Here is a 55,025-nt window from a genome sequence, read left to right as displayed (position 1 = left end):
ACGAGACCCGCCCCGAAGCCGATGACGAGCGCGGTGTCACCGCTCTTCGCCTGCCCGGTCGCCAACAGCCGCTCCATGGCGAGCGGAATGGAGGCTGCCGAGGTGTTGCCGGTCGTCTCCACGTCACGGGCGACCGTGACGTGCTCCGGCAGCTTGAGGGTTTTGATCATCGAGTCGATGATCCGCATGTTGGCCTGGTGCGGGATGAAGACGTCGAGGTCCTTCGCCTCCACCCCGGCCGCGTCCAGCGCCTGCTGGGCGACCTTCGCCATCTCGAACACCGCCCAGCGGAAGACCGCCTGGCCCTCCTGGGTGATGGCCGGGAAGCGCACGTCGGAGGCGGACTCCGCGTCGCGGTACACGTCCCAGGGCAGCGTCTGCATGATCGTGTCGGACTTGTCGCCCTCCGAGCCCCACACGGTCGGGCCGATGGCGGGCTCCTTGGCGGGGCCGACGACGACCGCGCCCGCACCGTCGCCGAACAGGAAGGCCGTGGCACGGTCCGTCAGGTCGGTCAGGTCCGACAGTCGCTCGACGCCGATGACCAGCACGTACTCGGCGCTGCCCTCGACCACCAGGCCCTTGGCGAGGGTGAGGCCGTAGCCGAACCCGGCGCAGCCCGCGGAGATGTCGAACGCGGCCGGCTTGCCCGCGCCGATCAGGTGCGCGATCTCGGTCGCGACGGCCGGGGTCTGCTTGAAGTGCGAGACGGTCGAGACGATGACGGCCCCGATCTGCTCCGGGGTGATCCCGGCGTCGGCGATCGCCTTGCCGCCCGCCTCGACGGACATCGAGGCGACGGTCTCGTCCGGACCGGCCCAGTGCCGGGTGGCGATTCCGGAGCGGGTGCGGATCCACTCGTCGGAGGAGTCGATGTGCTTGAGGATCTCGTCGTTCGGCACCACCCGGGTGGGGCGGTAGCCGCCGACACCCATGATGCGGGCGTACGGGGAACCCTTGCCGGGCTTGATCTTCGCGGTCATGCGCTTCGGGCTCCTATTCGGCCGGTGCGGCGTGCTCGGCGATCAGCTCGCGGGCCGCGTCGAGGTTGTCCGGAGTCTTGAGGGCGAGGGTCTTGACGCCGGGCAGGGCGCGCTTGGCCAGGCCGACCAGTGTGCCGCCCGGCGCCACCTCGATGATCGCGGTGACGCCCAGCTCCTTGAAGGTCTCCATGCACCGGTCCCAGCGGACCGGGTTGGCGACCTGGCCGACCAGGCGCTGGACGACGTCCTGCCCCGAGGAGACGACCCGGCCGTCCTTGTTGGAGACGTAAGCCGTGCGCGGGTCGGCCACGGCCAGCTCGGTGACCGCGGCCTCCAGGGCCGCGACGGCCGGGGCCATGTGCTGCGTGTGGAAGGCGCCGGCCACCTTGAGCGCGACGACCTTGCGGGTGCCCTCGGGCTTGTCCTCGGCGAGCGCGGCCAGCTGCTCGGCGGTACCGGCGGCCACGATCTGGCCCGCGCCGTTCACGTTCGCCGGGGTCAGGCCCAGCTTCTCCAGGTGCGGGAGGACGATCTCCTGCTCGCCGCCCAGCAGCGCGGACATGCCGGTCTCGGTGACGGCGGCGGCCTCGGCCATGGCCAGGCCCCGCTTGCGTACGAGCCCCATGGCGGCCTCTTCGGGCAGCACGCCGGTCAGCGCGGCGGCGGCCAGCTCACCGACGCTGTGGCCGGCGGCCGCGCCCACGAGGCGGGAGAAGTCCTCCGCCGTCGGGAACAGCTGCCGGGCGGAGACCAGCGACGCCGCGACCAGCAGGGGCTGGGCGACGGCGGTGTCGCGGATCGCGTCCTCATCGGCCTTCGTGCCGTAGTGGACCAGGTCCAGGTCGATGGCGGCCGACCACGCACGGAGCCGGTCTTCGACACCGGGGAGGTCGAGCCAGGGGGTCAGGAAGCCTGGCGTCTGGGCGCCTTGGCCGGGAGCGACGAGTACGAGCACTCTCACACTCTCTCTTGTGGGGGCTCTCGCCCGCCCGTGAGGACAGGGACGAAGAACCGATGAGGGAATTGTTGGTGTCCAACAAAACGGCTTAGCTCGGGGTCTCCCCATCCGCGAGACGGCCCAGGATGAGCGCGATGCGCAGGGTGAACGCCGACCGGACATCGGAGGGTGACCATCCGGTGACATCGGTCACACGTCGCAGCCGGTAGCGGACGGTGTTGGGGTGGACGAAGAGCATCCGGGCCGCGCCTTCCAGACTGCTCGCCTGCTCCAGATAGACGCTGAGCGTCTCCAGCAGCGCCGAGCCCGCCTCCTCCAGCGGTCTGTAGATCTCCTCTACCAACTGCTCGCGCGCGGCCGGGTCGCCGGCCATCGCGCGCTCCGGCAGCAGGTCGTCCGCCAGCACCGGGCGCGGCGCGTCCGGCCAGGCCGCGCACGCCTTGAGACCGGCGGCCGCGGCGCCCGCGGAGCGGGTGGCGGCGAGCAGGTCGGACACCACCGGACCGGCCACCACCGGGCCCGGCGCGAACGGGCCGATCAGCGCCTTCGCCGTGTGCAGCGGATTGTCCGAGCCGCCCGCGATCACCACGAGACGGTCCCCGAGTACCCCGGTGAGGACCTGGAGCTTGGCGTGCCGCGCGGCCCGCCGGATCGCCTCCACGGTCAGCTCGCTGTCCCCGTCCGGTGCCGTACCCAGCACCACGATCACATGCTCCGGCGAGTTCCAGCCCAGTGCGGCGGCCCGGGACAGCGCCCCCTCGTCCGCCTCGCCCGACAGCACCGCGTTGACCACCAGGGACTCCAGTCGGGCGTCCCAGGCGCCGCGCGCCTCGGCCGCCTGCGCGTACACCTGGGCGGTGGCGAACGCGATCTCCCGCGCGTACACCAGCAGCGCCTCGCGCAGCACCGACTCGTCCCCCGGAGCCGCCACGTCGTCGATCGCGGACTCCATGACCTCGATGGTCGTGCGGACCATCTCCACGGTCTGCCGCAGGGTGATCGCCCGGGTGAGCTCGCGCGGCGCCGTACCGAAGACGTCGGTGCTGATGGCCTGCGGCGCCTCCGGGTGCCGGAACCACTCCGTGAAGGCCGCGATGCCCGCCTGGGCGACCAGCCCGATCCAGGAGCGGTTCTCCGGGGGCATGGCGCGGTACCACGGCAGCTGCTCGTCCATACGGGCGATGGCGCTGGCGGCCAGCTTTCCGGAGGACTTCTCCAGGCGGCGCAAGGTCGCGGAATGCGGGTGATCGGGCTTCGCTGCGGGTTCAGGCACGAGGACAAGCCTGCCTTATCGGATGGGGTGCTTGTGGGGGTACCCCTGGCCGAGCCGGGTTACCGTGGGCGCGTGATCTGGGTTCAGCGGGCCGACGAGCGCTACCGGGGCGGTGACGAGGCGGGCACCGAGACCCGCCACGCCTTCTCCTTCTCGGGTTTCTACGATCCCGACAACGTGCGGTTCGGGATGCTGGCGGCGTGCAACGAGGAGCGGCTCGAAGCCGGCGCCGGGTTCGCCGAGCACCCGCACCGCGACATGGAGATCATCACCTGGGTCATCGAGGGCGAGCTCACCCATGAGGACTCCACCGGCCACCGGACGGTGGTGCGCCCCGGCGACGTCCAGCGGCTCAGCGCCGGCAGCGGGGTACGGCACGTGGAGCGGAACGCGGGCCCGGCGCCGCTGCGGTTCGTGCAGATGTGGCTGACGCCGGCGGAGTTCGGCGGGGAGCCGTCGTACGAGGTGGTGCGCGGCATCCCCGACGACACGCCGTACGCGGTGCCGCGCGCGGAGGCGGTGTTCCATGTGCGGCGCCTGCCGGAGGGCGCGCGCACGGCGCTGCCGCTCGCCCCGTGGGTGTACGCGCACGTGGTGCGCGGCACCGTGCGGATCGCCGGCGAGCGGCTCGGCCCGGGGGACGCCGCCCGGATCGACGACGCGGAGGGACTGGACGCGGTGGCGGTCGGCGACGCGGAGTTCCTGGTGTGGGAGATGCACACCGAGCCGGTCTACGGCTGACCGCCGGCGCGGGCTATCCCGCGCGCAGCTCGGCCAGGACCGCGTCCGTGAACGCGGGCCACGCTTCGACCGCCCACGGCCCGAAGGCCCGGTCGGTCAGCGCCACGCACGCCGCCCCCGCCTTCGGGTCCACCCACAGGAACGTCCCCGACTGCCCGAAATGTCCGTACGTCCGCGGCGAGGACGAACCACCCGTCCAGTGCGGCGTCTTCGCGTCGCGGATCTCGAAGCCCAGCCCCCAGTCGTTCGGCCTCTGGTGGCCGTAGCCGGGCAGGATGCCGGTCAGCCCGGGGTGGACCACCGAGGTCGCCTCGGCGACGGTCTCCGGCGCCAGCAGCCGCGGGGCCTGGAGCTCCGCCGCGAAGCGGACCAGGTCGTCGACGGTCGACACGCCGTCCTTGGCGGGGGAGCCCGGCAGCGCGGTCGCGGCCATGCCGAGCGGCTCCAGGACCGCCTCGCGCAGATACTCGGCGAACGGGATGCCCGTCGCCTTGGCGATGTGGTCGCCGAGCACCTCGAAGCCCGCGTTCGAGTACATCCGGCGGGTGCCCGGCGCGGCCATCACCCGGTGCTCGTCGAAGGCGAGGCCCGAGGTGTGGGCGAGCAGGTGCCGCACCGTGGCGCCGTCGGGACCGGCCGGCTCGTCCAACTCCACCGCGCCCTCCTCGACGGCCACCAGCGCGGCGTACGCGGCGAGCGGCTTGGTGACCGAGGCGAGCGGGAACCGGTGTCCGGTGGGGCCGTACGATCCGGCCACGGCGCCGTCCGCCGTCACCACGGCGGCCGCCGCCGTGGGCACGGGCCAGTTCTCGATCAGTCGCAGGCTCTCCATGCGCACGAGCCTAGCTCGTACAAGAGTCCGTCAAATCTCCGCTTGCTTGGAGTGCGCTCCAAGTCTCTAGCGTTGAACGGGTCGTGAGGGATCAGGACCCGACAACGCGAAGAGGTGAAAGCGGTATGACCGTGGTCGAGACCGCGCCGGTGCCGTTGAGTCTGTGTCTGACGCCGACGCCGCACCCGCGGCCGGCCGGGCAGGACCGCTACACGATCAGTGAGGTCGCCGAGCACACCGGACTGTCGGCACACACCCTGCGCTGGTACGAGCGCATCGGGCTCATGCCGCACGTGGACCGCAACCACACCGGGCAGCGCCGCTTCACCAACCGCGATCTGGACTGGCTGGCCCTTGTCGGCAAGCTCCGGCTGACCGGGATGCCGGTCGCGGACATGGTCCGCTACGCCGAGCTGGTGCGGGAGGGGAGGCACACCTACTCCGCCCGCGAGGAACTGCTGACCGCGCACCGCGACGCGGTGCGGCAGCGGATCGCCGAGCTGCAGAGCACGCTCGACGTCCTCGACTACAAGATCGACATCTATGCTGACGCCCGCCGGGCGTCGGAGAGGGCCTGACCGCAGATGAGCAACGAGACGATAGCCACCGCCCGCCTCGGCACCGACGGCCCGGAGGTCGGCGTGCAGGGCCTGGGCTGCATGGGCATGTCCCACGCGTACGGGCCGACGGACGAGGCGGAGGCGCGGGCGACGCTGGAGCGGGCCCTGGAACTGGGCGTCACGCTCTTCGACACCGCGGACATGTACGGCTTCGGGCGGAACGAGGAGTTCCTCTCCCCGTTCGTGCGGGCCCGCCGGGACGAGGTGGTCCTGGCCACCAAGTTCGCCATCGTCCGGCGCGAGGACGACCCGTCGTACCAGGAGATCCGCAACGACCGGGCGTACATCCGCCAGTCGATCGAGGGCAGCCTGCGGCGGCTCGGCGTCGACCACGTCGACCTGTACTACATGCACCGGCGCGATCTCGAGGTGCCGATCGAGGAGACCGTCGGCGCGATGGCCGAGCTGGTCGCCGAGGGCAAGGTGAAGCACCTCGGGCTGAGCGAGGTCTCCGGCGGCGAGCTGCGCGCGGCGCACGCGGTGCACCCGATCGCGGCCGTGCAGTCGGAGTGGTCGCTGTTCAGCAGGGACGTGGAGGAGAACGTCGTGGCGGCGGCCGCGGAGCTGGGCGTGGCCTTCGTGCCGTACTCCCCACTCGGCCGCGGCTTCCTGACCGGCGCGTTCACGGACGCGGGCAAGGAACTGGGCGCGGCCGACTTCCGCAGCACGCAGCCGCGCTTCACGGGCGACAACGCCGCCGCCAACGCCGCGCTGCTGGCGCCGGTGCGGCAGGTTGCCGAGGCGCACGGCGTCTCGCTCGCGCAGGTCGCGCTGGCCTGGGTGCAGCAGCGGGCCGAGGCGCACGGGCTGGCCGTGGTGCCGATCCCGGGCACCCGCAAGCGGACCAGGCTGGCGGAGAACACCGCGGCGACGCGGCTGCGGCTGACCGAGGAGGAGCTGGGCCTCCTGGAGCCGATCGCGGGCAAGGTCGCGGGCGGCCGCTACGCCGACATGGGCTTCACATCGGCGGGCCGCGAGTAGCACCGCCTTGAGCGCCCGGGGCCGGAGCCCCGAGAGGGTCAGAGCTGTGCCAGCAGCTCGGCCTTCTTCGTGCTGAACTCGTCATCCGTCAGCAGCCCCGCCGAGTGCAGCTCCCCCAGGTGCCGGATGCGGTCGGCGATGTCGGCCGGGTCGCGCCGGGACGGGGCGGTGACCAGCGCGGTGGGCTGGTCACCGGGCAGCGGGGCGCCGCCCGGGCCCGCGGCGCGGACCGCTTCCAGGACGGCCGCGGCGAACGGCAGCGACTCGTGCACCAGGCCGTACCCCATGCCGAAGACGACGGCGGCCGGGTCCTGGTCCGCCGCCGTCGGCTGCTCGCCGAACGCGCGGCCGAGCAGCCGCAGATGCCCGTTGCCGTCGTCCTTGGCGGAGCCGGAGCCGGAGGAACCGTTTCCGGCCTTGGCGGAACCGTTTCCGGTCTTGGCGGAGCCGCCCCCGGACCCCCGGCCCTCCGGGGAGCGCCACTCGACCCCGGCCAGCTCGTCGATGGTGAAGCGCTGGTCTCCGGCCTTCCACTTCGCGGACGAGGCGCCGGTCCAGAACCAGCGGAAGGACACCGCCTTGCCGTCGTACGACGCCTTGCCGTCGTACGCCTTGAAGGCCATCGGGGGCGCGGGGGCGGCCACCAGGTGGTCCTCGGCGGGGGTCGCGGCGGCGGGGCCGAGGGCGGTGCGTATCTCCTCCGCGTAGTACTCGGCGAGGGCCTCGCGCGCGCCGGGCAGGACCAGCCGGTAGGGGTCGTAGGCATCCTTGAGCTGGCCGTCCGCGGCCTCCATCAGCGGATCGGCGCCGGGCCGCGGCACAGCCCGCAGCACCACCGTCCCCCGCTTGCCGGGAGCGAGCTCCACGGCGGCCAGCGCCTCGTAGGGGATCCGGCGCTCACCGAGAGCCTGGAGCAGTTTCGGTGTACGAATCCCCCGTTCGAAGCGGATGAGCACGGAGTCGGTGTCGAACTCCCAGACGGTGTGAAAACCGGCCAGCACATCACCCATGCGGCTCATCGTATGCGGCGGTCGCCCGCCCGTCCCCCTTTGCTGCGCTTCGCGCGTCAAACGTCTGGTTGTCCGATCAGGTCGGCCCGGAGCGGCAATCGTCGCCGTTCGCGCAGGTCACCGTGTGGATGTCGCCCACGCCGAGTCTGGCGAAGTTGGCAAGGCTCTCGGTGCCGGGCACGAAGTAGCCGGAGTGCCCGTGGGCTCCGTCGGCGGAGAGTACCCGCGCCCCGAAGGCCGGGGAGACCGGGTCCGCCCCGTGCCCCAGGCCCCCGACCTCCAGGTTCGGTACGTCCTCGATCCAGTCCCCGGCATCCCGCATCGCCCACACCCGCGCCGTCGTGCCCAGGTCCGAGGCGTGCTCGGCGCGCATCCCCGGGCTGCCCGCCACCGCGATGTCGGTGACCTTCCGGGACAGGTCGCGGGCGGCCACGCCGCACACCACGGAGCCGTAGCTGTGGCACAGCAGCGCGACCCGGGAGCGCTCCGGCAGGCCGTTGACCAGGGCGCGCAGCCGCAGGGCTCCCTCGGAGGCCCGCTTGCCGGTGGCCGACTCGAGGTTGGTGCCGTCCGGCGAGGTGTAGTCCGCCCACGCGATGACCGCGTGGGCGCCGCCCGGCCGCAGGGACCGCTCGGCGCGGTGGACGGCGCGGGCCATCCCGAGCACGGAGGTCTCGGGCCGCGCGGTCTTCTGGAAGGTGAGGATGTCGGTGTCCACTCCGGGCACCACGACGGCGACCCGCCGCGCGTGGGCGAGGTCGCCGAAGACCTCGGCGGCCCGGCCGGACCCGGCCGGGTCGAAGGCGAGGATCTGCCGGCCGGGGCTCAGCATCGACTCGTACCGGTGCATCCGGCGCCGCGCGTCGGACCGGCCGTACGGGGTCAGCGCGCTGTCGTGGGTGCGCTGCTGCTCCACGTTCCGCGCCTGGATGAGGGCGCGCCGGTTGGCCTGGTAACGCAGGCTCACGGGAGCGCCGTTGAGGTTGCCCACGACCAGCGGATAGCGGAGCACCAGCCGGGTCTGCTGGGCCGGGGTGAGCGACTCGAAGAACCGGGACAGCTGCCGGGGTTCGGTGTTCGGGTCGGGCAGGGGCCGTCCGCTGACGGAGCCCTGTCGCCAGGCGGAGAGCTCCTGGGCGCGCGGGTCCATGGTCCCGTTGTGGTGCCGGATCGCCGTCCAGCCGGTGATCGCGAGCAGCACGAACACCACAGCCAGCGCGAGCAGCGTGCGCCAGGCCGTGGTGGAAGGAGAGGAGGAACCGAGCCCCGGGAAGGAAGTCACCGCGGGACACCCTAGGAGACGGGTGATGCCGCCCGCCAAATGCGTGATCTATCTCACGTTATGAAACGCTGAATTTGATGCTGTCTGCTCTTGTCTGTCGGCTTTTGCCAGGTTTCCACCAGTGCGGGGCCGATGTGGTCGAGGTAGGCGGTGGTGAGCTCGCGAAGGGACTGCAGGGTGTGCGCCGAGCCCTCGTTCCAGAGCCGGCCGGCCATCCGGACCGCTCCGCCGAAGGCCGCCACGATCAACCGGGGCCGGGGGTCGGTGTCCACGTCGAGGCCCTCGCGGCGGGCGATCTCGCGCGCCATCCGCTCCTCCAACTCGGCGGTGCGGCGCAGGTGGACGGCGAGCAGGGCCGGAGTCGACTCGATCGTCCGGTACATCCGCAGATGGAGCTCGATCGGCACGATCTCCGCGATGGCCGGCTCCATGGCCCGCCAGGTGGCCGCGGCGGCGCCGCGCAGCACGGCGATGGGTGTCTCGTGGGCGGGCCGCTCGCACACCGCCGCGTAGACCTGCGTGTCCACCACCGACTGGACGGCGAAGGCGGCCTCCTCCTTGTTGGCGAAGTAGCGGAAGAAGGTGCGCTGGGAGACGTCGACGGCGGCGGTGATCTCGTCGACGGTGGTCCGCTCGTATCCCTGGGCGGTGAACCGTTCGAGTGCCGCCCGGACCAGGGCGTCGCGGGTCCGCCGCTTCCTGCGCTCGCGCAGCCCGGCGGGCGGCGCTCCGTGCTCTGGGTGCACCTGGTGGCTCACTTCCTGGCGCGGTCGGGCGGATCACGATACCGGCGGCGGATACGGCTGACGGCGGCCTTGCCGCCGCGCGCCCCCTATCAGGGTGGACCTTGATCGACTCCCTTGAGCGGCACCGGAGCCGCCACCAGGCTGGCCCCCGTTCGCATCGGCGAATCAACTCGCATCGGCGAATCAACGAGACGCCCGACACGGGGGAGTGATCCATATGCGCGAGACCATCACCGCCGCGGCAGCCTGCACCGTCCTGGCGGCCGCCACCGCCCTGCTGACCCCGGCCCCGGCTCAGGCCACGGCCGTCACCGCCGCCACCGCCGCGCCATCGGCGGCCCGGTCCGGCGCCTGCGCCACCGGCCAGCTGTGCCTGTGGCGGGGCGCGGGCTTCAGCGGCGCCCGTACGACCCACGAGCTGTCCGACACCGACATCGAGAGCTGTGTCCCGCTGCCCGGCGGTGCCACCGCCGCCAGCCTGGCCAACCGCACGGGGCGGCCCGTCACCACGTACCAGAGCGCCGAATGCGGCGAGACGGGTGAGTTCGACACGTACCCGTCGGGCTCCTGGGCGCCGGAGTCGCCGTACCAGGTACGCGCCTTCAAGATCTGGGAGAGCTGACCGGCGGTTCGCCGGTCCGGGCCTGCGGCGCCATGGCGGGCCCGGACGGGTGGGAATGCGCCTGCGGCGGCGCGGCCGGCTGTTCCTGCCCCGTACGCGGATGTCCGTGGTCCGTACGCGGATGTCCCTGCGGCGGCCGGCCCGCGCGCGGCGTGCCCGACAGTTCGGCGAGCTCGGCGCGGAGCGCCCGCACCTCGGCCGTCAGCACCTCGATCGCCGCCGTCTGGCGGCGCTCCTCGGCGTCGTCGCGCTCGAACCGGGAGATGAACCACGCGGCGATGTTCGCGGTCACCACACCGAGCAGGGCGATCCCGGAGAGCATCAGACCCACTGCGAGCAGCCGCCCCAGTCCGGTGGTGGGGGCGTGGTCGCCGTAGCCCACGGTGGTCATCGTGGTGAACGCCCACCACACGGCGTCGTCGAGGGAGCGGATGTTCGACCCGGGGGAGTCCCGCTCGACCTCCAGGACGGCCAGCGAACCGAACATGAGCAGCCCCAGGACCGCGCCCGCGACGTAGGTCGTGAGCCGCACCTGTGCCGCGATCCGGGCGCGCTGCCCGGCGAGCAGCAGCGTCGCGACCACCCGCAGCAGCCGCAGCGGCTGCACCAGCGGCAGCACCACCGCCAGCAGGGCCAACGGCTGCCCGCGCACGAAACTCCTGCGGTCCGGCGCCCAGTACAGCCGCAGGGCGTAGTCGAGGGCGAAGGCGCCCCACACCACCCACTCCACGACCGTGCACGTCCCGCGCAGCAGCGGTCCGGCGTTCGGCTCGATGATCGGGACGGCGTACGCGACGGCGAACGCGAGGGCGAGCACCAACAGCGGTGTCTCGGTACGCCGCTCCCACCACGCCTGCGTCGGATGCTCGGTCATGCCCGGCATTCTCCCAACCTCCGACCGGGCGCGAATCGAGCCACCGGCTCCTTCGGAGCGGAGACCGGGGTTCCGCACCCGAAACCCCGGCGGACCCCGCGGCGGGCAGACCGCGGGCGCGGACACAGCTGGGCTCGAGCCGCACTGCGGCGCAGCCCCGGCCATGCGCCCGCCGCGCGGCCGGGCCCGCGCCCACGCGCCGACGTAGTCGGGCCCCGAACCGCGACGCGGTTCGGGGCCCGACTACGTGATCCCGCTGTGGCTCAGCGCCGCGACTAGGCGTCGCCGCCCGCCGCGCCCGGGTCCGCCGCCGCGACGTCCAGCAGCTGGTAGCGGTCGATCGCCTGCTTCAGCGCCGAGCGGTCCACCTTGCCCTCCTTGGCGAGCTCGGTGAGCACCGCCAGGACCACCGACTGCGCGTCGATGTGGAAGAAGCGGCGCGCCGCGCCACGCGTGTCGGCGAAGCCGAAGCCGTCGGCGCCCAGCGACTGGTACGTGCCCGGCACCCAGCGCGCGATCTGGTCCGGAACCGCCCGCATCCAGTCGGACACGGCCACCTTCGGACCCTCGGCGCCCGTGAGCTTCTGCGTCACGTACGGCACGCGCTGCTCCTCCTCCGGGTGGAGGAGGTTGTGCTGCTCCGCCTCGACGGCGTCGCGGCGCAGCTCGTTCCAGGAGGTCGCCGACCAGACGTCGGCCTTGACGTTCCACTCCTCGGCGAGGATCCGCTGCGCCTCGACGGCCCACGGCACCGCGACACCGGAGGCGAGGATCTGCGCGGGGATCGCGCCCTTCTCGCCTTCCTTGAAGCGGTACAGGCCCTTGAGGATGCCCTCGCGGTCCACGTTCTCCGGCTCGGCCGGGTGCTGGATCGGCTCGTTGTAGACGGTGAGGTAGTAGAAGACGTCCTCGCTGTTCTCGCCGTACATACGGCGCAGACCGTCCTGCACGATGTGCGCGATCTCGTAGCCGAACGCCGGGTCGTACGCGACGACGGCCGGGTTGGTCGAGGCGAGCAGCTGCGAGTGGCCGTCCGCGTGCTGCAGGCCCTCGCCGGTCAGGGTCGTGCGGCCGGCGGTCGCGCCCAGGACGAAACCGCGCGCGAGCTGGTCGGCCATCTGCCAGAACTGGTCACCGGTGCGCTGGAACCCGAACATCGAGTAGAAGACGTAGACCGGGATCAGCGGCTCGCCGTGCGTGGCGTGCGCGGAGCCCGCCGCGATCAGCGAGGCGGTGCAGCCCGCCTCGGAGATGCCGTCGTGCAGCATCTGGCCGGTCGGCGACTCCTTGTAGGCGAGCAGCAGGTCGCGGTCGACCGCCTCGTAGGTCTGGCCCAGCGGGTTGTAGATCTTCGCGGACGGGAAGAGCGAGTCCATACCGAAGGTGCGGTACTCGTCGGGCGCGATCGGCACGAAGCGCTTGCCGATCTCCTTGTCCCGCATCAGGTCCTTCAGCAGCCGGACGAACGCCATCGTGGTGGCGATCGACTGCTGGCCGGAGCCCTTCTTGACCGCCGCGTACACCTTGTCGTCCGGCAGGTTCAGGGGCTTGGCCCGCACGACACGGGTGGGCACATAGCCGCCCAGCGACTTGCGCCGGTCGTGCATGTACTGGATCTCTTCGCTGTTGGGGCCCGGGTGGTAGTACGGCGGCAGGCCGGACTCCAGGTCCTTGTCCGCGATCGGCAGGTGCAGCCGGTCCCGGAAGCGCTTGAGGTCGTCGACCGTCAGCTTCTTCATCTGGTGGGTCGCGTTGCGGCCCTCGAAGTTCGGGCCGAGGGTCCAGCCCTTGACGGTCTGCGCCAGGATCACGGTCGGCTGGCCCTTGTGCGCCTTGGCCGCCGCGTACGCCGCGTAGATCTTCTTGTGGTCGTGGCCGCCGCGCCCCAGGTGCTGGATCTGCTGGTCGGTCATGTTCTCGACCATCTTGCGCAGCCGCTGGTCGTCACCGAAGAAGTGCTCGCGGATGTACGCGCCGGTCTCGGTGGCGTACGTCTGGAACTGGCCGTCCGGCGTGGTGTTCAGCTTGTTGACCAGGATGCCGTCGCGGTCCTGCGCGAGCAGCGGGTCCCAGGTGCGGTCCCACACCAGCTTGATCACGTTCCAGCCGGCGCCGCGGAACTGCGACTCCAGCTCCTGCATGATCTTGCCGTTGCCGCGCACCGGGCCGTCGAGGCGCTGGAGGTTGCAGTTCACCACGAAGGTGAGGTTGTCCAGGCCCTCGCGCGCCGCCAGCGACAGCTGGCCGAGCGACTCCGGCTCGTCCATCTCGCCGTCGCCCAGGAACGCCCAGACGTGGCTGCGGGAGGTGTCGGCGATGCCGCGCGCCTCCATGTAGCGGTTCATCCGCGCCTGGTAGATCGCGCCGAGCGGGCCCAGGCCCATGGAGACGGTCGGGAACTCCCAGAAGTCCGGCATCGACCGCGGGTGCGGGTAGCTGGACAGGCCGTAGGGAGCCTTCGACTTCTCCTGGCGGAACGCGTCGAGCTGCTGCTCGGAGAGCCGGTCCAGCAGGAAGGCGCGGGCGTAGACGCCGGGGGAGGCGTGGCCCTGGAAGAAGATCTGGTCGCCGCCGTCGCCCTGGTCCTTGCCGCGGAAGAAGTGGTTGAAGCCCACGTCGTAGAGGGAGGCGGAGGAGGCGAAGGTGGCGATGTGGCCGCCGACACCGATCCCCGGGCGCTGGGCGCGGGAGACCATCACCGCGGCGTTCCAGCGGGTCGCGTTCAGGATCCTGCGCTCGATCTCCTCGTTGCCGGGGAAGAACGGCTCGTCCTTGGTGGCGATGGTGTTGACGTAGTCCGTGCTGCGCATCTCGGGCACGGCGACCCGCTTCTCGCGGGCGCGCTCGATCAGGCGCAGCATCAGGTAGCGGGCACGTTCCCGGCCTCGCTCATCGACGGCTGCGTCGAGCGAGTCGAGCCATTCCTGGGTCTCTTCGGGATCGAAGTCCGGGACCTGGCTGGGAAGGCCGCCAATGATGATCGGGTTGCGATCGGATGCGGAAGCCACGCTGTTCCTTCGCTGTTTCGTCGTGTTGTGCGCCGTACGCGATCGTGCCGTGCACACAAACGGTTGGTGCTCTGCTGATGTCTGATGTCGCGCCGCATCCATCGTGTACCTCGCGTATGGGGTACGTCATCTCTACTGAGTGGTAACCACCACTTTGTGAGCTGCGGCGCCGCGTGGCCGCCCGGCTGTCGACGGCCAAACCGCAACCTTACGCCCACGGCGGAGGTCCCCCGCGTACGGCCGTTCGGCCCTGAACGTCGTAATCTGGCGACACAAGTCCACAAAAGCCCTGAATCGCTGTGGCGTGAATCACGGCGGGCTCTGGCAGTGGGATGCGAGTTGCGGTGACACCGCCCCATCCGTCACCGTTTCGGCGGTCTCGGAGGCTGGGTACTTGCGCGATCCGCCCGGCCCGTGTGGACTACGCCCAATGCTCTCGCGTGCGCGCGAGGTGGCAGAAGCATTCATGAACGTGACAGGAGGACATCCGTGAGCGCGACCGCGGACCACGCGGAGGAGCGGACCAACCCGGCGGCAAAGCTGGGGTTCGAGCCCGGACAGGTGGTCCAGGAGATCGGCAACGACGACGACGTTGATCAGGAGCTCCGCAAAGGTATCGAGGCCCTGATCGGCCAGGAGCTCGTCGACGAGGACTACGACGACGTGGCCGACGCCGTCCTGCTGTGGTTCCGTGATGACGACGGCGACCTTACGGACGCGCTGGTGGACGCCATCGGCCTGATCGACGATGGCGGCCAGATCTGGCTGATGACCCCCAAGACCGGGCGTGACGGCTACATCGAGCCGAGCGACATCAACGAGGCCGCACAGACCGCCGGCCTCTCCCAGACCCGCAGCATCAACGCCGCCAAGGACTGGACGGGCAGCCGTATGGTCACGCCGAAGGGCCCCAAGCGCTGAGGCGACCGGGCAGACACCGCATGAGAGCCCCCCTCCGGGTCGAACCGGAGGGGGGCTCTGCGCGTAGGGTGGTCGCGACCTGTCGAGCTGATGCGAAGGGATGTCTCCTATGGCGATAGAGGTCGGTACGAAGGCCCCGGAGTTCGAGCTCAGGAACCAGCACGGCGAGACGGTCCGGCTGGCCGACTTCCGCGGCGAGAAGAACGTCGTGCTGCTCTTCTACCCGTTCGCCTTCACCGGCGTGTGCACCGGTGAGCTGTGCGCCCTCCGCGACGAGCTGCCGAAGTTCGTCAACGACGACGTCCAGCTGCTGGCCGTCTCCAACGACGCGCCGTTCTCCCTGCGCGTCTTCGCCGAGAAGGAGGGCCTGGAGTACCCGCTGCTGTCGGACTTCTGGCCGCACGGCGAGGTCAGCCGCGCCTACGGCGTCTTCGACGAGGAGAAGGGCTGCGCGGTGCGCGGCACCTTCGTCATCGACAAGGAGGGCGTGGTGCGCTGGACGGTCGTCAACGGACTCCCGGACGCCCGCGACATCAGCGACTACGTGAAGGCGCTGGAAAGCCTGTAACCAAGGCGCCGGAAACCCTGTACCCAGGGGAACCGCTCACTAGGATCAGATCGTTGATCCGATGGCAACCGCAACACAACAGGGGGCACACCGTGCTCCTGACGAACCTTTTTGGGAGGACTCGTGGGAGTCAGCCTCAGCAAGGGCGGCAACGTCTCGCTGACCAAGGAAGCCCCGAACCTGACCGCTGTCATCGTCGGTCTGGGCTGGGACGCCCGTACCACCACTGGCACTGACTTCGACCTCGACGCCAGTGCCATCCTGACGAACACCGAGGGCAAGGTCGCCAACGACCAGAACTTCGTGTTCTTCAACAACCTCAAGAGCCCCGACGGCTCCGTGGAGCACACCGGCGACAACATCACCGGTGAGGGCGAGGGCGACGACGAGCAGATCAAGGTGAACCTGGCCGGCGTTCCGGCCGACGTCGCCAAGATCGTGTTCCCGGTGTCGATCTACGACGCCGAGACCCGCCAGCAGAGCTTCGGCCAGGTGCGCAACGCGTTCATCCGCGTGGTCAACCAGGCCGACAACGTCGAGCTGGCGCGCTACGACCTGAGCGAGGACGCCTCGACCGAGACCGCCATGGTCTTCGGCGAGCTGTACCGCAACGGGGCGGAGTGGAAGTTCCGGGCCATCGGCCAGGGGTACGCCTCGGGTCTGCGCGGCATCGCGCAGGACTTCGGCGTCAACGTCTGACCCGCCAGTTCGTCCGTACCTCGGTACGCAAAGATCCGGCGCCGCACACCTGACAGGAGTGCGGCGCCGGTCGTGCTTGCGGACGGCGCGGCACGCGGGACCTCGCGCACACGGCGGGACGCACAGCCCTCCGGGCGGCGCGGGACGCAGAACACAGCAGAGCATCGCAGGACGCAGAACACAGCAGAGCATCGCAGGACACACGACATCGGGGAGGAAAACGCATCATGGGTGTCACGCTCGCCAAGGGAGGCAACGTCTCCCTCTCCAAGGCCGCGCCGAACCTCACGCAGATCCTGGTCGGTCTGGGCTGGGACGCGCGCTCCACCACGGGGGCGCCGTTCGACCTCGACGCCAGCGCGCTGATGTGCCGCTCGGGCCGGGTACTGGGCGACGAGTACTTCGTCTTCTACAACAACCTCACGAGCCCGGAGGGCTCCGTGGAGCACACGGGTGACAACCTCACCGGCGAGGGGGACGGGGACGACGAGTCCCTCCTGGTGGACCTGTCCAAGGTCCCGGCACAGGTCGACAAGATCGTTTTTCCTGTGTCGATCCATGACGCGGATGCCCGCGGTCAGACGTTCGGCCAGGTCAGCAATGCCTTCATCCGCGTGGTGAATCAGGCCGACGGCAATGAGCTGGCGCGGTACGACCTGTCGGAGGACGCCTCCGGCGAAACCGCGATGATCTTCGGGGAGGTGTACCGCTACAACGAGGAGTGGAAGTTCCGGGCCGTTGGGCAGGGGTACGCGTCGGGGCTGCGAGGCATCGCTCTAGACTTCGGGGTCAACGTTTCGTAAAGCCGCGTACAGGCGCGGGGGAGACCCCTCACGAAGAAGGATTGGGTAGCACGTGCTGCTGAAAACCTTTGGTTGGTCGTTCGCCGCCACGGCGGCCGGCCTGGCCTTGGCCGGAATTTTGTGGTCGTGGGAGGGGCTAGCGATCGTCGGGATCCTGTCGATCCTGGAGATCTCGCTCTCGTTCGACAATGCCGTGATCAACGCCGGCATCCTCCGGAAGATGAATGCCTTCTGGCAGCGGATCTTCCTGACCATCGGCATTCTGATCGCCGTCTTCGGCATGCGACTGGTCTTCCCGGTCGTCATTGTCGCCATCACGGCGAAGATCGGGCCGATGGAGGCGATCGATCTGGCGATCAACGACAAGGACCAGTACGAGCACCTGGTCACCGCCGCCCACCCGGCGATCGCCGCCTTCGGTGGAATGTTCCTGCTGATGATCTTCCTCGACTTCCTCTTCGAGGAGCGGGAGATCAAGTGGCTGGCGTGGCTGGAGAAGCCGCTGGCCAAGCTCGGCAAGCTGGACACGCTCTCCATCGTCATCGCCCTGGCCACTCTGCTGGTCACGTCCGAGATCCTCGCGGGGGACGTGGCGCACGGCGGCGGCGACAAGACCGCCACGGTGCTCCTCTCCGGTGTCGCCGGTCTGGTGACGTATCTGATCGTCGGCGGTGTCTCCGGCTACTTCGAGGAGAAGCTGGAGGAGGCCGAGGAAGAGGACGGCGAGGAGTCGGAGGGATCCGCGATGGGCGCCGAGGCCGACAAGAACGGCGGCCCGTCGGTCGTCGGTCTCGCCGGCAAGGCCGCGTTCGCCATGTTCCTCTACCTGGAGGTCATCGACGCGTCGTTCTCCTTCGACGGCGTCATCAGCGCCTTCGCCATCACCAACGACATCTTCATGATGGCGCTGGGCCTGGGCATCGGCGCCATGTACATCCGGTCGCTGACGGTCTTCCTCGTCCGCAAGGGCACCCTCGACGAGTACGTCTACCTGGAGCATGGCGCGCACTACGCCATCGGCGCGCTCGGCCTCATCCTGCTGGTCACGATCAAGTACGAGATCAGCGAGGTCATCACCGGCCTCATCGGTGTGGTCCTGATCGCCGCCGCGTACTGGTCCTCGGTGGTCCGCAACCGGCGCGAGGCGGCGGACGGCGGCGGCTCGGAGAGGCCGGAAGTCTCCTCCGGAGTGTGACCCGGGGGCGATTGAGGAACGCTGAAAAGCGGGGCGGCCGGAGGAGGACTCTCCCTCCCGGCCGCCCCGCGGCAGTGTCGGGCGAATGACGACCCGGCCGGAAGCGGCCGGCGGGGTGGGGGTGGTTCACGGTGGGCTTCTGGAGCAACTGGGGCCGGGGCGCACAGCAGTTCGACAGCGGCGACGCCGCCGGCGTGGTGGAACTGACCAGGCGGCGCCCCACGATCTCGCTGACCAAGCAGGGCGCCGCCGGCGGGAACCTGCGCGTCAACCTGTCCTGGCGGATGCGGACCTCGGATTTCGGCGGCAGGCGCGGCTGGGACCAGAGCCTGCTCCGGCACCCCCTGCGGATGTTCAAGCCCGAGATGGTCCAGGCACAGGGCCCGGCGATGGTCAACGTCGACCTCGACCTGGCCTGCATGTACGAGCTCCAGGATGGCTCCAAGGGCGTCGTGCAGCCGCTGGGCGACTTCTACGGCAGCCTCAACGCCGCGCCGTACGTCCAGCTGAGCGGCGACGACCGGTTCGGCTCGGGCTCCGGCGAGACGGTCTTCATCAACCTGGACCACAAGGACGACATCAAGCGGCTGCTGGTCTTCGTCTACATCTACGACGGCACGCCCGCGTTCGACCGTACGCACGCCCTGGTGACGCTGTATCCGAGCAACGGGCCGCGGGTCGAGATCTCCCTCGACGAACGGGCGCCGGAGGCCCGCTCCTGTGCCGTGGTGATGATCGAGAACGTCAAGGGCGAGATGGTCGTGCGCCGCGAGGTGAAGTACGTGTACGGCTTCCAGGCGGAGCTGGACCGGCTGTACGGGTGGGGCCTGCAGTGGGGGCGCGGCTACAAGAAGACCAAGGTCTGACGGACCGGCCCGGGGTCGGCACCGGCACCGTCTGGCGGACCTGCCCGGCGACAGCCCGGGGGTCGTGTGGCGGATCTGTCCGGGGCTGGCCGAAGCCGTCTGGGGGACCTGCCCGGGGCCGACTGAGGCCGCCTGGCGGATCCACGGGGCTGGCCGAGGCCGTCTGGCGGATCCGCCCGGTCGGCTAGCGCCGCTGGAACTGCGGGCCCTGCGGCGGCAGGGTGAAGGCCGGGTCCGGTATCGGCGGCGGGGCGGTCGGCGGCTGCGCCTGCTGCGGATAGCCGTAGGCCGGGGCCTGCGGGTAGCCGTATGCGGGCTGCGGCGCGGGCGGTGCCGGGTGCTGCGGATAGCCGTAGCCGGGCTGCGCCTGCGGCGGGGCCGACGGCGGGGGCGGCATCTGCGGATAGCCGTACCCGGCCGCGGCGGGCTGCGGCGCCGATCCCCAGGAGTCCTCGTCGAACGTCGGCACGGGCGGGCCGGGCGGCCCGGGCGGAGGGCCGGGGACCCCCTGCGGCTCCGTAGACGGCAGGGGAGCGGGGACGCTGGACGCCGGGGCGGGGGCGCCTGCTGCGGGTGCCGGCGCGGGTGCGGCAGGCGCCGTGGAACCGGACGGTTCGGGGGCCGCGGCGGCGGGCCGGGCCGACTCGGGAGCCGGCGGGGCGGAGCGAGCCGATTCGGGTGTCGGAGCGGCGGAGCGAGGGGCTCGGGGGCCGCCGCGGCGGAGCGCGAGGGGTCGGTGGTCGGCGCGGCGGACCGCGAGGGGCCGGTGGTCGGCGCGGCCGAGCTCTCCTGCTCCCCGTCATCGTCGACCGAGATGCCGAACTCGGTGGCCAGCCCGACCAGCCCGGACTCGTACCCCTGACCCAGCGCCCGGAACTTCCAGGCGTCGGCGCGCCGGTACAGCTCGCCGCAGATCATGGCGGTCTCCCGGCCGGTCTCGGCGGTGACCTCGAAGACCGCGATCGGCTCGGTGCCGGCCGGGGCCGCCGCGTCGTAGAGCAGCACGGTCAGGTCCCGGACGCGCCCGAAGGGGCCGCCGTCCGCCGAGGCGGCCAGGACGACACGGTCGACCCCCGCCTCCAGCGCCGCCAGATCGGCCTCGACGGTGTCCGTGAGACCTTCCGTCAGCCGCTTCTTGGGCAGGTGCCGGACCAGCCCCGAAGGATGCCGGGGCTGGTTGTAGAAGACGAAGTCCTCGTCCGAGCGCACGCGGCCGTCGGCTGCCAGCAGCAGCGCGGAGGCGTCCACGTCCGGTACGTCGGCGCCGGGGGCCCAGCGCAGCACGGCCCGTACGGCTGTGGCGTCCAGCGGGATGTTCGATCCCTTCAGCATCGCGTGCGTCATGTCCGCAATCCTGCCTTCCCAGAGGGGGCGGGGACAACGCAGGGTAGGGGCGGTGCGGAAAGCGGGACACGCGGACGATGCGGAGGAGTTACTTGATTTTCATGAGCTTGGGGAACTCTTGACCCAACTTCGGACGTACGATTATCGGCCATGCTCGCGGCCTGCGGGCCCAGGAGAAGCACCGGCGCAACGGGGAGATTTATGCAGCATTTCGGGCACCTGTCGGCTGTGGTGCGGAAGGAACTGTTCCACCGAGAGCCGGGCGAGTTCACTGCGGACTCGCCCGCGCGCACGTTGGCCATCGCCCTCGGTGCCACGCTCTACAGCCCCGCCACGAGGCCCCGACTCGCCGAGGACATCGTCAAACAGGCAGGTCGCGGCGTGGTGTCCATGGTGCTCTGCCTGGAGGACTCCATCGACGACGGCGAGGTCGCCGAGGCCGAGGAGAACCTCGTTCGGCAGTTCGCGGAGCTGGAGGCCCGGCACGCGGATGCCGCGCTGCCCCTGTTGTTCATCCGGGTGCGCACCCCCGAGCAGATCGCCGACCTCGTACGGCGCTTCGGAACCGCCGTCCGGCTGCTGTCCGGATTCGTACTGCCGAAGTTCACCGAAGAGCGGGGAGTTCCCTTCCTGGAAGCCCTGATATCGGCCGAAACGCGGCAGACCGCCGAGGTGCTCGGAGGACGGCGGCTGTATGCGATGCCCGTACTGGAATCGCCCGAGCTGCTCCATTTGGAGACCCGCACCGAGACGCTGGGCGGCATCGCCCGCACCATCGACAAGTACCGCGACCGGGTGCTGGCGCTGCGCCTGGGCGTGACCGACTTCTGCTCGGCGTACGGGCTGCGCCGCGCACCCGACATGACCGCCTACGACGTGCAGCTCGTGGCCGGGGTGATCGCCGACGTGGTCAACATGCTGGGCCGCGCGGACGGCACGGGCTTCACGGTCACCGGACCGGTGTGGGAGTACTTCAAACCCCACGAGCGGATGTTCAAGCCGCAGTTGCGGCGAAGCCCGTTCACCGGGCGCGCGGAGGCGCTGCGCACAGCGCTGATCGAACACGACATGGACGGCCTGCTGCGTGAGATCGAACTCGACCGCGCCAACGGACTCCAGGGCAAGACCTGCATCCACCCCACCCATGTGGCCCCGGTGCACGCGCTGTCGGTCGTCAGCCATGAGGAGTTCACCGACGCCACGGACATCCTCGGCCCGGAGCGCAGCGGCGGCGGCGTCCTCCGTTCGGCGTACACGAACAAGATGAACGAGGTGAAGCCGCACCGGGCCTGGGCCGAACGGGTCCTGCTGCGCGCCGAGGTGTTCGGCGTGGCACGCGAGGACATCAGCTTCGTGGAGCTGCTGGCCGCGGGGCTGCGAACCGTATGAGTCGCGGCGGGAACGGGACGGAAACGGGGACGAAGGTGACGGACGAGGGCACCGGCGGCGGCACGGACGAGGGTGCCTACGACGGCACGGACAAGGGCACCGGCGGCGACACGGACGAGGGTGCCTACGGCAGCACGGACAAGGGCACGGACACGGACATGGTGTGGTCGGGACAGTGGGTCGCGGACCGGCTGGGCGTCGGACTCAACGGTGCCTCGGGCGAGGCGTCCGGCGGTGCGAAGCTGCGGGACCTCCTGGGCCTCGCCCTCCGGCGCAACCCCAAGCGCGCTCATCTGCTCGTCTCCAACGTGCTGGGCAAGCACGTGCCGCAGCGCCCGTGGACCGTCTACGCGGCGGGGCTGGGGCTCGGCCGCCGGGTACGCGAGCTCCTCGGCGACGACGCGGCGGCGCGCGCCGTCGTCCTCGGCTACGCCGAGACCGCGACCGGCCTGGGCCACAGCGTCGCGGACGGGCTGGCCCTCGCCCCCTACCTGCACTCCACACGGCGGCCCGTGCCGGGCGTCCGCGCGGTCGGCGGCTTCGAGGAGGAGCACAGCCACGCCACCTCGCATCTGCTGCTGCCGCAGGACCCGGAACTGCTGAGCGGGCGCGGGCCGCTGGTCCTCGTCGACGACGAGTTCTCCACCGGCAACACGGTCCTCAACACGATCGCCGCGCTGCACGCGCGCTACCCCCGCGACCGGTACGTGGTCGTCGCCCTGGTCGACATGCGGTCGGCAGCGGACCGGGCCCGGCTGGAACGCTTCGCGGCCGACCTCGGCGCCCGCGTGGACCTGATCTCCCTGGCAGCGGGCACGGTGACCCTGCCGGACGGCGTACTGGAGCGGGGCCGACGGCTCGTCACCGAACACGAGACGGCGACGCACGAGGCGGTGGCGCCCGATGCGACGACGCACGAGGCCGCGGCGAATGAGTCTGCGACGGACGATGCGGCGGCGCACGAGGATGCGGCGCACGAGGTAGCCACGGCGGCTGCCGCGGTTCCCGGCCACGGGGTCGGGCAGGCCGTGTGTCGCGTCGACCTCGGCTGGCCCGAGGGCCTGCCCGACGGCGGACGGCACGGCTTCACACCCGCACACCGGGCACGACTGGAGGCCGCGCTGCCGGACATGGCGGCCCGTATCGCGGACGCGCTGGGCCGGGGTCTGGGCGCCGGGACGCCCGCGGCGGGCGGGTCCCCTGCCCCGCACCTTCCCACGGCACCGACGACAGGCGGCTCTGCCGCGCGGCAGGAGCCCGGGCGGCTGAACCCCCATCAGGACCGGGGCCTGGGGCAGAGCTCCGCACGTGGCGATAGCCGTACCTCAGACGCGGTCGGGCGGGGGCCGGGTGAGACAGAGCCCGCCGCAGGCGCGACGCTGTGTCCCGGCCGTCCGGCCACAGCAGACCCACACCCCGGCGCAGAGCCGGAGCCGTACCCCGCCCCGGAGCCGTATGCCGCTGCCCCGGAGACGTACGCCGGCCTGGAGACGGGCCTGCCCCCCGGCCTGGCGGCCGCCGTGTCGTGCCCCGGTCCGGAGCCGGAGCCGTGCGCTCACCCGGAGGCAGACGCCGACTCCCGCCCCGCGGGCGAGCTCCGCCGCGTGCTCGTCCTCGGTTTCGAGGAGCTGATGTACGCCCCTCTGCGGCTCGCCGAGGCCCTTCAGGACCGCCTCGACGGGGTCGACGTGCGCTACTCCACCACCACCCGCTCACCCGTCCTGGCCGTGGACGACCCCGGCTACGCCATCCGTACCCGGCTCGCCTTCCCCGCCCACGACGACCCCGCCGACGGCCCCGGCGAGCGCTATGCGTACAACGTCGCCCCCGGCAGCGACCCCGCCCGCCGCTTCGACGCGATCGTCGCCGTCGTCGACTCCGCCGCCGACACACCACACCTGCACGCCCCCGACGGGCTGACGGCCCGTCTGGCCGCGCACACCGGCCAGGTGCTGCTCGCCGTCGTGCCGTCCTACGTGCCCGCTCCCGCACCCGGGGCACCCGGCGACACCGACCCCGCCTCCCGCACCATCCCCACCTCCCACTCCATCCCCACCTCCCACATCACACCCGCCTCCCGCACCGAAACCGAACAGGCGCCGCCCATGCCAGAACCGCTCCGCGGACCCGACTTCTCCTCCTACGCCCCCGAAGAGGTCGGCTGGCTGCTCCAGGACTTCTCCGACGTCACCCTCGAAGCGCCCACCGAGGAACGGGAGGAGGCGATCCAGAGCGGCGGCGCCCACTACGCCGAGTCGCTGCCTGTCGAGTACCAGCCCAGCGAGGCGTACCAGGCACTGTTCCGGACCGCGCTCGACGCCTCCGCCACCCGCATCGCCCGCGCCGTCGGAACCGTCACGGACACCGTGCTCGCCGAGCGGTCCCCCCGCCCCGTCCTGGTCTCCCTCGCCCGCGCCGGCACCCCTGTGGGCGTCCTCATGCGCCGCTGGGCGCGCCACGCGCACGGCGTCGACCTGCCGCACTACGCCGTCTCCATCGTGCGCGGCCGGGGCATCGACACCGCGGCGCTGCGCTGGCTGGCGGCGCACCACGACCCGGCCGACATCGTGTTCGTGGACGGCTGGACCGGCAAGGGCGCGATCACCCGTGAGCTGGCCGCGGCGGTCGCCGAGCACCCGGGCTTCGACCCGCGGATCGCGGTCCTCGCCGACCCCGGCCGCTGCGTCGACACCTACGGCACCCGCGACGACTTCCTCATCCCCTCCGCCTGCCTCAACTCCACCGTCTCCGGCCTGGTCTCCCGCACCGTGCTGCGGGCCGACCTCGTCGGCCCCGGCGACTTCCACGGTGCGAAGTTCTACCGCGAGCTGGCCGGCGCCGACGTCTCCGGGCTCTTCCTGGACACCGTCGCCGCCCGGTTCGCAGACGTCGAGGCAGATGTCGCCGCGGACGTCAAGGAGCTGGCGGGCGCCGACCGCACCCCCACCTGGGAGGGCTGGGCCGCCGTCGAGCGGATCAGCGAGGAGTACGGCATCCACGACGTCAACCTCGTCAAACCGGGCGTCGGCGAGACGACCCGCGTGCTGCTGCGCCGCGTCCCCTGGAAGATCCTCGCCTCCCGCGGCGCGGGCGCGGACCTCGACCACGTACGGCTGCTCGCCGAGCAGCGCGGCGTACCGGTCGAAGAGGTCGACGAGTTGCCGTACACCTGCGTGGGGCTCATCCACCCGCGCTTCACACGAGGCGCGACCGGCGCCGACGGAAAGGCGGTTTCCAGATGAGCGTGCTGGTGGCGAGCGATCTCGACCGCACCCTGATCTATTCGGCGGCGGCACTGGGCCTCGACATGCCGGACGCCGAGGCGCCGCGCCTGCTCTGCGTCGAGGTGTACGAGGGCAAACCGCTGTCGTATATGACGGAGGAGGCGGCCGCGCTCCTCGCCGAGGTGGCCCGTACCTCCGTGTTCGTCCCGACCACGACCCGCACCCGCGAACAGTACGGCCGGATCCACCTCCCCGGCCCCGCCCCGCGCTTCGCGATCTGCGCCAACGGCGGCCACCTGCTGGTCGACGGTGAGTCCGACCCCGAGTGGCACGCGACGGTACGCGCCACCCTTGCCGCCGAGTGCGCGCCGCTGGACGAGATCCGTACGCATCTCCACCGCACCGCCGACCCGGCGTGGCTGCTCAAGGAGCGGGTGGCGGAGGACCTGTTCGCGTATCTCGTCGTGGAGCGGAGCCTGCTGCCCGACGGCTATGTCAAGGAACTCACCGAGTGGGCAGGACCGATCGGCTGGACCGTCTCGCTCCAGGGCCGCAAGATCTACGCCGTCCCCAAGCCACTCACGAAGAGCGCCGCCGTCGCCGAGATCGCCCGCCGCACGGGCACCGATGAGGTGCTGAGCGCCGGCGACTCGCTGCTCGACGCGGATCTGCTGCTCGCCGCCGACCGCGGCTGGCGGCCCGGCCACGGCGAACTCGCGGACGCGGGCTGGACGGCATCGCAGGTGACGGCGGTGCCCGAGCGGGGCGCTGCGGCGGGTGAGGCGATCGTCCGGGCCATCGCCGAGCACGCCTCCGTAACCCGCGCGAAGGCCCGCATCGAGGTCATCCGCGCCGTCTCCCGCGGCCGCGGCTGACAGCCCGTAAGGGCGCTCTCGGGGAGGCGCGGCTGTGTGACCGGTGGCCCGGTCGGTGCTCCGATCAGTCATGTGTGCCACGTTAGAAGGCGGGCGAGCCCGCGGCCATGACGGTGGCACCCCACTTGACCGGGTACTCGTGCCACCCCGCAACCTGCGGAAATCCTCAGTGCCAACGGCCCTCCGCCCGGCTAGCGTTGAGGATCATGCGTGGATGGATTCGGCACGGGCTTCGGTTGGCGGCCGGCCTGCTCGTCGGCACCTGTACCGCCGTCGTCGAGCTGCTGTACGTCGCCGTGGCGGGCCTGGCCCTGCTCAGTGTGACGGCCTGGCCCGGCACCCGGCAGCGGGTGCTGCGCCCGGTCACCGCCGGCGTGCGGTGGCTGTGCGAGGTGGAGCGGCGGCGGCTGGACCGGCTGCTGGGCCATCGGCTCTCGGCACGGTACGGGGGCCGCCGCGCCCTGCGGTATCTGGCCGTGCGCTGGGCACTGGGACTGCTCGGCGGACTGGTCCTGTTTTCCCTGGCCGTCGGCGCGCTCTATCTCAGCTTCCTGTTCTGGGGCTGGTTCATCATGTCCCGCGACACAGCCCTGATCGTGCTCTCCTCCGGCACCGGCGGCCTCCTGCTGACCTTCCTCGGCGTCCAGGGCGTCATCGGCGTCGCCGCTCTGGAAGGGCAGTTGGCCCGGCACTTCCTGGACCCCAGCCAGCAGGAGGAGTTGCGCCGCCGCATCGACGAGCTGGCCAGCAGCCGCGCCGGCGTCGTGGACGCCGTCCACGACGAACGCCGCCGCATCGAACGCGACCTGCACGACGGGGTGCAGCAGCGGCTCGTCGTACTCGGCATGCTGCTCGGCCGCGCCCGCCGCAGCCAGGACACCGAGAAGATCACCGCACTCGTCGCCCAGGCGCACGCCGAGAGTCGCCAGGCGCTCACAGACCTGCGCGAAGTGGCGTGGCGGGTGTACCCGACCGTGCTGGACGAGGCCGGGTTGCGGGCGGCGCTGGAGACGGTCGCGGAGCGGTCCCCGATCCCGGTCCGGTTGGACTACGCGTTTCCCGTCGAGCCTGCCGCAGCGGTGCGCACCATGGCGTACTTCGTGGTGTCCGAGGCCGTCACCAACGCCATCAAGCACTCGGCCGCCGACGGCATCGGCGTCGAGGTGGCCGGATACCACCCCGACGGCCTGCGGGTCCGGATCACCGACGACGGCACCGGCGGCGCCGACCCGGCGGGCAGCGGACTGCTCGGGCTGCGCCGCCGCGTCGCCGCGCTCGACGGCCATCTCCGGGTCGACAGCCCGCCCGGCGGACCCACCACCATCACCGCGGAGCTGCCATGCGCCTGATCCTGGCCGACGACTCGACCCTGCTGCGCGAGGGACTGATCCGGCTGCTCGCCGAGGAGGGCCACGAGGTGGTGGCCGCGGTCGGCGACGCCGAGGCCCTGCTGGCGGCGGTGGACCGGCACCCTGACGTCGACGCCGTCGTGGTGGACGTTCGCATGCCGCCCACGCACACCGACGAGGGGCTGCGCGCCGCGCTGAAGATCCGCGCCGCCCACCCCCGCGTGGGCGTCCTGGTGCTGTCTCAGTACGTCGAGAAGCGGTACGCGACCGAGTTGCTGACCGGCGCGGACGACGGCATCGGCTACGTACTCAAAGACCGGGTCGTCGAGGTCGACGAGTTCCTCGACGCACTGGACCGGGTCGCCACCGGACGCACCGCCTTCGACCCCGAGGTCGTCCGCCAGCTCCTGGTCCGCAGCAGCCACACCGACCCCCTCAGCCGCCTCACCCCGCGCGAGCGGGACGTCCTCGACGCCATGGCCCAGGGGCACGCCAACACCGCGATCGCCGAACGGCTGCACGTCTCGCGCAGCGCCGTCGAGAAGCACATCAACGCGATTTTCGAAAAGCTCAACCTGCCGAGTGGTGGGGGGTACAGTCGCCGAGTGCTGGCCGTTCTCCGCTACCTGGGAAGCTGAGGAGAGTTGTGACCGAGACCAAGAGCCCGCCGCTGACCCCCGAGTTGTACGACTACGTCCTGGCACACAACCCGCCCCTGGACCCGGTCCAGCGCGAACTGGTCGACGTCACGCACGAGCGGCTCGCCGGGGAAGCCGTGATGCAGTCCGCCGAGGAGCAGGGCCCGCTGCTGGCCTTCCTGGTCCGGCTCATCGGCGCCCGCCTTGTCGTCGAGGTCGGCACGTTCACCGGCTACTCCGCCCTCTCCATGGCCCAGGCGCTGCCCGCCGACGGACGGCTCATCACGTGCGACGTGTCGGAGGAGTGGACCGCGTACGGGCGTGAAGCCTGGGCCAAGGCCGGCGTCGCGGACCGCGTCGACCTGCGGATCGCCCCCGCCCTGGACACCCTGCGCGCATTGCCCGCTGACCCGCACATCGACCTGGCCTACGTCGACGCGGACAAGGACAACTATGTCGCGTACTGGGAGGAGCTGGTGCCCCGCATGCGCCCCGGCGGCCTGATCGTCGCGGACAACGTCCTCTTCGGCGGCGAGGTCGCCGATCCCGCGGCGACTGGCAAGGCCGCCGCGATCCGCCGCTTCAACGACCACGTGGCCGCCGACGCCCGCATGGAGGCGGTCATGCTGACCGTCGCCGACGGTCTGACGCTGGCGCGCCGCCGGGCGGAGTGAGCGGGGTGGCGTGGGGGCTGTAGACCTGCCGCGCCACCTCCTCCGGCGTCACCGCACCCTCATTGAGAGCCTTCCGCAGGGCAGCGGCACGGGCACGGGCGTTGATGCGGTCCTCGCGCGTGGCCTCATCGGGATGGCGGGCGCGCCAGTACGGATTGTCGTGCGCGAGGGTCATGCTCACCCGCCCGTACATCCCGAAGACCATGAGCATGATCCCGACGACGAAGCTGAACAGCACGTTCTGAATACGGAACGCCAGGAAGTTCAGGTCCGTACGCAGCAGCGCCAGATTGACGAATCCGCTGAGCAGAAAACCGATGGCCACCACGCAGTTGAGGGTCGAGGCGACGTTGCCGCCGATCACCATGCCCGCGAAGAGCAGCAGACCGACGGCGATGGAGAGCACGCTCAGCGCGCCGTTGGTGTTCAGAGCGGCGACGGTGTCACCGCGCGTGTCGAAGAAGCCGACCTTGTCGATCAGCCCGAAGATCCCGAAGGCGAGCAGCACCAGCCCCATGAGCCCGGCGCCGACGCGGTAGACCTGGCTCAGCCGGTGGTCGAGGGGCAGATGCTCGTCGAACCTGATCCGCCGCGGCTTGGCGGGGCGCGGCGTGGGGCCGCCGCGGAGACTGTGATCGCCGATGACCATGGACGGCCTCCCTCGTACGCAGACGTACGTAGCTCAAGGATCCGCCGCCCCGCCGCACGGCTCAACCGCAGCAGCCGCCTCCACAGCATCCGCCACCGCCACCACCGCCGGCGGGCCCGCCCGAACGCGGCGCGGAGGCGGTACCGCCGACGGCGACGGCGGAGAGCAGCTTGACCGTGTCGGCATGCCCGTCGGGGCAGCTGGCGGGGTCGGAGGAGCGGGCCATGGGCCGGTCGACCTCGAACGTCGTTCCGCAGGCGCGGCATCGGTACTCGTAGCGTGGCATGCGAGGCAGCATAACCAGCCGAGCCGCAGGTCAGGCAGGGGTGCGCGACGAAGGACAACGGACCCGCGCGCAGCCACGGGCAGACGGACAAGCTCGGGGTGACGGACAGACGGACGGACGCCCAGCCACGGGCAGACGGACAAGCTCGCGGTGATGGGCAGACGGGACGAGCACGTGGTGACGGACAGACGGGACGAGCACGCGGTGACGGACCCGGAGACGGGCGCGACGAGCGGCTCAGTGGGCGCCGCTGCCCCGCTCCTCGCGGATGGCCTGGACGACGGCGGCCACCGCCTGCCGGACGGACTCCATCTCGGTCAGGAAGTGCCACCAGTCGGGATGCCGCCCTTCCAGGGCGCTGACGGCGCGGTCGACCCGGTCGACCGCCGCGTCCAGCGGCTGGGCGTGCCGGGGATCGGGTGTGCTGCGCCCGGCCATCGCCAGCCGCTGCGCGTCGCGGATCGCGAAGCGGGTGCGTTCGATCTCCTGCTGGGGATCGAAGGACACCTGGTCGAGGCGGCGCAGCCGGTCGCCGGCGGCGGAGACGGCCTCGTCGGTGGTGTTGAGCAGCGCCCGGACCGTGCTGAGCAGGGCCGTGGCGTCCGGCCATCGCTGCTCGTCACGGGCGGCCTGCGCCTCCTTGAGCTTCTCGCGGGCGAGCGCCACATCGCGCGCGGCCTGCTCCGGCACGGGCTGCAGGTCCTGCCAGCAGGCCAGGCTGTACCGGCGGCGCAACTCGCTGAGCACCGGTTCGACGCCGGACGCACGGGTGGTGATCGCCTCGGCGCGGGTCCGCAGCGACACCAGCCGCCGGTCGGTCTCCGCCGCCCGCTCCGGCAGCCGCTCCGCCTCCAGCCGCAGTGCCTCCGCCCGCCGCAGCACGTCGTCGGCGCGGCGGATCGTGTCCTGTACACCGTGCTGGGCGGCGCCCTGGTTGAGCTTGGTCAGCTCGGGGGCGAGCGCGGCCAGCCGCGACGCCAGATCGTCGGCCTTGAGACCGGAGGCGCGCACGGCGTCCAGCGCGTTGCTCGCGGCGAGCAGAGCCTGCCGGGCCCGCTCCACGGCCGGCGCCAGCCGGGCCAGCTGCCCCTCGGCGCGCCGCAACAGCGGCCCGAGACCTTCCTCGAACCGCTGCAACTCGGCCTTGGTCCGCTCCAGCTCCGTACGAGCCCCTGCGAGCTCGGCGCGGGCGCGGGCGGCGGTCGCGGAGTCCAGGTCGTCGCGGTCCAGATCATGGGCATCCACGGCCGTGATGTACGCATGGCTGACCTCATCGATCCGCCGCCCCAGCGCGTCGAAGTCGGCCACGGCCTTCCGCCCGGCGGGGGAGTCGTCGACGGCGGTGATCGTCTCGATGGAGATCCGCAGGTCGCGCTGGGCCGTGTCGAGCTCGTAGAACGCGGCGGCGGCGGCATCCTTGGCGGCCTGCGCCTCGGCCCGCTGCCCTTCCCCTCGCCCGAACCACCGCCGCGTACCACCCCCGGGGAACCCCGTCACATCCCTCTCCCGACCTCTCCCGACAGACCGCCCCGGACCAGTCCCGGACCCGGATGTCATTCTCCCACCGTCAGGGACGAACACCGGGAGGAGATCAGTTGCGCAGCCCGCCTCACGGGTGCGCGGGGTGCCGTTCCGGCCTGGTCGGGGGTTTGCGAAGCCGGGGTGGAGGCCATGTAGTCTGTCAGCTCATGCCAGGGCGCATAGCTCAGCGGTAGAGCGCTGCTCTTACAAAGCAGATGTCGGCGGTTCAAATCCGTCTGTGCCCACCAGCGAAAAGGCCCCCAGCCGTTGTCGGTTGGGGGCCTTCAGCGTTCAGGCGGTGGTTTGTTCTGCAGAGGCTTGTGCCGGGCGGGTGCGGCTCTCTGTGAGCAGCAGCCCCGCCGTCAGCAGGACTACGGCGGCCGCTGAGACGTGCACGGTCAGGGCCGTGGCGACGGTGCCGCCGTGGGTGGTGACCGCGAGGGCGTCGCCCAGGGGGATGGTGGCGTCTATCAGTACCACCCATCCCAGAGCGCGGCGCTGGCCCAGCGCGAGCAGGAGGAAGACGGTGGAGCCGACGGCCAGGTCGCGGACGCCTTTCACGACGAAGTAGCCGTCGGCGTTGCCCTGCGGCCAGGGCTCGATACCGAAACCGGTGGGCGCGCCGTTCGGGTTCAGGAGGAAGTTGAGCCCGAAGAACATGACCGCGGCGCCGGTCAGGAGTGTCAGAACGGTGGTGACGCGCTGCTTGGACATGAGTCCCCCGTGGGAGTCGCCGGGCCGAAGGGCCGGGATGGAACTAGCGTTGCTAGGACTTCGAGCGATGCTAGAACTAGCGACGCTCCCATGTCTAGCGGTGCTAGAATTTGCCCATGGCAGTGCAGCAGCGGCGAGAGCGCGAACGTGCGGAGCGGCACCGGTTGATCGTCGAGGCGGCCCGTGAGCTCGCCGAGGCCGAGGGGTGGGGGGCGGTGACCACGCGACGTCTGTCCGAGCGCGTCGAGTACAGCCAGCCGGTGCTGTACAGCCACTTCGCATCGAAGGACGCGATCGTGGCGGCTGTCGCCCTCGAGGGGTTCGGCGAACTCGCCGCCGCCCTGCGGGGTGCCCGCGCGGCCCACGTCGACGCGCACGCGGCCTTGCGTGCGCTGGCCGACGCCTATCTGGACTTCGCCAGGGCCCGGCCCGCGGTCTACGCCGCCATGTTCGTCCGAGAGATCGATGTCCCGTTCGGCACCGAGGCCTCGCCGGCCCCGTTGAAGGCGGCCTTCGGTGAGTTCCTCGGTGCGCTGGAACCCCTGGCGGCCGCTCGCGGGGACGACCCGGAGACCCTCGCCGAAGTCGTCTGGAGCGCCCTGCACGGGCTGGCCACCCTCAGCGCGGGCCACCGCCTCCGGCCGGACCAGCATGACGCTCGTGTGGAGCTGTTGATCAGCCGGATCACCGCGTCGCCGGCCGACTAGCGGCGGCCGTCGGAGCGTGTGTACGACCTAAGTCGCTTTGCGTGGTGGACAGTTCATACCTCCGTCGCGGACGCGCAGACCATCGGCTGACGACCGGGAGTGCTGCCGCCGACCAGACTGGGAACCACGGCGCAGCACGATGAGGCCGCGACCGGTGGACGCACACACGGGGAGGCGCAGTGCGCACTGAGGGGATCAGCCGGGCTCGGTTCCTGGCCGGGGCGGGGGCCGTCGGGGCCGCCGTGTCGGCAGGGTCGCTCATGGCGGCGGGCCGGGCCCAGGCGGCCGGAGCGGCGGTGGGGGCCGCCGCCGGGGCGGGGGAAGGGCCTGGGCTGGCGTATCGGGGAGTGTGTTACGAGGTCGGGAAGGGGGAGACGCCGGGGACGGCGTGGAACGCGGCCAGGGTGCGCAAGGACATCCGCGTCATCAAGGAAGAACTGCATGCCGGCTCGGTCTCGGTTTTCGGGGACGGGGTCGAGCGGCTCACGGCAGCATCGTCGGAGGCGGCGGAGCGCGGGCTGCACGTCTGGCTCCAGCCGCGACTGAGGGACCGCCCGCAGCGGGAGATCCTCGACCACCTGGCGGAAACGGGCAGACACGCCGAGCGGCTGCGGCGCCAGGGCGCCCGGGTCCACCTCAGCGTGGGCTGCGAGTTCGTGCTGTTTGTGCCAGGCATCGTGCCAGGCGCCGACGTCATGGAGCGGATCGAGAACATGACCAAGGGGAACTTCGATCCGGTGCAGATGAAGCGTCGGCTGCGCAGTTTCGTCGCGCGGTCGGCATCGGTCGGCAGGTCCGTCTTCCATGGCCCGCTGACGTATGCCGCCGCGTTCGACGAAGCCGGTGAGACCGACTGGGGCCTGTTCGACATCGTCAGCGTCAACTATTACGCGTACCACCCCCGCCGGTCCGACTATGTCCGGGAGCTCACGCCCTACCTGCGCTGGGGCAAGCCGGTGGCGATCTCCGAGTTCGGCTCCTGCACCTTCGTAGGCGCTCCTGAGCAGGGCGGCATGGGGTGGAACGCCGTCGACTACAGCAAGGAACCCCCCGAGATCGTCGGCGACCTGGTCCGCAGCGAGCGGACTCAGGCCGCGTACCTCACCGACATGCTGGACGTCTTCGAGTCGATGGGCCTGTACGCGGCGCTGGTCTACAACTTCGTCAGCCCCGACTCCCCGCACCGGCCCGAGCCTCGCTACGACCTCGACATGGCCAGCTACAGCATCGTGAAGACGATCAAGGACAGGCCCGAGGACCCCGCATCCGCCTGGCACTGGGAGCCGAAGCAGGCGTTCCACGCCCTGGCCCGGCACTACGGCAGGGCGCGGTGCTGACCCGGAGGCGGAACCGGCCCCGCGAGCCTACGGTGGTGTGAGAGTGCACCGAGCGGATAAGCCGGTCAACCGGTCAGGAGGAGGCCGTGATGGAGGAGCACTTCGTCTGGATGACAACGCGCCGCATCAAGCCGGGCAAGCTGGACGACTTCGAGAGGGCGTGGCGGCCGACCCCCTACCCCGAAGGGCTTCGCCACGCCTACGCGTACTGGTCCGAGGACGGGCGGGAGATCATCGGCGTGTCGTTCTGGGACTCCAAGCAAACGTGCGACGCCTATCGGTCGTCCGACGCGGAGGCGCAGCGGCGCGCGGCCATGGCCGAATACGTCACCGACGAGCGGGAGGCGTTCTATCGCGGCCGTGAGCTCGCCATTCCTGTGCGGTAGGCGGTAGGCGGTAGGCGGTAGGCGGTAGGCGGTAGGCGGTAGGCGGTAGGCGGTCAGCGGGACGGCCGGTGGTCGCTGTCCTCCTGGCGGCGGGATCTGTCCCCCCTGCTGATTTGACATATGTCAACATAGAGATATGTCTCATTCCGAGGTGCTGCCGGTCCTGGAGTCGGGCGTCGTGCCGTGCTGCCCACCGCTGACCGAGCGCCCGCTGTCGGCCGAGGAGGCCGAGCGCACCGCCGCGATGTTCAAGGCGCTCGGCGATCCTGTCCGGCTGCGGCTGTTCTCCCTGGTGGCCTCGCACACGGGCGGGGAGGCCTGTGTCTGCGACATCTCCGATGTCGGGGTCTCCCAGCCGACCGTCTCCCATCACCTGAAGAAGCTCAAGGAGGCCGGACTGCTCACCTCCGAGCGGCGCGGCACCTGGGTCTACTACCGGGTGGCCCCTCCGGCCCTCGCGACCATGGGGCAGATGCTCGCCGCCTGGCGATGAGTTTTCCGCCGGGCCGAAGTCCACGTACATGAAGCCACTTGGAAGCACTTGGACCAGTACGGAACGGAGCATGTCATGGCGAAGCTGACGCTCACCGCCTTCCTCTCGCTGGACGGGGTCGTGCAGGGCCCGGGAGGGCCCGGCGAGGACACCAGCGGCGGTTTCGAGTACGGGGGCTGGGTGGTCCCGTACGCCGATGAGGACATGGGTCGGATCGTCGTCGAGTGGTTCGGCGGGGCGAGCGCCTTTCTGCTGGGCCGCCGTACGTACGAGATATTCGCCGGGTACTGGCCGCGGGTCACCGACGAACAGGACCCCATCGCCACGAGCCTCAACACCCTCCCGAAGTACGTCGCCTCCACCACCTTGGACACGCTGGACTGGCAGAACTCCACGCTGCTCGACACGGACGTGCCGCGGGCCGTGGCCAAGCTCAAGAGGGAACTGGACGGGGAGCTCCAGATCCACGGCAGTGGCAACCTGGCGCAGTCCCTGATGGCACACGATCTCATTGACGAGTTCCGGCTGATGGTGTACCCGGTCGTCCTGGGCACGGGGAAGCGGCTGTTCGCCGAGGGCGCCGTGCCGACCGCGCTGCGGCTGCTGGACAGCAGGACTACGGGTGCCGGGGTCGCGGCGCACACCTACCAGCTCGCCGGGCGCCCCACGTACGGCTCGTTCGACCTCGAGGACTGACCCCGCACGCCGGGGCCGGCGCCTCGCCGGGGAGGGGGAAACCTCGCCGGGGCGGGGCTATGCCGGGGCCTCGGCCGGGCGGCGTTTTGCTGGGGCCTTGGCCGAGGTGGCATCTCGCCGGGGCGGGGCTCTGCTGGGGCCTTGGCCTAGGGTGGCGCCTCGCCCGGGGCGGGGCTTTGCTGGTGCCTCAGCCGGGGGGCGCTGCGCCGGGACCGCGCCTCGCCGGGGGTCCCGGAGGTGTGACGTGCTGCCGTTCTTCGCTCCGCCACCGGGGCGACATCCAGCCACCCATCGAATGCCCGTACGCTGCTGCCGACTTGACCCCACGGAAATCAAGGCGGCACACGTATGCAGAAGTCCCGGCTCACGAGCGCGGCGGCGACCTTCGCGCTCCCCACGGCAGTCATAGCGGCCCTCGCCGCGCCCGTACCCGCTCACGCGGAGCCGGAACAGACCGCGGCCGCGTTCTCCGCGACCACCGGAGTCGGTGTCCACAACGCCTATGAGCAGGCGAAATACCCCTACCTCGCGGACGCGCTCGACTCCGGGGCCGGGCTCCTGGAGCTGGACGTATGGACCAACTTCACCAGCAGCCAGTGGCGGGTCTCGCACAGCAACCCGTTTGGCAACGCCAACAACTGCGAGAACGCGGGCTCTGCGGCCGAGCTGCGCACCAAGCCGCGCAACCAGAGCCTGAACGGCTGCCTCGCCGACATGCGGGCGTGGCACGACGCCCACCCCGGCCACCGTCCCATTCTGGTCAAGGTCGAGATGAAGGACGGCTTCAACGACCGAGGCGGCCGCGGCCCGGACGAGTTCGACGCGCTTGTCAACGCCAAGTTGGGCGACGCCGTCTACCGCCCGGCCGATCTGCTCGGCGGGCACGCGACGCTGGACGACGCGGTGCGGGCGGACGGCTGGCCGGGCCGGGACGCGCTCGCGGGCAAGTTCATCTTCGAGCTGCTCCCCGGCACGGTCGAGGAGAACAACCCCTTCGACTCGCTGTGGACGGACCGCGAGTACGCCACGCGGCTGCGGAACCTGGCCGCCGCCGGGCAACTGCGGCAGGCGACCGCCTTCCCCGCCGTCCACAAGGCGGAGTCCGGCGACCCGCGGCGCCGGTACGCCGACGCCTCCCTGCGCCCGTGGTTCGTCGTCTTCGACGGTGACGCGGCGGCGTACGTCCAGAACGGCATCGACACCGCCTGGTACGACCAGCGGCACTACCTGCTCATCATGACCGACGCGCACAAGGTGTCCCCGGCGATCGACGCGACCCGGCCCGCCGAGGCCGACGCCCGGGCCCGTGTGGAGCTGCTGGCGCGCAAGCACGCCAGCTTCGCCACGGCGGACTGGTACCCGCTGCCGTCCGTCCTGTCGATGGTGACCCCGCGCGGCTGACGCGGTCGGCGGCTGACCGTTGCCGTCGTTGGTCTGGACCGGCACCCTGTTGTCCGGCGGCACCTTCCGTACGGAGGCGGGCAGCAGGGTGAGAGGCGGGATGGGGATGGGTGGGCCGGGGGCAGGCGTACGGCCTGTGTATCTCGGCTCGTTCGGCGGTGGGATCACCGTCGCGACGTACGACGTCGCGAGCGGGGCGCTGACCGCCGCCGGGTTCTTCGACCGCGTCGCCGATCCGTCCTTCCTGGCCCTGGGCCCCTCCGGCCGGGTGCTGTACGCGGTGGACGAGCGGCCCGGCGGCACCGTGCGAGCCCTCGCGATCGGTGCGGACGGGGCGCTCACCGCGCTCGGCCCGGCCCGGTCCACCGGCGGTGACGGACCCACCCATCTGGCCGTGCACCCCGGCGGCCGCCACCTTCTGACGGCCAATTACGGGTCGGGAAGCGTCGCCGTGCACCCCATCCGCCCCGACGGCGCGCTGGGTGGGCGTACGGATCTCGTACGGCACACCGGTTCCGGACCGGATCCCGAGCGGCAGGAAGGCCCGCACGCACACCAGGTCCTGGCCGACCCCAAGGGCCGCTTCGTGCTCGCGGTCGACCTCGGCACCGACACGGTGTACACCTACCGGCTCGATGCGGCACGCGGGCGGCTGACCCCGGTTTCGGAAGCGAGGACGGCCCCGGGCGCCGGGCCCCGGCATCTGGCCTTCCACCCCGGGGCCCGGTTCGCGTATGTCGTCGGCGAGTTGGACGGCACGATCACGGTCGCGGCGTACGACGATTGCTCGGGCGAACTGAGCCCGCGCGACGCGTGGCCGACGCTGCCCGACCGCGCCGAGCCGGGCGGGCGCAACTACCCGGCGGGGGTCGTGGTCTCGGCCGACGGGCGGTTCGTCTACGTGTCCAACCGGGGCCACGACAGCGTCGCGCGGTTCGCGGTGACCGATGGCGGCGCCGGGCTCCGGCTGCTGGACGCGGTGCCGTGCGGTGGGGCGTACCCGCGGCACATCGGCCTGTCGCCGTCCGGCACGCTGCTCTTCGCCGGGAACCAGAACACGGGCACGGTCACGGTGTTCCGGGTGGACCGTCGAACAGGTCGGCTCACGCCGTCGGGGGCGCCGTTCACCGCGCCCGTGCCCGTGTGCGTACTGCCGCTGTAACGGCCGCCCTTGCTGTCTGCCCGCCCCGCCCGTTCTTCCGTCTCCGCCGTCTGCCCGCCCCCGCCCGTTCGCCTTCCCCTCCCGATTCCGCTGGGGCGCGAGGTGCGCACGATGTGGCCGGTATTACGTTCGCGAACGGCCTAGGCGGTCTTCCGCTGTCACACCCGGCCCGTAGCCTTGTCCCATGCCCCTGTTAGCTCCGACCTCCGATGCCGTGTGCCCTGCCGAGGACGACTCCGCCGAGGGTGGGTCCGTCGACTCCGATGACGCCAACGAGGCGATCCGCGCCTTCCTGCGGGCGCGTACGGCACGGCCGCTGCTGCCCGAGGAGCGGGTGGAGTACCGGCGGCTGCTCGGCGTCTACCTGGGCGCCATGCGGCGTGAGGTCGACACGGCGGCGTAGGAGTCCAGGGGACCGGAAGCCGGGGGACCGGGGTCGGGCACCGGGGGCCGGGGAAAAGAAACCGCCGTCTGGATGGCGCATATGCGCATCGGGCTTGCCGTACTCCCGAGTTGCGGCCACCGTTGTGCGCGCGGGCGTACCACGCGCGCCCGTATCCGACCGGACCGGAGGCGCTATGGGAACCGTCGTGCCACCCCGAATTACACCCTTCGTTCCACCCTGTGAACTGGTCGGCAACGGCCCGCATCGGGTCATCGCGGTCCACGGCTGGCTCTCCGATCGCGCCGCGTACGCCGCGGTCCTGCCGCACATCGACCGGCGGGCCTTCACGTACGCCCTGCCCGACCTGCGCGGCTATGGCGAGGCGCGCGACATCCCCGGGGACTACACCACCGCGGAGGCGGCCGGCGATCTGCTCGCGCTCGCCGACCACCTCGGCTGGGACCGCTTCTCCCTCGTCGGCCACTCCATGGGCGGGGCCGTGGCCCAGCGGGTCGTGGCCGCCGCGCCGCAGCGCGTACGCCGGATGGTGGGGCTCGCCCCCGTACCGGCGAGTGGTGTGCCCCTGCACGGGGCTCAGTGGGAGCTGTTCGCGGGCGCCGCCGAGCAACCGGAGAACCGGCGGCAGATCATCGACTTCACCACCGGCAGCAGGCATCCCGACGCCTGGCTGGACCTGATGGTGCGGCATTCGCGGGAGCACAGTGACGTCAAGGCGTTCCGGGCGTGGCTGGACTCCTGGGCCCTGGAGGACTTCCACGAGGAGATCGAGGGTGCCACCGTCCCGGTACGGGTGGTGGTCGGCGCGCACGACCCGGCGCTGACCGCCGAGGTGATGCGGCAGACGTGGCTGCGCTGGTACGTACGCGCCGAACTGGTGGAGCTGCCGTGCGCCGGGCACTATCCGGCCGACGAGACGCCGCTGGAGCTCGTCCGGGCCGTGGAGGACTTCCTCAACGAGGTTGAGGCCTGACCTCGTCAGCGGGCCGACGCGCCGGAGAACGGAGTACCCGAGAGTGGAGCACCCGAGGACGGAGCACCGGACGACGTAGCGCTGGAGGACGGCGCACCCGCGGGCGACGGGGCTCCGGAAGACGACGGCGCGTTGGAGGCGTGCTCCGCCTCGCTCTTCTCGTACTGCGGCAGCAGATCGTTCACGATCCGGTCCACATAGCCGCGCGTCTCGTCGATCGGGGGGATGCCCCGGGCCTTGAGGACCGCGCCCGGACCGGCGTTGTACGCGGCGAGGGCGAGCTGGGTGGGGTCACCGGGTACGTCCGCCACCACCTTGTACAGATGGCACATGTACCGGGCCTGGGACGGGATGGCGTCCTTGGGCTCCCAGACGTCCGCCCGGCCGTCGCCGTTCCCGTCCCGGCCCCATTCCGACCATGTGACCGGCGAGAACTGGGAGATGCCCTGGGCGTGCCCGGAGTCCGCGTCCGGCTGCCAGCGGCTCTCGGCGTGTATCTGCGCGGCCATCAGCGGCACGCTCAGCCGCGGACAGCTGCGGGCGGCCGATTCCACCGTGGGTCGGTACTTGTCCGGAATGGTGGGCAGGCCGGGGCCCGAGCCGATCAACTGCCGTACGACGACGACCGCCGCGACGGCGAGCAGCGCCGCGACGGTGACGGCCACTCCGACGAACCGCCCGCGACGGCTCACCACGCCGTGCCCCGGGCGGCGGTGGAGACACGCACGGTGCGGACACGCAGGGGGCGGACATGCACCGTGCGGACATGCACGGTGCGGGCACGCACGGCGGAGAAACGCACGGTGGGGACACGCGCGGTGGAGATACGCATGGGGGGACGGTAGCCGCAGTCGTGGGCCGGGCCGCAATCGGGGTACAGGGGCACGTGCGGGCGCATCCGATAAGCGGCTTGTTACGCGGCCTGCTCGCCACCCGCCGCCGGGGCGTCGGCCGCGGCTCCCGGCCGCTTCACCACGTACACCGCGCCCGCGCCCGCCGCGAACAGCGCCAGCACGGAGACGCCGGTGCTCAGCCAGGTCGCGCCGAGCCACTGGCCGCCGAAGTACCCCAGGCTCACGCTGTAGGCGGCCCAGGCCAGTCCGGCCGCCGCCGACCACGGCAGGAACTCGGTGACCCGGCGGTGCGCGGCGCCCGCGCTCAGGCTGACCACGGACCGTCCGGCGGGTGCGAACCGCGCGACGACGACGAGCGGGCCGCCGCCGTTGTCCAGCGCGGTGCCCAACTTCTCCTGCGCGGCAGTGAGTCGGCGGGAGCGGGCGATGGCCCGGTCGAGCCGGTCGCTGCCGCGCCAGGCCAGCCGGTAGGCGACCATGTCGCCGACCACGGAGGCGGTCGCCGCGCACAGCACCAGGCCGAGCATGTCGGGCAGCACGCTTTCGACTCGGGCGGCGCTCGCCGCGCCGACGACATCGGCCGTGGTGCCCGCTGCGGCGGTGGCCGCGGTGATGACCAGCACTCCGCTGGGCAGCACGGGCAAAAAGACATCGAGGAGCACTGACAACCCGATGAGGGCATAGATCCATGGGGTATTGGTCAGTGACCCCACATGTTCCAGCAACGCGTCTCCCGATCCCGTTCCCCCGCCGTGACATTGCCGGGAGCGGCAGTACGGCCTGTACAGCCGTACAGCGTACGCCTGCGGGTTCCGAGGATAGCGATCAGGGCGCGGCGATGTTGTTCGATTTACGTGATACGGGGCCTTGGGCCCCGTATCACGTGATCAACGCCTCATCCAGGCGGCATTCAGGCGCGGTTCACGCGCTGGTCGACCGGCGTCTCGCGCACCGGTGCGGACCGGTGTTTCAGACGCTGGTCGTCTGGCGTGGCGAGCCGGTCGTGCGGGCCGCGTCGCGCGAGCCGCCGAAGATGCGGTCCAGTGCCAGCGGGCCGGGGCCGGTGAAGACCAGGAGGAGGAACACCCAGCAGAACATCGCGGACGCCTCGCCGCCGTTCTCGATGGGCCACAGGTTCTTCGACTGGTGCTCGTGGAAGTACGCGTACGCCATCGAGCCGGAGGATATGAAGGCGGCGCTGCGGGTGCCGAGGCCGACCATGACGAGCCCGCCGCCGACGAGCTGGATCACCGCGGCGTACCAGCCCGGCCAGGTGCCGGCCTCGACGGTGTTGCCGGAGCCCATCAGGCCGCCGAACCAGCCGAGCAGCGAGGCGGCGCCGTGGCAGAAGAAGAGCAGACCGACGACGATCCGGAACAGGGACAGCACGTACGGGCGCGTCGCATCAAGGCGCTCGGTGAGAGCGGAAAAGGGGGACATGGGTGGGGGACCCTCGCTTCGGTTCCGGGGACGAGAAACAACGAGGGGGACAGGTTAGGGTCGCCTCTGCTTTTGTTGCAAGTTCAAGTTCATGCCATCTTTACATCGGAACAGGGGTTGCGGAGTCCGGCTCCCGGTGTATCCGGGCCGCGGGCACCCCCGCCCCACCGCCGCGCGCAGCGCCGCCCGCGCCACCGCGTCCGTGTCGCACAGGGTCACCGAGTTGACCCCCGGACGCGCGCCCGCCGCCGTCACCCAGTGCACGCCCTCGGTCGGCACGCCGACCGCGAAGCGCCGCGGGTGGGCCCGTCCCTGACCGTCGATCACCCGGTACGGGCTCGGCGTCACATCCAGCCCGCCCGTCTCGTAACCGTCCACGCGGTGCGGACGGGCGCCTCCCGTACGCAGCAGGTGCGCCAGCAGCTCGTCCGCGGTCCGCCGTACGTCCGGCTCCGGCAGCCGCGCCTCGATCAGCGTGGTGGCCACCACCGGGGGGCCGGGCACCCGTGCGGAGCGGGCGCGGAAGCCGGGGCCGCCGGTGGCCATGCCGTCACAGGACCCTTCGTCGCCGGGCTCCTTGATGCAGGACGCCTCGCCGCAGGTCACCTCCAGGCCGGGGCCCAGCACGTGGAGCACGCCCGCCTCGATCAGCGCGGCCATCTCCTCGATCCGGAGGCGCGGCGGACCGATCGACAGGAACGCGTTGAGCGGCGTGTACCAGCGGTCCAGATGCGCCCGGCGGGACGCGCCGCGCAGCCCCCGGTGGTCCACGATCTGCCGCAGCTCGTTCCGCAGGTCGCGCAGCACGTCCAGGGCTGCCTTGACCGGCCCCGCCACGTTCCCCAGCCGCGCGTGTGCCACGTCCTCCCGCAGATACCCCAGCAACCAGCGCCGGAACTCCGCCGCGTCGGCGAACTCGCGGTCGCGGTACGGGTGCGCGAGGTCCTCCCAGGACCAGCGGTCGGCCGCCGGGATGCCGAACGCGTCTAGGACGGCGGCCTCTTCGGCACTGCCGTGCTCCGTCGCCAGGAACCGCTCCCGGAACTGCGCCCCGGGCTGCTCCCCGCACTGTTCCCCGCCCTGCTCCCGGAACCGGCCGTCCTGGCCCGCGGTCATCCGCTCCGAACGCCTCAGCAGCGCCTCGTAATAGACCGTCTCCGTCTCCTTGGCGACCAGCGGCCAGACGTCCAGCAGGAAGTCCGGGGCGTCGCCGGCCTCTGCGCGCTTGCGGAACAGCGCGATCACCTCGGGCGTGAGCAGCAGCGGTTCGTGGCGGCCGCACGCGCCCTTCGCGTTGTCACCGCGCGCGTGGTACGGGATGCCGCGCCGCGACCCCGCGTACAGCCGCGGCTCGCGGCCCGAAGGGACGTATGTGAGCGTGCCGCGCGCGTCCCGGGTGAACGCCCCGCCCCGGCCGAGGGTCAGCAGCGCCATGTGGTCGAAGAAGTTCAGGCCCAGGCCGCGCAGCAGCACCGGCTCGCCGGGCGCGATGGGCGACAGGTCGAGGTCGGCGGGGTTGGCGGGCGGGTAATAGCGCAGTCCGTGCGCCGCCGCGTACCCGGCGAACCGTTCCTCCGCCTCGTCCGGGACCGCCGGGAGGTGGCCTTGCGCCAGGACGACCGCGGACAGCCCGGCCAGCCGCCCACCGTCGTCCAGGGTCAGCACCTGCTCGCCGCTCGCCTGCTCCTCCAGCCGTACCGCCCGCGCCGCGTGGGTGCGCACCGTCACGCCGTCCGGGGCGTCCCGTACCACTCGCGCGAAGACCCACTCCAGATAGCGGCCGTACAGCGCGCGGGTCGGGTAGTCGTCCGGGGCCAGCTCCAGACCGTGCCCGGCGGCCCACTCGTACAGGCTCGGACCGGGGCGCACCGGCCCGGCGCAGTCCACGCTCGCGTCCGTGAACAGGGTCACCTGCGAGGCGACGGTGTTCATCAGCAGCTCGCCCGACTGCGCGGTACGCCACACCTGACCGGAACCGGGCGGCGCCGGGTCGACCACGTGCACGGTCAGCCGGGCGCCGGACGCCAGCTCGGCGGCCGAGGCGCACAGCCGCTCCAGCACGCTGGTGCCTCTGGGCCCGGACCCGACGACGGCTATGGCGTGGTGCTCTCCGGCCAAGGTGGCGTCTCCCGGGGACGGACGGAGCCTGCGGCGGTGGCAGGACGGGGTGCTCGCTCCGGCCCCGAGGGGACAGGTGGGTGCCGGGCGGAAACCATCATGCCGGTCCGGCCGTGCGATGCGAGCCCCCGAATGGAACAAGTGGCTCCGTTGTGGCGTGGATCACGTGGCGGGTGTTGCGGGTGTCGCGTGTCGGCGCGCGGAGGCTACGGAGGAGCGCCCGGGGAGGCCCGATCTCCCTACGGGGACGAGCCTCCCCGGGGCTCCGGCTGGCGGGCGGCTGCGTCTCCTCGGGCGGCTACGTGGCCTCGGGCCAGTCCTCCCGCAGCACCGTGACCAGCCGGTCGCGGCCATCTGCGGCGGCGCGCGCCTGGTCCAGCCGCACCTGACCGCCGCGTCCGGCCAACGTCAGCGTCATGAGCTGGTTGCCGAACCACGGCCCGCCCGTGCGCCGCCAGCGCAGCCCGGTGGGCCGCAGCCGCCCGTGCCGGGCGAAGGCGCGTCCGACCCACCGCCCCACCCGGCTCCAGCCGAAGCGGAAGCCGTACCGGATCGACGCCGGGATGCTGTTGTGCACGGGGGAGCAGGTGAGCTGCCGCACCCGGCTGCGGGGCGGGCGGGGGAAGTTCGACCAGTCCGGTTCGGCGACGTACGCGTGGTGTACGTCACCGGACAGCACGCTGATCGTGGCGGGCGCCCCGGGCCCCGCCCCGGCCTCGGCGATCAGCTCGGTGAGCGCGTCGAACGAGGCCGGGAACGCCGCCCAGTGCTCCAGGTCGCCGCGCTGCCGCAGCGCCTCGCCCCAGCGGGCCCAGCGGCGCCCGCGGGCGCCCCCGCACACCGCCGCGTTCCACCGCTCCACATCGTGGACGAAATGCGGCAGCAGCCAGGGCAGCGAGGTGCCGATGAGGAGGTGGTCGCAGGCGCCGGGCTCCAGCACCTGCCGCCGCAGCCAGGCGAACTCGTCGGGGCGGAGCATCGCCCGTGCGTCCTCGTCCAGCACGCGGGCGGCCCGGCTGTCGACCATGACGAGGCGTATGCGCCCGAAGTCGCGCCGGTAGCTCCAGCGGGCGTGCGCAGGGTCCATGTCGACCTCCTCGGCGAACTCGCGCAGCAGCTCCGTGCCGTCCCCCATCCCGTCCCCGACCCCGTCCCCGGCCCCGGTCTTGTCCCCCTTCTCGCCCACGGTCTCGCACACCGCCCGGTACAGCTTGTCGGCGGCCAGCTCGGCGGGGGAGAGGTTCCCCAGGTGCTGGTACACCCAGTACGACATCAGGCCGCTGAGTATCCGCTCCCGCCACCACGGGGTGGCGCGCATGCGGTCGAGCCACGCCGTGCTGGTGTTCCAGTCGTCGATCACGTCGTGGTCGTCGAAGATCATGCAGCTGGGGACGGTGGACAGCAGCCACCGCACCTTGGGGTCCAGCCATGATTCGTCGTACAGGCGCGTGTATTCCTCGTAATCGGCGACCTGCGGCCCCGGCGGCTCGCTCAGGTCGCGCCGACCGGCGAGCCAGCGCCGCGTCTCCTCCGATGTCTCGTCCGCGTACACCTGGTCGCCCAGCAGCACCAGCACGTCGGGGCGCTCGGCCGCGGGGTCGTGGGCGATGGCCGACGCCAGCGTGTCCAGGGCGTCCGGACCGATGGGGCCTTGGCCGCGGTCGTCGGGGCGGCCGGGGTCGGAGGGCGGCGCGGCCCAGCGGCAGGAGCCGAAGACGACGCGTACGGGCCGGTCCGGGGCCGGGTCGGGGGAGGGCGTACGGATCGTGCTGTCGGGGAACTCCGAGCCGGGCAGCGGCCAGACCTGCTCGCCGTCCAGCAGCACGCGGTAGGCCGTCTCGGTGTCGGGCCGCAACCCGGTGACGATGATCAGGGCGTAGTGGTGCCCCGCGATCCGCCAGGTACGGGCGGACCCGCCCGCGCCGTCGGCGCACGCGACCTCGGCCAGACAGGGGCGGTCGGCTTCGACCCAGACGGTGGCCGTGCCCCCGCCCGCGTCCGCCTCGACATGCCGCAGCAGTGGCCCCAACCGCAGTCCGGCCATCCGGCCCTCCTCCGTCGCTTCGTCGAACTCGTACGGTACGGAACGCGCGTACGGAACGGAACGACGGGGCAGGCGTGGGGCGTTGGCGCGGCCTGGGGTGAACACCGTTGTCATGCCGGGTAATTCACTGGCCTAGAGGGCTTTCAAGGCTGTAGTGCCGAGATGCGGCCCGCCATGGGTTGTGCATCAATGGAAAGCGTCGACCGTCCGGACCGCCCGAGGCGTGAGCGGCGTGGCGATGCCAGCTCGGCAATACGTGTCCCAGCCCGGCAATACGTGTCCGGGGCGGCATTGACCCGCATTTCTGGTTGACACACCCCACCGCCGTTCGAACACTCGCCGGCGCACGCACCCATGGAGACTGCAATGGAATTCATCGGCTACTACCCGCAGTGGGCCATCTACGACAGAAAGTTCTTCCTCAAGACCATCCACGACAACGGAACAGCGGACAAGCTGACGATTCTCAATTACGCGTTCGAGAATTTCACGTCTGGTGACATTCCGAAGTCCGAGAAATATCCCGAAGGCTACGACGGATTCCGGGCCTTCGAGGAGGTCAGGGCGCTCGATTCGGAGAAGGCGGGGCATGCGGACGCGGGGATCAACGCCGGGGACGCCGGCGCCGACTACCTGCAGCCGTTCAACGCCGCCACGAAAAAGGATCCCATCGGCACGGCTGACGGGGCCTGGGGCGCGCAGACCCTCATGGGGAACTTCAACCAGCTCAAGCAACTCAAGGCAGCGCACAAGCAACTGAAGGTCCTGGCCTCGCTCGGCGGCTGGACGTACAGCCGCAACTGGTCGCTCGCCGCAAAGACGGCGAAGGGGCGGGAGGACCTCGTCTCCTCGTGTATCGACCTCTTCATCAAGGGCAACCTCCCCAAGAAGATCTGGGTCCGGCACTGGGAGACGAAGAAGCTCGAACTGAAGGAGCAGTTCGGCGGCGCCAAGGTGGCGGCCGGGATCTTCGACGGCATCGACATCGACTGGGAGTGGCCCGGATGCGACAAGGGGCTGCCCGGGAACAAATTCAGCCCGGATGACAAAGCGAACTTCGTGGCGCTGCTGAAGGAGTTCCGCAAGCAGCTCGACGACCCGAACCTGCTCAAGGACTACCCGCCCCGCGGAGGGAAGTACCTGCTGACCGCCTTCCTGCCGGCCGACCCGGAGATCATGAAGGCCGGCTGGGACGCCGCAGAGGTCATGAAGTGCCTCGACTTCGGCAACATCCAGGGGTACGACTTCCACGGGGGGTGGGACAAGACCACCGACCAGCAGTCCCAGCTCCATTCGTCGGAGAAGGACAAACTCTCGGTCGAGTCGGCGGTCAACGCCTGGATCAAGGCCGCGGGGGAGAGCGCCCGGTCGAAGCTCACCTTCGGAATCCCGTACTACAGCCGCGGCTGGCAGGGCGTGGAGGAAAAGCCCAACTCCGACGGGCTGTTCAACAAGGCGACCGGGCCGGCGAAGGGCCGGTACGAGGACGGCGTCAACGACTACCACGAGATCGCCAAGCTCGACATCCACAGCTACCCGATACGCCGCAACCCGGCAGGTAAGGCCAGCTACGCCTGGCGGTACAGCAAGAGCGACCACATCCTCTGGACCTACGACGATCCGACCCTGGCCCACGAGAAAGCGGTGTACGCGAGGGAGAGCAAACTCGGCGGGGTCATGGTGTACTCGCTCGACGGCGACGATCGCACCGGCTCGCTGTCCAAGGCCATCCGTGCCGGGCTCGACGGCCAGAAGCTCCCGCCCAACGGCTCGAACGGACTCTGACAGGCCGCGCTGAACGCTCAGCGGTTCCGACCCGTCGGACAGGCCCTACGGCCTGTCCGACGGGTCCCGGCGCTCGCCCCGTCGGACAGGCTCTTGCGCCTCGCGCCAGCTTGAACACGGCTTCAGGCGGTAGGAAATTCCCCGGCCTTGACGGCTGACCGCCGACGCCGCGGCAGGCGTCAGCTGCAGCCGTTGAGGACCGAGCTGAGCGCGGACTTCTCGGCCGAGTCGACCGACAGGCCGTAGGTGTGCTTCACCGAGACCCACATGCGGGCGTACATGCAGTGGTACGAGGACAGCGACGGCATCCACTCCGCCGGGTCCTTGTCGCCCTTCGCCTGGTTCACGTTGTCCGTGACGGCGATCAGCTGGGAGTGGGTCAGGTCGTTGGCGAAGTCCTGGCGCTGTGCGGTGGTCCAGGAGCTGGCGCCGGAGCGCCACGCCTCGGCGAGCGGTACGACGTGGTCGATGTCGAGGTCGGAGGCGGCGGTCCAGGTCTCGCCGTCGTACGCGGAGTACCAACTGCCGCTGACGGCGGCGCAGCTGGAGTCCTGCTCGACGTCGGTGCCGTCCCGCTTGAGGACGACCTCGCGGGTGTTGCAGGCGCCGGACTGGGTGATCCAGTGGGGGAACTTGTCGCGGCTGTAACCGTCGGAGCTGCCTTCCGGGCTGACGGTCAGTGAGGACAGCTGGGTGCGGGCCTCAGCCGCGCTCGGTGGGGTGGGCGGGGCCGCGTCGGCGGTGGTCGGGCTGGTCAGGGCCACGGTGCCGAGCAGGGCCGTGAGGCCGCCGACGACCGAGGCGCGACGCGCGTAGACGCTGCGTCGCACGGAGCTTCCGCGCAGTCGGAACATACGAACTCCTGTGGGGAGGTGGGGGAATCCATGGCCAGCGGTGCCCGGTCATGGTGGCGACGCCAGGTTTCTGTGGGGTTGGCGCCAGGTAACAGCGTGACGACGCGGGCATGTCAAGGCAAGGGGTGTCCGATTTTTCCGTGCCGTTTTCCGTGTTGCCATGTCCGTTCCTGTGCGGGTCCTGTGACGCCTCGTAAGGTTGCCGCGTGCCGCTCGCTGCCCCTGCCACCCTCGCGGACGCGGTCCTGCTGCCGGTCAACGCCACGCTCGGGGTCGTCCTCGGCGTCCTGCTGGCGGTGGCGGTCGCCATCGTGGCCGTCGCCCGGCTCTCCGACCGCGAGGGGCGCGGCTACGGGCGGGCCGTCGCCACCGCCGGGCTGCGCGCCGCCGCCCAGCTCGCCGCCGTGTCGTACCTCATCGGGTGGGTGGTGCGCGCCGTACCGCTGCTGCTGTGCTTCGTCGCCCTGATGTTCGCGGTCGCGGTACGGACCGCCGGGCGCCGGATCACCGGGAACCGCACCTGGTGGTGGGCCGCGGCGCCGATCGGGGCCGGGGTGCTGCCGGTGGTCGTCGTGCTGCTGCTGACCGGGCTCGTCCCGGTCGGCGGCATCGCGCTGATCCCGATCACCGGCATCCTCATCGGCGGCGCGCTCACCGCCACCGTACTGAGCGGCCGACGCGCCCTGGACGAGCTGCGGCAGCGGCACGGCGAGGTGGAGGCCGCTCTCGCGCTGGGGTTCCTTGACCGGGACGCCCGGCTGGAGATCGCCCGCCCCGCCGCCTCCGACGCACTGCTGCCGGGACTGGACCAGACCAGGACCGTGGGCCTCGTCACGCTGCCGGGCGCGTTCGTCGGCATGCTGCTCGGCGGCGCCTCACCGGTACTGGCGGGCGTGGTGCAGCTGTTCGTGCTGGTCGCGCTGATGGCCGTGACGGCGGTGGCCGTCACCGCCGTCCTGGAACTGGTCGCGCGGGGACGGCTGCACCGGGACTGAGGCCGGTCGCATGAGGGCGGGGCCGAGGTCGCGTATCCTGGGCGTGCAGAAGGGGAGTAGCTCTTCGCCGGACCGTCGACATACTGCCCGCCCTCGTGGCGGGCCGGCGCCCGGAGCCCGGTGTGTGCCGCCTGTACGCACCGCGCCAGCGAGACCTTCGGCCGCAGTGTCCATGACGCTTGTCCATGGGGCTGCCGTGCCGAAGCGACCCCTTTTCCAGGCGGCTCCCTCGCGGCGCGGACGGCCCGGCGGACAGCCTGACCGAACGAGGTATCCACCCCCGTGCTCGACATCACCGTCGCCGCCGTCGTCTTCGGCGTCGTCTTCCTCGCCGAACTGCCCGACAAGACCGCCCTCGCGGGGCTGATGCTCGGCACCCGCTACCGGGCGTCGTACGTCTTCGCCGGGGTCGCCGCCGCCTTCGCCGTCCATGTCGCGCTGGCCGTCGCGGCGGGCAGCGTGCTGACGCTGCTGCCGCACCGGGTGGTGCAGGCCGTGGTCGGCGCGCTGTTCCTGGCGGGGGCCGCCACGCTGCTGCTCAAGAAGGACGACGGGGAGGAGGAGCTCAGGAAGCCCGCCGACCAGTCGTTCTGGAAGGTCGCGGGCGCCGGCTTCTCGCTGATCCTGGTCGCCGAGTTCGGCGACCTGACCCAGATCATGACCGCCAACCTCGCCGCCCGCTACGACGATCCGCTCTCGGTGGGCGTGGGCGCGGTGCTCGCGCTCTGGGCGGTGGCCGGGCTGGGCATCGTGGGCGGCCGTACGCTCATGAGGTTCGTACCGCTGAAGCTGATCACGAAGGTCGCGGCGCTGGTGATGCTGGCGCTGGCGGGGTTCAGCCTCTACGAGGCGGTGGCCGGCTGACGGCCCTGTCGCCCGCGCGGGCGGTTCGGGTCGGCTGACGGCCGTGCCGCCCGCGTGAGCGGTTCGCGCGTCAGCCGGATATGTGCAGGCGCACGGTGCCGTCCGGGAGCGGTTCGACCCGTACCTGCTCCAGGTCGCGCACCAGCGCGTCCGGCGCGTGCGACGCGGCGCGCGGGCCCACGCCCACGACGCGCATCCCGGCCGCCCTGGCCGCCGCTATGCCGACCTCGGAGTCCTCGAAGACCACGCAGTCGGCGGGCGCGAAGCCCAGCTCGGCCGCGCCCTTGAGGAAGCCCTCCGGGTCCGGCTTGCTCGCGCCCACGCACTCCGCCGTGATCCGTACGGCGGGCATCGGCAGCCCGGCGGCGTTCATCCGGGCCGTCGAGAGCGCCCGGTCGGCGGAGGTCACCAGGGCGTGGGCGTGCGGGAGGGCGGCGAGGGCCGCCATGAAGGCGGGCGCGCCCGGCACCGGTACGACGCCCTCCATGTCGGTGGTCTCCTGCTCCAGCATCCGCCGGTTGTCGGCCAGGTTCTCCGCGTGCGGGCGGTCCGGCAGCAGCACCGCCATCGTGGCGTGGCCCTGCCGCCCGTGGACGACCTTGATCACGCTGTCCCCGTCCAGGCCGTGCTCGGCGGCCCAGTGCCGCCAGCAGCGCTCCACGACCGCGTCGGAGTCGACCAGGGTGCCGTCCATGTCGAGCAGGACGGCGCGGGCGGCCAGCGTGGCGGCGGGGGCGGTGGGCATCGGGGGCATCGGCGGGCTCCTGACGGGCCGGGGGAGTGAAGCCTTGGGTATGCACAAGCGGCCCCGCCCGCCGGTCAGGGAGTGCGGGCGGAGCCACTTTGTTTCTCTACGATACAAAGCGGGTCGGGGTCCGCGCCAGGGGGCCTCGGTATTTCCTCGCGGGAGCCCCGAAGAGGGGGTTCTCGACCGTTCTCGACGCCGGAGCTCTCGATGCCGTACGGACCCGCTCGGCGGGCCGTACCGGCGCATACGGGTGACGATGGGACGAGCCCACCCGAGCCCACCCGAGTCCACCGAGGGGCGGCCGAGTCCACCGAGGGATGGCCGAGTCCACCGAGGGAGGCGCGATGGCGCAGGACCCCACGAAGCCCGGGCCTCCGGGGACCCCGGGCGCCGTCCCCGGGGCGGGGCAGCCCAGGCGCACCGTCCGGATGGCCATCGGCGCACTGATGCTGGGGCTCCTGCTCGCCGCCCTCGACCAGACGATCGTCTCCACCGCGCTGCCGACCATCGTCAGCGACCTCGGCGGCCTGGAGCACCTGTCGTGGGTCGTCACCGCCTACCTGCTGGCCTCCACCGCCGCCACCCCGCTGTGGGGCAAACTCGGCGACCAGTACGGCCGCAAGAGGCTCTACCAGCTCGCCATCGTGATCTTCCTGGTCGGCTCAGCGCTCTGCGGCCTGGCCCAGAACATGCCGCAGCTCATCGGCTTCCGGGCGGTGCAGGGCCTGGGCGGCGGCGGGCTGATCGTGCTGTCGATGGCGATCGTCGGCGACATCGTGCCGCCCCGCGAGAGGGGCCGCTACCAGGGGCTGTTCGGCGCCGTATTCGGCGGCACCAGCGTCCTCGGCCCGCTCCTGGGCGGGCTCTTCGTCGACCATCTCAGCTGGCGCTGGGTCTTCTACGTCAACCTGCCGGTCGGCGCCGTCGCGCTCACCGTCATCGCCACCGCCCTGCACATCCCCCGGCGCCGCACCCGGCACACCATCGACTACCCGGGCACCGCCCTCATCGCCGCCGTGGCCGCCGCCCTGGTGCTGATGACCTCCCTCGGCGGCGTCAGCTACGCGTGGGGCTCCTGGCAGATCGTCGGGCTCGGCGTGCTCGGCGCGCTGCTGCTCCTCGCCTTCGTACGGGTGGAGCGGACGGCCGTGGAGCCTGTGCTGCCGCTGAAGCTCTTCCGCAGCCGCACCTTCGCCCTCTGCTCGGTCATCGGCTTCGTCGTCGGCTTCGCGATGTTCGGCAGCATGACCTACCTGCCGACCTTCCTCCAGGTCGTCCAGGGCGTCTCGCCGACCATGTCCGGCGTCCACATGCTGCCGATGGTCCTCGGCATGCTGCTGGCCTCCACCGGCTCCGGGCAGATCGTCAGCCGCACCGGCCGCTACAAGGTCTTCCCCATCGCGGGCACCGGCGTCACCGCCCTCGGCCTGCTCCTCCTCCACCGGCTCGACATGTCCAGCTCCGACGCCGTGATGAGCGGCGCGTTCTTCGTCTTCGGCTTCGGGCTCGGCCTGGTGATGCAGGTCCTGGTGCTGATCGTGCAGAACGCCGTCGGGTACGAGGACCTCGGTGTGGCCACCTCCGGCGCCACCTTCTTCCGGTCCATCGGCGCCTCCTTCGGTGTGTCCATCTTCGGCACGATCTTCGCCAACAAGCTGGGTCCGCGGATCGCCGACGCGCTCGCCGGAGCACCGCTGCCGCCGGGGGTCGACCCCGCGGAGCTGAGCGGCGACCCGCGGGCCGTCTCCCGGCTCCCGGCCGGGCAGCGGGCCGGGGTGCTGAACGCGTACGCGGTGTCCATCACCGACGTCTTCCTCTACGCGGTACCGGTCGTCGCCGCCGCGTTCGTCCTCGCCTGGTTCCTGAAGGAGGAGCCGCTGCGCGGCTCGGTCACCGCCCCCGACACCACCGAGGTCCTCTCCTCCAACCCCGTCGAGCGCTCCTCGCACGACGAGTGCGCCCGCGCCCTGTCCCTGCTGGGCAGCCGGGAAGGCCGCAAACGCGTCTACGTCGACATCACCGAACGCGCCGGACTCGACCTGCTGCCCGCCGCCAGCTGGCTGCTGCTGCGCATGGACCGCTACGGCTCCGTCGAGCCCGCCCGGCTCGCCGAGCGCACGACCGTGCCCCTGCGCGCCATCACCGACGCGGCGCGTCAGGTCGAGGCGCGCGGGCTCGCCGTACGCGACGGGCTGCCGCTGACCCTGACGGGCCAAGGGCGCGAGACGGCGGCGCGGTTGCTGCGGGCCCGCGAGGAGACCCTCGCCGATCTGCTCGGCGACTGGTGGTCCGCGGCGGACCGCCCCACCGACCTCGTCGAGTTGGTACGGGAGTTGAACCGCGAGCTGTCCGGCTCGGACGCGGAGCAGCCGCGCGAGCGGGAGCGGTGACGGGGGGGCTGAGCCTCGGCCGGGGCCTCGGCCGACGGACGGGTGGGGGCCTCAGCGGATGGACGGGCTGGGTTCCAGGTCCTTGCCGTAGAAGCACTCGGCGTACGGGTCCTCCTTGTACGGCGCGATCTCGGCGAAGCCATGGCGCGCGTACAGCGCCCGCGCCTCCACCAGGTCCAGCCGGGTGTCGAGGATCACGCGCCGCGCGCCCATCTCGCGGGCCGTCCGCTCCGCCGCCGCGAGCAGCGCCGCGCCGCCGCCCTGACCCCGGCACGCGGGCCGGATGAACAGCCGGGTGAGCTCGGCGGTACGGGCCTCGCGCAGCCGCAGCCCCACGCAGCCGCCGGGCTCGCCGCCGTACCGGCCCACCAGCAGCGCCCCGTACGGCGGGACGAGATCGTCGCTGTGGTGCTCGATGAGACCGCTTGCGATCTCCTCCGGCGTCGAGCGGCGCCCGTAGTGCCGCTCGTACCAGCGGTCGGCGATCTCGATGAAGTACTCGCGCAGCAGGGCGGACGCCTCGGCTGAGTGCACGGGCTGCGCGGCGACGGTCCACAGCGGACGCGCGGCGGCGGCTGACTCGGTCATGCGGCGCATCCTGGCAGGGCGGCCCGGCGCGCCGCACGCCCATTTCAGCACCACGCGGTGCAGCACACGCGCGGATCCACACCGGGCCCCGGGGCTACGCGGACCTGCCGCCCTCGCCCCCGCCGCGCTCCTCCGTGTCGCGGCGCTCCTCGGCCGCCTCCTGGTACTTCCCGACCACGCCCGGCTCGGTTCGCCCCTGCTCGGCCTGGCGCGGCTCCCGCTCGGGATGCCGCTTCGCGGCGCCCGCGACCCGCTCCTTGAGGTGCTTCATGCTGTCCTTCAAGCCCATGGAAACCACTCTTCTCACTCGGGCTGGACCTTCCCTCACAGCGTTCGCCCGGCGCGGCCGGGAGGCGACCGGCATTAGGCCAGACGGGTGACGGGTCTCACGGCTGCCTGGGCGCGGCCTGCTGCACCACCTCGAACGACCACAGGGTGGATCCGGACGCCGCCGGCCGCTGCTTCGGCGCGCTCTCCCCGCCGCCCTGGTGGGCCGCCTTCATCGGGCCCTCCATCCACGCCTGGAAGTCCTCCTCGCTGCGCCAGCGCGTGTACACCAGGTACTGGTCGGTGCCCTCGACCGGCCGCAGCAGTTCGAACCACTCGAAGCCGTCGGAGTTCTCCACCGCACCGGCGCGGGCGGCGAACCGCTGCTCCAGGACCTCGCGTTGCTCGGCGGGCACGGTCAGCACATTGATCTTCACGATGCTCATGCGCCCATCCTGCCGTAACCACCCTGGAGCCTTCGCGCGGCGGGGGGCCGCGGTGCGGCAGGATGGGGCCCGCCGCGCCGACAGTGCGGCACTCCTGGTGAAATGGGACAGGACGCCGCAGGCCACTTCCCGGCGGCGGTCAGGTGAAGTCGGGGTGTTCCGCGTCTGAGTACGGGGCTCAGTAAGGTCACTGACTCAGACATGACGGAAGCGGTGGACGAGCGAGTGGGGGAGCAGCAAGGCGTGGCGGACGTGGAGCGGAGCGGACTGGGGAGCACCCCGGACTCGGGGTCGGAACCCGGTGCCGCCGGGTCACGGCTGTCACGCAGTGGCATCGCGCTCGGGGCCCTGTGGCTTCTCGCCGCGGTGCTGGGCGTGCGTCAGGCCGCGGCGGTGCTGCGGCTGCCACCCGGCGAGCGGCTCACCGAC

At 71.5% G+C, this 55,025-nt stretch carries 55 protein-coding genes, 1 tRNA gene and 1 pseudogene (2 of these 57 running past the window's edge); 31 read left to right on the top strand and 26 right to left on the bottom strand.

The window, feature by feature from the left end; all coding sequences use genetic code 11:
• From Q3Y56_RS09695 to Q3Y56_RS09685, 3 genes are all read right to left on the bottom strand, one after another.
• Window positions 1–983, bottom strand: the 5' portion of a protein-coding gene (locus tag Q3Y56_RS09695) for a ketoacyl-ACP synthase III (RefSeq protein ID WP_304461546.1). 31 nt of this gene lie to the left of the window's left edge; only the first 983 of its 1,014 coding nucleotides appear in the window; the start codon lies at window positions 981–983; its stop codon lies beyond the left edge, outside the window.
• A gap of 13 nt (window positions 984–996) precedes the next feature.
• A complete protein-coding gene (locus tag Q3Y56_RS09690; RefSeq protein ID WP_304461545.1) occupies window positions 997–1,938 on the bottom strand; it encodes an ACP S-malonyltransferase in 942 nt (313 codons plus the stop codon).
• A gap of 91 nt (window positions 1,939–2,029) precedes the next feature.
• Window positions 2,030–3,214 carry a CdaR family transcriptional regulator gene (locus Q3Y56_RS09685; RefSeq protein WP_304461544.1) on the bottom strand — a complete coding sequence of 395 codons (1,185 nt, stop codon included), beginning with the start codon at window positions 3,212–3,214 and terminating at the stop codon, window positions 2,030–2,032.
• Window positions 3,215–3,286: 72 nt separating this feature from the next.
• Between Q3Y56_RS09685 and Q3Y56_RS09680 the strand changes: the two genes are divergently transcribed.
• Window positions 3,287–3,955 (top strand): pirin-like bicupin family protein, encoded by a 669-nt coding sequence (locus Q3Y56_RS09680; RefSeq protein ID WP_304461543.1) that lies wholly within the window; start codon window positions 3,287–3,289, stop codon window positions 3,953–3,955.
• 13 nt (window positions 3,956–3,968) lie between these two features.
• Here the strand turns inward: Q3Y56_RS09680 and Q3Y56_RS09675 are convergent, their stop codons facing one another.
• The gene (locus tag Q3Y56_RS09675) at window positions 3,969–4,787 is read right to left on the bottom strand and encodes a serine hydrolase (protein ID WP_304461542.1); all 819 of its coding nucleotides are present in this window, start codon (window positions 4,785–4,787) and stop codon (window positions 3,969–3,971) included.
• Window positions 4,788–4,912: 125 nt separating this feature from the next.
• On the opposite strand from Q3Y56_RS09675, the gene Q3Y56_RS09670 reads away from it, so the two are divergent.
• Both Q3Y56_RS09670 and Q3Y56_RS09665 read left to right on the top strand, forming a co-directional pair.
• Window positions 4,913–5,365, top strand: a complete 453-nt coding sequence (locus tag Q3Y56_RS09670) for a MerR family transcriptional regulator (protein ID WP_304461541.1) — start codon at window positions 4,913–4,915, stop codon at window positions 5,363–5,365.
• A 6-nt stretch (window positions 5,366–5,371) separates the two neighbouring features.
• The gene (locus Q3Y56_RS09665) at window positions 5,372–6,388 is read left to right on the top strand and encodes an aldo/keto reductase (RefSeq protein WP_304461540.1); all 1,017 of its coding nucleotides are present in this window, start codon (window positions 5,372–5,374) and stop codon (window positions 6,386–6,388) included.
• Between the two features lie 38 nt (window positions 6,389–6,426).
• Here the strand turns inward: Q3Y56_RS09665 and Q3Y56_RS09660 are convergent, their stop codons facing one another.
• The 3 genes from Q3Y56_RS09660 to Q3Y56_RS09650 all read right to left on the bottom strand — a co-directional run bounded on the left by Q3Y56_RS09660 (window position 6,427) and on the right by Q3Y56_RS09650 (window position 9,426).
• Window positions 6,427–7,398 (bottom strand): DUF4429 domain-containing protein, encoded by a 972-nt coding sequence (locus tag Q3Y56_RS09660; protein ID WP_304461539.1) that lies wholly within the window; start codon window positions 7,396–7,398, stop codon window positions 6,427–6,429.
• A gap of 76 nt (window positions 7,399–7,474) precedes the next feature.
• Complete coding sequence (locus Q3Y56_RS09655; protein WP_304461538.1) at window positions 7,475–8,680, bottom strand: alpha/beta hydrolase; 1,206 nt, start codon at window positions 8,678–8,680, stop codon at window positions 7,475–7,477.
• 53 nt (window positions 8,681–8,733) lie between these two features.
• Window positions 8,734–9,426 carry a TetR/AcrR family transcriptional regulator gene (locus Q3Y56_RS09650; RefSeq protein WP_304461537.1) on the bottom strand — a complete coding sequence of 231 codons (693 nt, stop codon included), beginning with the start codon at window positions 9,424–9,426 and terminating at the stop codon, window positions 8,734–8,736.
• Between the two features lie 217 nt (window positions 9,427–9,643).
• On the opposite strand from Q3Y56_RS09650, the gene Q3Y56_RS09645 reads away from it, so the two are divergent.
• Window positions 9,644–10,048, top strand: coding sequence for a peptidase inhibitor family I36 protein (locus Q3Y56_RS09645; RefSeq protein WP_304461536.1), 405 nt, complete (start codon window positions 9,644–9,646; stop codon window positions 10,046–10,048).
• Here the strand turns inward: Q3Y56_RS09645 and Q3Y56_RS09640 are convergent.
• Together Q3Y56_RS09640 and aceE are read right to left on the bottom strand one after the other, a co-directional pair.
• Entirely contained in the window at window positions 10,029–10,922 is an 894-nt protein-coding gene (locus tag Q3Y56_RS09640; RefSeq protein ID WP_304461535.1) for a potassium channel family protein, read from the bottom strand. The genes Q3Y56_RS09645 and Q3Y56_RS09640 overlap by 20 nt on opposite strands.
• A gap of 275 nt (window positions 10,923–11,197) precedes the next feature.
• Window positions 11,198–13,930, bottom strand: coding sequence for a pyruvate dehydrogenase (acetyl-transferring), homodimeric type (gene aceE / locus Q3Y56_RS09635; protein WP_304461534.1), 2,733 nt, complete (start codon window positions 13,928–13,930; stop codon window positions 11,198–11,200).
• Window positions 13,931–14,419: 489 nt separating this feature from the next.
• Here aceE and Q3Y56_RS09630 point away from each other — a divergent pair, with 489 nt between their 5' ends.
• From Q3Y56_RS09630 to Q3Y56_RS09605, 6 genes are all read left to right on the top strand, one after another.
• On the top strand, window positions 14,420–14,851 hold the full coding sequence (locus tag Q3Y56_RS09630) for a DUF3052 domain-containing protein (protein WP_304461533.1): 432 nt from the start codon (window positions 14,420–14,422) through the stop codon (window positions 14,849–14,851).
• A 109-nt stretch (window positions 14,852–14,960) separates the two neighbouring features.
• The gene (locus Q3Y56_RS09625) at window positions 14,961–15,419 is read left to right on the top strand and encodes a peroxiredoxin (protein ID WP_304461532.1); all 459 of its coding nucleotides are present in this window, start codon (window positions 14,961–14,963) and stop codon (window positions 15,417–15,419) included.
• A gap of 123 nt (window positions 15,420–15,542) precedes the next feature.
• Window positions 15,543–16,118 (top strand): TerD family protein, encoded by a 576-nt coding sequence (locus Q3Y56_RS09620; RefSeq protein WP_304461531.1) that lies wholly within the window; start codon window positions 15,543–15,545, stop codon window positions 16,116–16,118.
• 227 nt (window positions 16,119–16,345) lie between these two features.
• Window positions 16,346–16,921, top strand: coding sequence for a TerD family protein (locus Q3Y56_RS09615; RefSeq protein WP_304461530.1), 576 nt, complete (start codon window positions 16,346–16,348; stop codon window positions 16,919–16,921).
• Window positions 16,922–16,973: 52 nt separating this feature from the next.
• Window positions 16,974–18,116 (top strand): DUF475 domain-containing protein, encoded by a 1,143-nt coding sequence (locus Q3Y56_RS09610; protein ID WP_304461529.1) that lies wholly within the window; start codon window positions 16,974–16,976, stop codon window positions 18,114–18,116.
• Between the two features lie 131 nt (window positions 18,117–18,247).
• The gene (locus Q3Y56_RS09605; protein WP_304461528.1) at window positions 18,248–18,982 is read left to right on the top strand and encodes a Tellurium resistance; all 735 of its coding nucleotides are present in this window, start codon (window positions 18,248–18,250) and stop codon (window positions 18,980–18,982) included.
• A 184-nt stretch (window positions 18,983–19,166) separates the two neighbouring features.
• On the opposite strand, the gene Q3Y56_RS33420 is transcribed toward Q3Y56_RS09605, so the two are convergent.
• Together Q3Y56_RS33420 and Q3Y56_RS33415 are read right to left on the bottom strand one after the other, a co-directional pair.
• Window positions 19,167–19,451 (bottom strand): hypothetical protein, encoded by a 285-nt coding sequence (locus Q3Y56_RS33420; protein ID WP_369696727.1) that lies wholly within the window; start codon window positions 19,449–19,451, stop codon window positions 19,167–19,169.
• A 410-nt stretch (window positions 19,452–19,861) separates the two neighbouring features.
• Window positions 19,862–20,314 (bottom strand): annotated as a pseudogene (locus Q3Y56_RS33415) (TerD family protein); the annotation flags it as partial.
• A gap of 213 nt (window positions 20,315–20,527) precedes the next feature.
• Between Q3Y56_RS33415 and Q3Y56_RS09595 the strand changes: the two are divergent.
• From Q3Y56_RS09595 to Q3Y56_RS09570, 6 genes are all read left to right on the top strand, one after another.
• Window positions 20,528–21,715, top strand: a complete 1,188-nt coding sequence (locus Q3Y56_RS09595; RefSeq protein WP_304461527.1) for an HpcH/HpaI aldolase/citrate lyase family protein — start codon at window positions 20,528–20,530, stop codon at window positions 21,713–21,715.
• Between the two features lie 158 nt (window positions 21,716–21,873).
• Complete coding sequence (locus tag Q3Y56_RS09590) at window positions 21,874–24,957, top strand: phosphoribosyltransferase domain-containing protein (protein ID WP_304465534.1); 3,084 nt, start codon at window positions 21,874–21,876, stop codon at window positions 24,955–24,957.
• A complete protein-coding gene (locus tag Q3Y56_RS09585; RefSeq protein ID WP_304461526.1) occupies window positions 24,954–25,814 on the top strand; it encodes an HAD family hydrolase in 861 nt (286 codons plus the stop codon). Before Q3Y56_RS09590 ends, Q3Y56_RS09585 begins: the two co-directional genes overlap by 4 nt.
• A gap of 206 nt (window positions 25,815–26,020) precedes the next feature.
• Window positions 26,021–27,163 carry a sensor histidine kinase gene (locus Q3Y56_RS09580; protein WP_304461525.1) on the top strand — a complete coding sequence of 381 codons (1,143 nt, stop codon included), beginning with the start codon at window positions 26,021–26,023 and terminating at the stop codon, window positions 27,161–27,163.
• Entirely contained in the window at window positions 27,154–27,801 is a 648-nt protein-coding gene (locus Q3Y56_RS09575; RefSeq protein WP_304461524.1) for a response regulator transcription factor, read from the top strand. The genes Q3Y56_RS09580 and Q3Y56_RS09575 overlap by 10 nt, the downstream gene beginning before the upstream one ends.
• Before the next feature lie 8 nt (window positions 27,802–27,809).
• The gene (locus Q3Y56_RS09570; protein WP_304461523.1) at window positions 27,810–28,475 is read left to right on the top strand and encodes an O-methyltransferase; all 666 of its coding nucleotides are present in this window, start codon (window positions 27,810–27,812) and stop codon (window positions 28,473–28,475) included.
• Here the strand turns inward: Q3Y56_RS09570 and Q3Y56_RS09565 are convergent.
• From Q3Y56_RS09565 to Q3Y56_RS09555, 3 genes are all read right to left on the bottom strand, one after another.
• Entirely contained in the window at window positions 28,423–29,124 is a 702-nt protein-coding gene (locus Q3Y56_RS09565) for a DUF4383 domain-containing protein (RefSeq protein WP_304461522.1), read from the bottom strand. The two genes, Q3Y56_RS09570 and Q3Y56_RS09565, sit on opposite strands and share 53 nt — an antisense overlap.
• Window positions 29,125–29,185: 61 nt before the next feature.
• Window positions 29,186–29,410 (bottom strand): zinc ribbon domain-containing protein, encoded by a 225-nt coding sequence (locus Q3Y56_RS09560; RefSeq protein WP_304461521.1) that lies wholly within the window; start codon window positions 29,408–29,410, stop codon window positions 29,186–29,188.
• A gap of 237 nt (window positions 29,411–29,647) precedes the next feature.
• Complete coding sequence (locus tag Q3Y56_RS09555) at window positions 29,648–30,907, bottom strand: hypothetical protein (RefSeq protein WP_304461520.1); 1,260 nt, start codon at window positions 30,905–30,907, stop codon at window positions 29,648–29,650.
• A gap of 197 nt (window positions 30,908–31,104) precedes the next feature.
• On the opposite strand from Q3Y56_RS09555, the gene Q3Y56_RS09550 reads away from it, so the two are divergent.
• Window positions 31,105–31,179, top strand: a tRNA-Val gene (locus Q3Y56_RS09550).
• Between the two features lie 43 nt (window positions 31,180–31,222).
• Here Q3Y56_RS09550 and Q3Y56_RS09545 read toward each other — a convergent pair.
• Window positions 31,223–31,645: a DUF4267 domain-containing protein gene (locus tag Q3Y56_RS09545; protein WP_304461519.1), complete on the bottom strand. Its 423-nt coding sequence runs from the start codon at window positions 31,643–31,645 to the stop codon at window positions 31,223–31,225.
• Between the two features lie 116 nt (window positions 31,646–31,761).
• Between Q3Y56_RS09545 and Q3Y56_RS09540 the strand changes: the two genes are divergently transcribed.
• The 9 genes from Q3Y56_RS09540 (at window position 31,762) to Q3Y56_RS09500 (ending at window position 39,203) form a co-directional block, all read left to right on the top strand.
• A complete protein-coding gene (locus Q3Y56_RS09540; RefSeq protein WP_304461518.1) occupies window positions 31,762–32,352 on the top strand; it encodes a TetR/AcrR family transcriptional regulator in 591 nt (196 codons plus the stop codon).
• A gap of 179 nt (window positions 32,353–32,531) precedes the next feature.
• Window positions 32,532–33,689, top strand: a complete 1,158-nt coding sequence (locus Q3Y56_RS09535; RefSeq protein WP_304461517.1) for an abortive phage infection protein — start codon at window positions 32,532–32,534, stop codon at window positions 33,687–33,689.
• Window positions 33,690–33,778: 89 nt separating this feature from the next.
• Entirely contained in the window at window positions 33,779–34,075 is a 297-nt protein-coding gene (locus Q3Y56_RS09530) for a hypothetical protein (RefSeq protein WP_304461516.1), read from the top strand.
• Window positions 34,076–34,211: 136 nt separating this feature from the next.
• A complete protein-coding gene (locus tag Q3Y56_RS09525) occupies window positions 34,212–34,568 on the top strand; it encodes a helix-turn-helix transcriptional regulator (RefSeq protein ID WP_304461515.1) in 357 nt (118 codons plus the stop codon).
• Window positions 34,569–34,643: 75 nt separating this feature from the next.
• Window positions 34,644–35,264: a dihydrofolate reductase family protein gene (locus Q3Y56_RS09520; protein ID WP_304461514.1), complete on the top strand. Its 621-nt coding sequence runs from the start codon at window positions 34,644–34,646 to the stop codon at window positions 35,262–35,264.
• A 348-nt stretch (window positions 35,265–35,612) separates the two neighbouring features.
• A complete protein-coding gene (locus Q3Y56_RS09515) occupies window positions 35,613–36,665 on the top strand; it encodes a phosphatidylinositol-specific phospholipase C domain-containing protein (protein WP_304461513.1) in 1,053 nt (350 codons plus the stop codon).
• Between the two features lie 136 nt (window positions 36,666–36,801).
• Window positions 36,802–37,827: a lactonase family protein gene (locus Q3Y56_RS09510; RefSeq protein ID WP_304461512.1), complete on the top strand. Its 1,026-nt coding sequence runs from the start codon at window positions 36,802–36,804 to the stop codon at window positions 37,825–37,827.
• 184 nt (window positions 37,828–38,011) lie between these two features.
• Window positions 38,012–38,230: a hypothetical protein gene (locus tag Q3Y56_RS09505; RefSeq protein ID WP_304461511.1), complete on the top strand. Its 219-nt coding sequence runs from the start codon at window positions 38,012–38,014 to the stop codon at window positions 38,228–38,230.
• A gap of 175 nt (window positions 38,231–38,405) precedes the next feature.
• Window positions 38,406–39,203: an alpha/beta fold hydrolase gene (locus tag Q3Y56_RS09500; protein WP_304461510.1), complete on the top strand. Its 798-nt coding sequence runs from the start codon at window positions 38,406–38,408 to the stop codon at window positions 39,201–39,203.
• Window positions 39,204–39,208: 5 nt separating this feature from the next.
• Here the strand turns inward: Q3Y56_RS09500 and Q3Y56_RS09495 are convergent, their stop codons facing one another.
• The 6 genes from Q3Y56_RS09495 to Q3Y56_RS09470 all read right to left on the bottom strand — a co-directional run bounded on the left by Q3Y56_RS09495 (window position 39,209) and on the right by Q3Y56_RS09470 (window position 45,659).
• A complete protein-coding gene (locus tag Q3Y56_RS09495) occupies window positions 39,209–39,898 on the bottom strand; it encodes a lytic transglycosylase domain-containing protein (RefSeq protein ID WP_304461509.1) in 690 nt (229 codons plus the stop codon).
• Window positions 39,892–40,035 carry a hypothetical protein gene (locus tag Q3Y56_RS09490; protein ID WP_304461508.1) on the bottom strand — a complete coding sequence of 48 codons (144 nt, stop codon included), beginning with the start codon at window positions 40,033–40,035 and terminating at the stop codon, window positions 39,892–39,894. Before Q3Y56_RS09490 ends, Q3Y56_RS09495 begins: the two co-directional genes overlap by 7 nt.
• An 81-nt stretch (window positions 40,036–40,116) precedes the next feature.
• Window positions 40,117–40,782, bottom strand: a complete 666-nt coding sequence (locus Q3Y56_RS09485) for a DedA family protein (protein ID WP_304461507.1) — start codon at window positions 40,780–40,782, stop codon at window positions 40,117–40,119.
• Between the two features lie 244 nt (window positions 40,783–41,026).
• Window positions 41,027–41,497 (bottom strand): DoxX family protein, encoded by a 471-nt coding sequence (locus Q3Y56_RS09480; RefSeq protein ID WP_304461506.1) that lies wholly within the window; start codon window positions 41,495–41,497, stop codon window positions 41,027–41,029.
• Window positions 41,498–41,551: 54 nt separating this feature from the next.
• Window positions 41,552–43,615 (bottom strand): FAD/NAD(P)-binding domain-containing protein, encoded by a 2,064-nt coding sequence (locus Q3Y56_RS09475; protein WP_304461505.1) that lies wholly within the window; start codon window positions 43,613–43,615, stop codon window positions 41,552–41,554.
• 298 nt (window positions 43,616–43,913) lie between these two features.
• Window positions 43,914–45,659: an alkaline phosphatase D family protein gene (locus tag Q3Y56_RS09470; protein ID WP_304465533.1), complete on the bottom strand. Its 1,746-nt coding sequence runs from the start codon at window positions 45,657–45,659 to the stop codon at window positions 43,914–43,916.
• Window positions 45,660–46,025: 366 nt separating this feature from the next.
• Between Q3Y56_RS09470 and Q3Y56_RS09465 the strand changes: the two genes are divergently transcribed.
• Window positions 46,026–47,444, top strand: coding sequence for a glycoside hydrolase family 18 protein (locus Q3Y56_RS09465; RefSeq protein ID WP_304461504.1), 1,419 nt, complete (start codon window positions 46,026–46,028; stop codon window positions 47,442–47,444).
• 179 nt (window positions 47,445–47,623) lie between these two features.
• On the opposite strand, the gene Q3Y56_RS09460 is transcribed toward Q3Y56_RS09465, so the two are convergent.
• Window positions 47,624–48,298, bottom strand: a complete 675-nt coding sequence (locus Q3Y56_RS09460; RefSeq protein ID WP_304461503.1) for an HNH endonuclease family protein — start codon at window positions 48,296–48,298, stop codon at window positions 47,624–47,626.
• Between the two features lie 206 nt (window positions 48,299–48,504).
• On the opposite strand from Q3Y56_RS09460, the gene Q3Y56_RS09455 reads away from it, so the two are divergent.
• Complete coding sequence (locus Q3Y56_RS09455) at window positions 48,505–49,293, top strand: ABC transporter permease (protein ID WP_304461502.1); 789 nt, start codon at window positions 48,505–48,507, stop codon at window positions 49,291–49,293.
• A 282-nt stretch (window positions 49,294–49,575) separates the two neighbouring features.
• Complete coding sequence (locus Q3Y56_RS09450; protein WP_304461501.1) at window positions 49,576–50,157, top strand: TMEM165/GDT1 family protein; 582 nt, start codon at window positions 49,576–49,578, stop codon at window positions 50,155–50,157.
• 70 nt (window positions 50,158–50,227) lie between these two features.
• Here the strand turns inward: Q3Y56_RS09450 and Q3Y56_RS09445 are convergent, their stop codons facing one another.
• The gene (locus tag Q3Y56_RS09445) at window positions 50,228–50,911 is read right to left on the bottom strand and encodes an HAD-IA family hydrolase (RefSeq protein ID WP_304461500.1); all 684 of its coding nucleotides are present in this window, start codon (window positions 50,909–50,911) and stop codon (window positions 50,228–50,230) included.
• 338 nt (window positions 50,912–51,249) lie between these two features.
• Here Q3Y56_RS09445 and Q3Y56_RS09440 point away from each other — a divergent pair, with 338 nt between their 5' ends.
• Complete coding sequence (locus tag Q3Y56_RS09440) at window positions 51,250–53,295, top strand: MDR family MFS transporter (RefSeq protein ID WP_304461499.1); 2,046 nt, start codon at window positions 51,250–51,252, stop codon at window positions 53,293–53,295.
• 51 nt (window positions 53,296–53,346) lie between these two features.
• On the opposite strand, the gene Q3Y56_RS09435 is transcribed toward Q3Y56_RS09440, so the two are convergent.
• From Q3Y56_RS09435 to Q3Y56_RS09425, 3 genes are all read right to left on the bottom strand, one after another.
• Window positions 53,347–53,883, bottom strand: a complete 537-nt coding sequence (locus tag Q3Y56_RS09435; RefSeq protein ID WP_304461498.1) for a GNAT family N-acetyltransferase — start codon at window positions 53,881–53,883, stop codon at window positions 53,347–53,349.
• A gap of 94 nt (window positions 53,884–53,977) precedes the next feature.
• Window positions 53,978–54,172, bottom strand: a complete 195-nt coding sequence (locus Q3Y56_RS09430; protein ID WP_304461497.1) for a hypothetical protein — start codon at window positions 54,170–54,172, stop codon at window positions 53,978–53,980.
• Between the two features lie 97 nt (window positions 54,173–54,269).
• A complete protein-coding gene (locus Q3Y56_RS09425; RefSeq protein WP_304461496.1) occupies window positions 54,270–54,596 on the bottom strand; it encodes an antibiotic biosynthesis monooxygenase in 327 nt (108 codons plus the stop codon).
• A 201-nt stretch (window positions 54,597–54,797) separates the two neighbouring features.
• Here Q3Y56_RS09425 and Q3Y56_RS09420 point away from each other — a divergent pair, with 201 nt between their 5' ends.
• On the top strand, window positions 54,798–55,025 hold the 5' end (the start) of the coding sequence (locus Q3Y56_RS09420) for a bifunctional glycosyltransferase 87/phosphatase PAP2 family protein (protein WP_304461495.1). The gene runs 2,031 nt beyond the window's last position; only the first 228 of its 2,259 coding nucleotides appear in the window; its start codon is at window positions 54,798–54,800; the stop codon falls past the right edge of the window.

It is taken from the genome of Streptomyces sp. XD-27, assembly GCF_030553055.1.
Classification (GTDB): Bacteria; Actinomycetota; Actinomycetes; order Streptomycetales; family Streptomycetaceae; genus Streptomyces.
The sequence above is the reverse complement of the archived record's forward strand: the minus strand, read 5'-3'. Positions and strand labels throughout refer to the sequence as shown.

Excerpts from the sequence above, each read along its gene's own strand:
- Q3Y56_RS09675 (WP_304461542.1), bottom strand. The coding sequence starts at position 4,787 with ATGGAGAGCCTGCGACTGATCGAGAACTGGCCCGTGCCCACGGCGGCG.
- Q3Y56_RS09670 (WP_304461541.1), top strand. The coding sequence starts at position 4,913 with ATGACCGTGGTCGAGACCGCGCCGGTGCCGTTGAGTCTGTGTCTGACG.
- Q3Y56_RS09665 (WP_304461540.1), top strand. The coding sequence starts at position 5,372 with ATGAGCAACGAGACGATAGCCACCGCCCGCCTCGGCACCGACGGCCCG.
- Q3Y56_RS09660 (WP_304461539.1), bottom strand. The coding sequence starts at position 7,398 with ATGGGTGATGTGCTGGCCGGTTTTCACACCGTCTGGGAGTTCGACACC.
- Q3Y56_RS09645 (WP_304461536.1), top strand. The coding sequence starts at position 9,644 with ATGCGCGAGACCATCACCGCCGCGGCAGCCTGCACCGTCCTGGCGGCC.
- Q3Y56_RS09640 (WP_304461535.1), bottom strand. The coding sequence starts at position 10,922 with ATGACCGAGCATCCGACGCAGGCGTGGTGGGAGCGGCGTACCGAGACA.
- Q3Y56_RS09625 (WP_304461532.1), top strand. The coding sequence starts at position 14,961 with ATGGCGATAGAGGTCGGTACGAAGGCCCCGGAGTTCGAGCTCAGGAAC.
- Q3Y56_RS09615 (WP_304461530.1), top strand. The coding sequence starts at position 16,346 with ATGGGTGTCACGCTCGCCAAGGGAGGCAACGTCTCCCTCTCCAAGGCC.
- Q3Y56_RS09595 (WP_304461527.1), top strand. The coding sequence starts at position 20,528 with ATGCAGCATTTCGGGCACCTGTCGGCTGTGGTGCGGAAGGAACTGTTC.
- Q3Y56_RS09590 (WP_304465534.1), top strand. The coding sequence starts at position 21,874 with ATGGTGTGGTCGGGACAGTGGGTCGCGGACCGGCTGGGCGTCGGACTC.
- Q3Y56_RS09585 (WP_304461526.1), top strand. The coding sequence starts at position 24,954 with ATGAGCGTGCTGGTGGCGAGCGATCTCGACCGCACCCTGATCTATTCG.
- Q3Y56_RS09580 (WP_304461525.1), top strand. The coding sequence starts at position 26,021 with ATGCGTGGATGGATTCGGCACGGGCTTCGGTTGGCGGCCGGCCTGCTC.
- Q3Y56_RS09575 (WP_304461524.1), top strand. The coding sequence starts at position 27,154 with ATGCGCCTGATCCTGGCCGACGACTCGACCCTGCTGCGCGAGGGACTG.
- Q3Y56_RS09565 (WP_304461522.1), bottom strand. The coding sequence starts at position 29,124 with ATGGTCATCGGCGATCACAGTCTCCGCGGCGGCCCCACGCCGCGCCCC.
- Q3Y56_RS09560 (WP_304461521.1), bottom strand. The coding sequence starts at position 29,410 with ATGCCACGCTACGAGTACCGATGCCGCGCCTGCGGAACGACGTTCGAG.
- Q3Y56_RS09545 (WP_304461519.1), bottom strand. The coding sequence starts at position 31,645 with ATGTCCAAGCAGCGCGTCACCACCGTTCTGACACTCCTGACCGGCGCC.
- Q3Y56_RS09540 (WP_304461518.1), top strand. The coding sequence starts at position 31,762 with ATGGCAGTGCAGCAGCGGCGAGAGCGCGAACGTGCGGAGCGGCACCGG.
- Q3Y56_RS09530 (WP_304461516.1), top strand. The coding sequence starts at position 33,779 with ATGGAGGAGCACTTCGTCTGGATGACAACGCGCCGCATCAAGCCGGGC.
- Q3Y56_RS09525 (WP_304461515.1), top strand. The coding sequence starts at position 34,212 with ATGTCTCATTCCGAGGTGCTGCCGGTCCTGGAGTCGGGCGTCGTGCCG.
- Q3Y56_RS09520 (WP_304461514.1), top strand. The coding sequence starts at position 34,644 with ATGGCGAAGCTGACGCTCACCGCCTTCCTCTCGCTGGACGGGGTCGTG.
- Q3Y56_RS09515 (WP_304461513.1), top strand. The coding sequence starts at position 35,613 with ATGCAGAAGTCCCGGCTCACGAGCGCGGCGGCGACCTTCGCGCTCCCC.
- Q3Y56_RS09505 (WP_304461511.1), top strand. The coding sequence starts at position 38,012 with ATGCCCCTGTTAGCTCCGACCTCCGATGCCGTGTGCCCTGCCGAGGAC.
- Q3Y56_RS09500 (WP_304461510.1), top strand. The coding sequence starts at position 38,406 with ATGGGAACCGTCGTGCCACCCCGAATTACACCCTTCGTTCCACCCTGT.
- Q3Y56_RS09490 (WP_304461508.1), bottom strand. The coding sequence starts at position 40,035 with ATGCGTATCTCCACCGCGCGTGTCCCCACCGTGCGTTTCTCCGCCGTG.
- Q3Y56_RS09480 (WP_304461506.1), bottom strand. The coding sequence starts at position 41,497 with ATGTCCCCCTTTTCCGCTCTCACCGAGCGCCTTGATGCGACGCGCCCG.
- Q3Y56_RS09470 (WP_304465533.1), bottom strand. The coding sequence starts at position 45,659 with ATGGCCGGACTGCGGTTGGGGCCACTGCTGCGGCATGTCGAGGCGGAC.
- Q3Y56_RS09465 (WP_304461504.1), top strand. The coding sequence starts at position 46,026 with ATGGAATTCATCGGCTACTACCCGCAGTGGGCCATCTACGACAGAAAG.
- Q3Y56_RS09460 (WP_304461503.1), bottom strand. The coding sequence starts at position 48,298 with ATGTTCCGACTGCGCGGAAGCTCCGTGCGACGCAGCGTCTACGCGCGT.
- Q3Y56_RS09445 (WP_304461500.1), bottom strand. The coding sequence starts at position 50,911 with ATGCCCCCGATGCCCACCGCCCCCGCCGCCACGCTGGCCGCCCGCGCC.
- Q3Y56_RS09440 (WP_304461499.1), top strand. The coding sequence starts at position 51,250 with ATGGCGCAGGACCCCACGAAGCCCGGGCCTCCGGGGACCCCGGGCGCC.
- Q3Y56_RS09435 (WP_304461498.1), bottom strand. The coding sequence starts at position 53,883 with ATGACCGAGTCAGCCGCCGCCGCGCGTCCGCTGTGGACCGTCGCCGCG.
- Q3Y56_RS09430 (WP_304461497.1), bottom strand. The coding sequence starts at position 54,172 with ATGGGCTTGAAGGACAGCATGAAGCACCTCAAGGAGCGGGTCGCGGGC.
- Q3Y56_RS09425 (WP_304461496.1), bottom strand. The coding sequence starts at position 54,596 with ATGAGCATCGTGAAGATCAATGTGCTGACCGTGCCCGCCGAGCAACGC.